Consider the following 55,551-nt stretch of genomic DNA (forward strand, 5'->3'; position numbering starts at 1 on the left):
ATCCCCATGAGGGGACTTGCTATTCAAGACGGTATCTGACCCCATTAAATAACCTGATTTACAATGGTGCGGAAGGTGAGGTTTATCCTTGGCGTTGCGATTTTTTTTGTGGGCGGCAGTCGGTGCAGCCAGTGAGTCTGGGTCTGGTCCCGCATCACCAGCAGGCTGCCGTGCGCCAGGGTTAAGGATGTGGTGTGTTTGCTTTGTTTGTGCCTGAACGCAAATTTACGCTCCGCACCGAGGCTTACCGAGGCGATCGCGCCATGTTTCCTCAGGTCGCGCTCGCCGTCGCTGTGCCAGCCCATTCCTTCGCTGCCATCGTGGTAAAGGTTCAGGAGGCAGGAATTGAACCGTTCTCCAGTGACCTCCTCAGCCAGATTTTTCAGTGTCACCAGCGTATCAGTCCAGGGTAGCGCCTGTTTGGTGACCCGGGAATAGGTGTAGTGGAAGGGTGCGTCACCATACCAGGCAACTTTGCGACGAGTGACGATATGTTTGCCGAATATTCTGGCTTCGTCGTGCTGCCAGGCAATATTGTGTAGCAGGTTCTCGAACGAGGCGTCAGCGGTATCACGCGCTATTGCTGTGTGAAAATAGTGAACGGTACCATCGAACGGCAACAGGTTATGCGGTGAGTCGTGCTCGTTGGCGAATAGATCCATAAGATTTGCGCCAGTTGCGCAGTGCCCTTCAGGGTACATCGGTGCGGGGAAGGAAGTGCAACCTATGTGACCGGAAAGGACCGGCTGAAAATGGTGGGCCCAGAAGGACTTGAACCTTCGACCTGCCGATTATGAGTCGGATGCTCTAACCAGCTGAGCTATGGGCCCTGAACGGGGGCGCCACAGGCAGCGGCGCGGTCAAATTATATAAGAAAAACCAGTGACAGGCACAGCTTTTGGTAAATTCGGCCCTGTTTTGGCCTGAATAAAGCTTCCGGATTTGGGAAGAAACCGCCGGGAATCACCCCGGCAAGCCATGTGGTGTTACTCGTCCAGAAAGCTGCGCAGGTAGTCTGAGCGGGTGGGGTGGCGGAGCTTGCGCAGGGCCTTCGCTTCAATCTGGCGAATGCGCTCGCGGGTCACATCGAACTGCTTGCCGACTTCTTCCAGGGTGTGGTCCGTATTCATGTCGATGCCGAAACGCATCCGCAGCACCTTGGCTTCGCGGGCGGTCAGGCCGGCCAGCACATCCTTGGTCGCTTCCTGCAGGCCCTGGCCGGTGGCCGCTTCAATGGGCGAGTTGATGGTGGCATCTTCAATGAAATCACCCAGGTGTGAATCTTCGTCGTCGCCGATGGGGGTTTCCATGGAAATGGGCTCTTTGGCGATCTTGAGCACCTTGCGAACCTTGTCTTCCGGCATTTCCATGCGCTCGCCGAGTTCTTCCGGCGTGGGCTCGCGACCCATTTCCTGCAGCATCTGCCGGGAAATACGATTGAGCTTGTTGATGGTCTCAATCATGTGGACGGGTATGCGGATGGTGCGCGCCTGGTCTGCGATAGAGCGGGTTATAGCCTGGCGAATCCACCAGGTGGCATAGGTTGAGAATTTGTAGCCGCGACGGTATTCAAACTTGTCGACGGCTTTCATCAGGCCGATATTGCCTTCCTGAATAAGATCCAGGAATTGCAGGCCGCGGTTGGTGTATTTCTTGGCGATGGAAATAACCAGGCGCAGGTTGGCCTCAACCATTTCCTTTTTCGCGCGGCGTGCGCGGGCCTCGCCCATGGACATGCGGCGATTGATTTCCTTGATTTCGTAAACGCTGAGCCCGGACTGCTCTTCAACCTGCACGATGCGCCGCTGCAAGCGCAGCAGGGTCTCTTTGTGCAGGCTCAGTTTGGCGGCGTAGTCCCGTTTGGTATCGATTTGACGTTCAACCCAGTGCATATCCGACTCGGCGCCCTGGAAGGTGGAGATAAACTCCTTGCGCGGCATGCCGCAGTCGCGGATCGCGATGGTCATGATCTGCCGTTCCTGCTCGCGCACGGCTGCCAGGACCTTACGTGGCTTGTCCAGCAGGGGGTCGAAGGCGCGAGGCGTGAACTTGAAGAACTTGAACAGCTCGCCCAGCTTTTCCATTTCCCGGATCGCCGCTTTGTCGCCACGACCTTTTTCGGTAATGATTTTTTCGGTTTTAGCGTATTGACGCTTCAGGGCGGTAAAGCGTTTTTTGGCCTCCACGGGGTCGGGGCCGGATTCGGTTTCCTCGTCGCTATCCTCTGCCTGCGCTTCTGCGGCCTCGGCCACTTCCGCGGCGGAGGGCACGTGATCTGCCGGGTCGAGGTAGCCGATCATCACCTCGGCGAGGCGGCGCTCCTCTTTGACGACCTGGTCGTACTCATCGAGAATGTGCTGCACGGCACCAGGATAATAGGCAAGAGCCGAGAGCAGCTCTCGTACGCCCTCTTCAATGCGCTTGGCGATAACGATTTCGCCCTCGCGGGTGAGCAGCTCAACGGTGCCCATTTCGCGCATGTACATGCGTACGGGGTCAGTAGTACGACCGGCCTCGGTTTCCACGGCGGCGAGTGCTGCGGCAGCCTCGGCGGCTGCGATATCATCGGCCGAGCCGTCACCCTCTGCCATCAATAATTCATCGGCATCCGGTGCCACTTCAAACACCTGGATGCCCATGTCATTGATCATCTGGATGATGTCTTCAACCTGATCCGGATCGGAGATATCCTCCGGCAGATGGTCATTGACTTCGGAGTAGGTCAGATAACCCTGGTCCTTGCCCCGGGCGATGAGATCCTTGAGCCTGGACTGTTGTTGGGCGACGTTTGTCATTCAGAGGATACCTTTGAATAATGCAAAAAAAAATTAGCCGGCAATTATAAGCGAAAATGCGGTAATTTTGCCATCAAAAATCCAGGCAATTTACGGCTCTCCGGCTATGGCAGATGCTCTTGGATCTGCCGCCAATGTCCTGATATGGGGGCGATGGGCGCTGCTTGCAACCCATTGGGTCAATCCGTTGTTCTCGGCCATTCATGGGAGATTGGCACTTCCGCGTTTAACTGTCAGACATTCTGCAGCTCAGGTATTGCGCTTGTTGCGCGCGGCATCAAGGCGCTGTTTTTGTTTTAGCAATTCCCTGAGTCGCTGCTTGTCCAGTTCGCTCATGTCAGCGTAGTCTGTCAGTATAAGTTTGTCGACCTGGGCATGCAAATAGGAGCGCTCCGGGAATTGTGCCAGGGTGGCAATGGTGTCAGTGAACTGTTGCTCAATACCCTCGCTGGGGATCAGTCGTTCCTGCCCTGCCAGCCTTCCCAGTAGTTCGCCGGCCGGGGTTCCGTACCAGTGTCCGAGTAACATGGCGGTGTTCGAATCGGGACGCCGTTGTAACAGGGTCAGCAGTTCCCGTAGCAGTTCAATGTCCTCACCCTCCAGTTCGGCAAGGGGCGCCGGGTCGGCGGCAGCGGCGATCTCCGGCCTGTGCAGCAGCAGTGCAATGGCGGCCTGGGCCAGGTTGGAGTAGCCCAGGCGGGCTTTGCTGGTTGCCGCACGCTGCCTGGGCGCTGCAGTTGGGGCGGGGGCCTGTTGTTGTTCTTCCCTGGGCGTGGTGACCGCGGGTGGAGGCGCCTCCAGTTGCATCAATTCGGCGACCGTGAGGCCCGTTTTATCTGCCAGGGCCCGAAACATGAGTTGCCGGAACACCCCTTCCGGCAGCTGCCTGATGTAGGGGAGGGCGAGTTTGCTGAGCCGGGCGCGACCATCCAGGGTGCTGGTATCGAGGCTGGCGGCCACCGCATCAAACAGGAAGGTTTCCAGGGGGGTCGCCGTGGTAACCAGTTCCCGGAAACGTTCGGGACCCAGTTTGCGCACCAGCGTGTCCGGGTCTTCCCCCTCTGCCAGGAACAGGAAGCGGGCCTGACGGCCATCCTCCATGCAGGGCAACGTGGCTTCGAGGGCGCGAAACGCGGCCTTGCGGCCGGCTTCATCACCATCGAAACAAAAGACGACCTCTGAAGTCAGGCGATAGAGTCGTTGCAGGTGGGTTTGGCTGGTCGCTGTACCGAGGGTGGCGGTGGCGTTGGTGATACTATGTTGGGCCAGGGCGATGACATCCATGTAGCCTTCAACGACCAGCACCCGTTCCAGCTTGCGATTGGCCTGGCGTGCCTGGTAAAGGCCGTACAGCTCCCGGCTCTTGGAGAAGATCGGGGTTTCCGGGGAATTAAGGTATTTGGGTTTGTCATCTCCCAGGACACGCCCGCCGAAGGCGACCACGCGCCCGCGCTGATCGCGGATCGGGAACACAATCCGGTCGCGGAAGCGGTCATAACTGCGGCCGGCATCGTTTTGTACCAGCATGCCGCTTTCCAGCAACAGTTTGCGCTGTTGTTCGTCGGCGCCGAGTGCCTGCAGCAGATTGTCCCATCCCGGGGGCGCAAAACCCACGTCAAAGTCCTTCGCAATATGCCCGGTGAGTCCGCGCTGCTTGAGGTAGGTGACCGCGCGCTGTGCCTGGGGGTGTTTGCGCAGTTGCTGCTGGTAATACCTCGCTGCCTGTTCGAGCAGGGCGTACAGCGGCTTGTTGCTGTCCTGCTGTGACGCCTGTGACCTGCCACCCGGGGTTTGCTCGCGGGGTACTTCCAGGCCCAGGCTGCCGGCCAGGGTTTCTACCGCCTGCGGAAAATCGACGTTTTCGTAATCCATTACGAAGCCGAGCGCATTGCCGCCGGCGCCACAGCCAAAGCAGTAAAAGAACTGTTTATCGGGATTAACGCTGAAAGAAGGGGTTTTTTCTTCGTGGAAAGGGCATCGCGCGCTGTAGTTCTTGCCGGTCTTCTTCAGCTTCACCCGGCGGTCGACAACCTCCACGATATCCGCCCGGTCGAGCAGGTCATCAATGAATTTTTGCGGTATGCGTCCGGCCATCGGGGTGTCAGTAGCGTATCGGGAAGAACCGCTTATTGAAGCACGGTCACGGAGGGAAGTCTAAATGTGCCGGCGGGCGAATCAGCCCGCGAGGCGGGTTTTAACCAGTTTGCTGACCGCGCCAATATCAGCCCGGCCCTGCAGCTTTGGTTTCAGCTGGGCCATGACGGCGCCCATTGCCTGCATACCCTCGGCGCCGGCATTGGCTATGGCCTCATCAATCATGGCGCGCAGTTCCTCTTCACCAAGCGGGGTGGGAAGAAACTCCTGGATAACCGCGATTTCCTGTTCTTCGACGGCGGCCAGCTCTTCGCGATTGGCCGCTTTGTACTGCTGCACGGAATCCCGGCGCTGCTTGACCATCTTGTCGAGCACCGCAAGAGCCCGCGCGTCATCAATCTCAATGCGTTCATCCACCTCAATTCGCTTGAACTCAGACAGGATCAGCCGGATCGCACCGAGGCGCTCTTTATCCCTGGCCTTCATGGCTGTCTTCATTTCAGCCTTGAGGGTGTCCCTGATGGAAGTGTCGCTCATGGGCGGTCCCGGTGCCTCTAGTACAGGCGGACGCGCTTGCGGTTGTCCCGGGAAATCTTTTTCAGGTGGCGCTTGACTGCTGCAGCAGCAGCACGCTTGCGCGTAGTGGTGGGTTTCTCGTAGTGTTCACGCTTGCGCACTTCAGCCAGTACACCGGCTTTTTCGCAAGAGCGCTTGAAGCGACGCAGGGCAACGTCAAAAGGCTCGTTTTCTTTAACCTTGATATTGGGCATTCAGTCTTTACCTGTTCTGTTTGAAAAACGTCGGCCAACCGCAACGGCAGCCAAGGCTGTAAAAGGTCGCGTATTCTATACTCAACGAACCGGCTTTGCAAAGCCCCCACAGGCCATCTCTTGATCGGGCGCAAGCGGTTGCTGCCGTGGTTTACCGAAACCCTAGCCGGGATGCAGCCCACCAGCGCCTACCCCCTGCATCCGTAAGCCGGTATCATGCGCGCTTTCGCTACCGTGGTGTTAATAATGCTGATTCTTGGCCTGGAAACCTCTTGCGATGAGACCGGCGTAGCGCTCTACGATACCGGGCGCGGCCTGCTGGCGCATGCCCTGTTCAGCCAGGTGGATATCCATGTGGAATACGGGGGCGTGGTGCCGGAGCTGGCATCCCGGGATCACGTGCGCAAGGCGTTGCCGCTGCTCAGGCAGGTGCTCGATGACGCCGGTTGCTCGCCACAGGACCTGGATGGCATCGCCTATACCGCTGGGCCTGGTCTGGTAGGGGCACTGATGGTGGGCGCCACGCTGGCTCAGTCGCTCGCCTGGGCCTGGGGAATCCCGGCGCTGGGCGTGCATCACATGGAGGGCCATCTGCTGGCGCCGATGCTGGAAGAGGAGCGGCCGGAATTCCCCTTTGTCGCGCTGCTGGTATCCGGCGGGCATACCCAGCTGGTGCGGGTTGACGGTATTGGTGAATACCGTTTGCTGGGCGAATCGCTGGATGACGCGGCGGGCGAGGCCTTTGACAAGGCCGCGAAAATGCTGGGCCTGCCCTATCCCGGCGGACCTCATATTGCCCGCCTCGCGGAAAGCGGCGATCCCGGCCGCTTCGATTTCCCGCGCCCTATGATCAATCGGCCGGGGCTTGATTTCAGTTTCAGTGGCCTGAAAACCTTCACCCTTAATACGGTCAATGACTGCCGCAGGGACAGCGGGCTCACCCAACAGGATAAATGCGATATCGCTCGCGCGTTCGAAGAGGCGGTGGTTGCCACACTGGTCATCAAGTGCCGCAGGGCACTGGAGCAGGAAGGCCTGCCAACGCTGGTGATAGCCGGTGGCGTCAGTGCCAACCGCAATCTCCGTGGCCGCTTACAGACGGCCCTGGCCAAAATCGGCGCACGGGTGTTTTATCCGGCTCCCGAGTTCTGTACCGATAATGGCGCCATGATCGCCTATGCCGGTGCCCAGCGTCTGCATGCGGGGCAGCAGGATACCCCGACGGCAACAGTGCGTCCGCGCTGGCCGATGGAGGAATTACCGCCACTGGCGGCTGTGCGGGAGGTCTGTTGATGGATATTGTCTTCATTCGTGAACTGCGGGCTGATGCGGTGATCGGGGTTTATGACTGGGAGCGCAGTATCCGCCAGACTCTGGTGCTGGACCTGGAGCTGGCCTGGGACAACCGCCCGGCGGCAGCGGGGGACGCAATTGAGCGGGCGCTGGATTATGCCGCGGTGTCCAGCCGGGTAATAAGCTGTATTGAGGGCAGCAGCTTCAGGTTACTGGAATCACTGGCCGAGGAAGTGGCAGAGCTGGTGCTGTCCGAGTTTGGCGTACCCTGGCTGCGGCTGCGCCTGTGCAAGCCCGGCGCTGTGCTGCAGGCTCGCGATGTGGGTGTGTTGATTGAACGCGGAAATCGACCCGAATGACAACGGTATACCTGGGACTGGGCAGTAATATCGAGCGCGAGCAGTCGATAGCAGCGGGACTCGATGCGCTGGAGGAGCTGTTTGGCGAGTTATCGCTGTCGGCAGTCTATGACAGCCCTGCGATTGGCTTTGATGGCGACGCTTTCCTCAATATGGTGGTAGGCGTGGAAACACAGTTGCCGCTGGCTGAGCTGGCATCCCGGTTGCGCGAGATCGAGACCGCCCATGGACGGCCGGTTAATGCCACCCGGTTTTCGGCGCGGCAACTGGATATCGATATTCTCACCTATGGCACTACAATTGGGGTGATTGCCGGAGTGGTGTTGCCACGAGGCGAAATTCTGGAAAACGCTTTTGTGTTGCGGCCGCTGGCGGAGCTTGCGCCCACGGCGTTGCATCCCGTGACCGGTATTTCCTATGCCAGTCTGTGGCGGGCTTTTGATCAGGCCAGCCAGCCACTTCATCGGGTGTATTTCGAGTGGCACCGTCGTTGTATTTCGCAGCCGTAAAAAAACGCGTTCCCGATCAGGTTTCTCCGCTGCTACGCAATGCGTCAAGCAAGTGTGTCTGTTCTGCGGTAATCGCCTGGCCCAGAGCTTTGCCGGAAAGGCCCTGGGCGAGAAAGGGGGTAGCAGTTACAGAGCGTGCCAGGGTCAGTGCTCTTTGCAGGTATCGGGCCTGGGGATAGCCCTGTTCTTCTTTGCCGGCCCGGCCCCGGGCATCGGCTTCGCAGGCCAGTAAAAAGGCGTGGAAGCGCTCGGGCTGGCGCAGGGCACCGGTGGCGTTCAGCAATTTGAGCAGAGTCTTGCCACGCAATTCCAGCGCCCGGTGCGCCAGCAAGTGATACTCGCAGACATGCAGGGCAAGGTCCCGGTGCTGGTTTGGTGTGCGCAAGCGCTTGCACACCTCGCGAACGAGGGGCAGGCCACGGTGTTCGTGGCCGATGTGTCGCGGCCACGCCGATTCCGGGGTCAGGCCCTTGCCCAGGTCATGCAGTAATGCGGCGAAACGGACATCCGTGGCAGGGCTAAGTCGAGCAGCCTGTTGCAACACCATGAGCGTATGCACCCCGGTATCAATCTCCGGATGATGTGTCGTAGTTTGGGGTACCCCGAACAGTGCGTCCACCTCGGGTAGCAGTACCCTCAGGGCCCCACAGTCGCGTAGTACGGTAATGAATACCTCTGGATTGCGTTCCCCGAGTGCCCGTTCGATTTCTACCCAGATCCTTTCCGCGGGCAGGTACTCCAGCTCTCCCCGGGACACTATTTCTGTCATCAGGGCGCTGGTTTCGTCGGCTACTGTAAAGCCCAGATGCGCATAGCGGGCGGCGAAGCGTGCGGTGCGCAACACCCGTAAAGGGTCTTCAACAAAGGCCTCGGAGACATGGCGCAACAGTTTGTCGGCGAGGTCCTGCCGGCCTCCGTAGGGATCAATAATGTGGTCTTCGCGGTCCTGGGCCATGGCATTGATGGTCAGATCCCGACGGCGCAGGTCCTCCTCAAGGGTTACTCCCGGGTCGCAATCCACTGCAAAGCCGCTATAGCCGTGCCCCTGCTTGCGTTCAGTCCGGGCCAGGGCATATTCGTCCTTGGTTTGCGGGTGCAGAAATACCGGGAAGTCCTTGCCGACCTGCTGAAACCCCCGGCGCAGCATCTCCTCGGGCGTTGCTCCCACCACCACCCAGTCCCGTTCATGGACGGGGTAGCCCAGCAGTGCGTCACGCACGGCACCGCCCACCAGGTAGGTCCTTAATGTTTCCGGCACTTGCCGTCCTTGCACTGGCAGCGGATCCTTTCACCGCTATCGAGATTGAAGAGAGTCATTGATCCACCCCAGACGCAGCCTGTATCCAGGCCGATCGCGTTGGGACTGTCCGTCTGGCCCTCAATAGAGGCCCAGTGGCCGAATATGATGCGGTCTCCGGCGGTTTTGCGCTCCGGGTGGCTAAACCAGGGCGATACCTTTTTGCTGTCGCCCGCCACCGTGTGGTTGGGGCTGGGGCCCTTGCTCTCCAGGTCCAGTACACCCTTGCGGGTACAAAAGCGCATCCGGGTAAGGTAATTGGTGATGACCCGAAGTCGCGCCATTCCGGTAAGGTCATCGGACCATACGGCTGGTTCGTTGCCATACATTGCCTGCAGGAAATTGACACATTCGGGGCTCTGCAGAACCTGCTCTACCTCCCGGGCATATCCAATCGCCTCTTCCACTGACCACTGTGGCGGGATACCCGCATGTACCAGGGTGAAGCCGTGTTCGTGGTGCAGTAACGGCCGGTGGGTGAGCCAGTTCAGCAGCGTATCGCGGTCCGGTGCCGCGATAATCTTGCCCAGGGTGTCGGAGCTGGAAAGCGTGCGGACACCCGCGGCAACCGCCAGTAAGTGCAAGTCATGATTACCCAGCACCATAACCAGGTTATCCCTCATGTCATACAGAAAACGCAGGGTTTTCAAACACTTGGGTCCGCGATTGACGGCGTCGCCGACAGACCACAGCTGATCCCGGTCGGGCTTGAAGGCAACCTTTTTGAGCAGGCATTTGAGCGGTTGCAGGCAACCCTGGATATCCCCAACGGCGTAAATAGTCACCCGGATTACCTTAGTTCAGTGCCGTGGGTGTATGCAGGGTAAAGGCGGCAACGGGCACCTCAAAAGCAGGCCGGGCCAATGGACCGGGCTCCCTTTTTGCCAATTCGATCATGGTAAAGCTGCCCTCCATGTAGCCGACCGGAGTCGGCAGGGTGGTACCGCTGGTATAGCGGAAAAACTTTCCCGGCTGAATGTGTGGCTGCTCTCCCACTACTCCCTCGCCCCGAACCTCCTGCACTTCGCCGTGGCCGTCAGTAATAACCCAGTGCCTTGATAATAGCTGCACCGGCACCTCCGCGTTGTTACTGATACTGATCGTATAGGCAAAGGTGTACTGCTGGCTTTCCGGACGGGAGTGACGCGGGAGGTAGGTGGTGAGAACATCCACATCCACCAGCGCCGGGTTGAATAAGGTCTCTGGTTCTTTATTCATCTAGTCGGTACCTCTGCTGAGGTGATTGGCGAGGGCAATAAAGTCCTCCAGCGACAGGGTCTCGGCCCTGGCACCGGGATCTAGGCCCAGGGACTCCAGTGCAGCATCGTCCAGTATACCTTTTAAATTGTTGCGCAGGGTTTTGCGTCGTTGGGCGAAAGCGGATTGGACTACCTGTCGAAGCGCCCGGGTATCACACGCCGGCCAGGGCGAGCCCGCATGTGGCGTAAGCCGTACAATAGCTGATTGCACCCTGGGGGGTGGGAAAAACGCCTCCGGTGGCACATCGAACAGGTGCTCCACCTCACAGTGGTACTGGGCCATGATGCCTAGCCGGCCCCAGTGTTTGGTGCCGGGTTGCGCCGCCAGCCGGTTGACGACTTCACGTTGCAGCATGAAATGCATGTCCTGGATATGGGGCGCAAACTCCAGCAGTCGAAAAATCAACGGCGTGGAGATGTTGTAGGGCAAGTTACCCACAACACGCAGTGGTACGCCGTCTGCCGCCAGGGCGGCGAAATCAAAATCCAGTGCATCTGCGCTGTGTAGCTTGAAGTGCGGAAAGATGCTGAAGGCCGCCAGCAGGCCACTGACCAGATCCCGGTCGAGTTCAATGACGTCAAGGCGCAGGTCTGGACTTATCAGGGCTTTGGTCAGCGCTCCCTGGCCGGGACCGATTTCCACCAGGTGCTCGCCAGGGAGTGGATGAACGGCATCTGCTATGCGTGCGATGACGCCATCATCCTGGAGAAAGTTCTGGCCAAAACGCTTACGGGGAGTATGGCTGGTTTTCGGTTTTTTGCTCATGGCGCAGAGTTTACTGTGCCGGGCGCTTATGCGCAGCCTTTATGGATCAAATTCGCCGGCACTGGTAGACTCGCCGACTCACTATTCGAGACCCGGTGGCCGCATAGTCCCATGACCTTTCCCCAGTTTTTCTCCCTGGTTGACACCATGGCGCGGATGTCGCTGAAAGCGGACGCGGCACGCTACCTGTTCGGCTATATCTGGTGGGTTCTGGAGCCACTGCTGTACGTGCTGGTATTTTATGTGGTGTTCGAGCTGATCCTGCAAAACAGGCAGGAAAATTTCCTGGTTTTCCTGATGTGCGGCAAGTTGACCTTTATCTGGTTTTCCAAATCCGTGAACCAGGCGGCGCGCAGTATCGTTGGCGGTGTTGGCCTGATTGGGAAGGTCGATGTGCCGAAAAGCGTTTTCCCCATGGCGGTTATCCAGGAGGGCCTGTACAAGCAGGCAGCGGTATTCGCTCTGCTGTTTACCGTACTCTTGTTCAGTGGATACCCGATAACCTGGACGTGGGTCTGGCTGGCCCCGTTGATAGTGGTAAATTATGTGATGATTGTTGCCTGCAGCTTGCTGTGCGCTTACCTCGTCTGCCTGGCCTTCGATTTTGTCGTGCTGGTGAGTCTGGGTACTATTTTCCTGTTGTTCATATCCGGCGTTTTCTGGGATCCGCGGGCACTACCGGACCCGGCGATGACAGACCTTATCCTGACGGTAAACCCGCTGGCCTTTATTCTGGACGCCTATCGACAGATATTGATGGCAGGTGTCGCGCCCGATGGGCTGCATCTGGCGGCCATCGGCGCCGGCTTCGGTTTGCTGGCGGTCTTGTTGCTGTTGCTGATCCGCCGGACCGGGCAGTTTCTGGCACTGAAAGTGATTACATCATGACGCAGACGGAGCGGCAGCGGGACATCATGCTGGAACTGGTCGATGTCAGCCACAGTTTTCATGCCCGGAAATCGAGTTTCGACCACGGTATTCACACTGTGCTCGACAGGGTCTCGCTTACGCTTTTTAAAGGCGAGACCCTGGGCGTTATCGGTCGTAACGGTGCCGGTAAAACCACGATGCTTCGGTTGATGGCGGGCATTTTCGCACCTCGTTCAGGTGCCGTTTTGCGCCGTCCGGGCACTACCTGCGCCCTGCTGAGCCTGGGCCTGGGGTTTCAGCCGCAATTATCCGGTAGCGATAATGCCTTGCTGTCGGCGATGTTACAGGGGCTGTCCCGGCGTGCCGCCAGGGCCTGTCTCGAAGAGATTCGGGAATTTTCGGAACTCGGCCAGTCTTTTGATGAGCCCGTTAAGACCTACTCCGCAGGCATGCGGGCGCGCTTGGGCTTTACCACAGCGTTAATGACCCACGTTGATATTCTGCTGATAGACGAAGTATTGAGCGTTGGCGATAAAGCCTTTCGACGCAAGGCGGAAACCGCGATGAAAGGCCGTATTACCGGAGAGCAGACCGTTGTTTTCGTGTCGCATGCCGAGGGCCAGGTGCGTGCACTCTGCGACAGGGCAATCTGGATTGAGGACGGTCGTGTGCGGGCGCAAGGCGATACTGGCGAGGTGCTGGATCAATACCGGGAACCACAGGAGAAGTGATCCTTGAAAACGATAAGGGTATCACTTGCCGGAGTGCTCCGCCTGCCTTGAGGCCAGCGTGACAGCCATTGCCAGTGCCGCCCGCAAGCTACCATCCCCGGCCATTCCGGTTCCGGCCAGGTCCAGTGCAGTACCATGATCCACTGAAGTGCGGATAATCGGCAGCCCCAGCGTGATATTCACGGCGTTGCCAAACCCCGCGTATTTCAATACCGGCAGCCCCTGGTCATGGTACATGGCCAGATAGGCATCCGTCCGGGCCAGGGTATCGGCATTAAAGGCCGTGTCCGCCGGCAGCGGGCCGAGCAGGTCCATGCCCTGTGCGCGCAGGTTTTCCAGGGCGGGGATAATGATGTCGAGTTCTTCCCGCCCCAGATGCCCACCCTCGCCCGCATGCGGATTGAGTCCCAGTACCGCGATACAGGGCGCGCCGATGCCAAATTTTTGCATCAGGTCACGGTGCAGGATACTAATGCTGGTAGTGATTGAGGTCGCGGTAATTGCCTCCGGCACTTGTGCGAGGGGGAGGTGGGTCGTCGCCAGCGCCACCCGCAATTCGCCGGCGGCCAGCAGCATGACCACCTGTGCGGTAGCGGTTCTGGCGGCCAGGAATTCGGTATGACCGCTGAAAGGGATTCCGGCGTCATTGATGACCGATTTCTGCACCGGTGCCGTCACCATGGCGTCGAATCTGCCCGCCACGCAGCCGTCTACGGCTTGTTGCAACGTGTCCAGTACCCAGTGGGCATTACCGACATCCAGTTTCCCCGCGATCACCGGCACTGCGGTCGGCACGGCCTGAACGTGTATCGTGCCCGCCTGTTGCGGACGGGCCGGCGCGTCGAAATCCACTGTCTGTAGTGTCAGGGGCAAGCCTAGCTTGCGAGCGCGTGCCATCAGCAGTTCAGGGTCTGTGATGGCTACCAGTTCCGCCGGCCAGTCCTGTTGGGCGATCATGGCAACAATATCCGCACCGATTCCCGCCGGTTCCCCGAGGGTAATGGCGATTCTCGGTACGGTCATGATGCTCTGTGCCTACTTTATGTCAACGAACGCTTCGTCGCGGATTTTACGCAGCCATACGTCCAGCTCTTCATCGTACTTGCGCTGACGCAGCGCATCCGTTGCCTGTGCCCGAATGGCGTCCTGGGTCATATCCTGCTCGCGCCGATCCAGAATCTCCAGGATATGCCAGCCAAATTGTGTTCTCACCGGATCTGAAATCTCGCCGGTTTCGGTATTGGCAATCGCTTGATCAAATTCCGGCACCATCTGCCCGGTCATGGTCCAGCCGAGGTCCCCGCCCTCTGCCGCAGAGCCGATGTCTTCCGAATGTTCTCTGGCAAGCTCGCCGAAGTCTTCACCGTCTTCGGCCCGCTCCCTGAGCGCCATGATTTTGGCTTCAGCCTGTTCCGAAGTCATGATCTCTGAAGGCCGCAGCAGGATATGGCGCACTTTTGTCTGGTTTACGATCTGCGTGCCACCCTTCATTTCGGCGACGTGCACCAGATGGAGTCCGGAGGGGCTACGCACCGGGTCAGAGGTTGTCCCCACCGCCAGTGAAGGCACGATGTCGCTGAAAAGCGTCGGCAGATCTTCCAGCTTGCGCCAGCCGAGATCACCGCCCGAGAAGGTATAAGGACCACTATTGCCGGAAATCACCTGGTCAAAGGATTCGCCACCACGGATGCGCTGCAGCAGCTGTTGCAGATAAGCGCGTGCTTCAGTGATTTCCTTTTCGGGGGCATCGGCAGATATAGGCAACAGGGCATGCAAAACCCGGTATTCCGGCTGGCTCAGCTTTTTTCCCTCCGGGGAGGTGAGGAAGTTATCCACCTCTTCCTCGGATATCTGGATACGCTGATTGACGTTACCCGACTGCACACGCTGGATGATCATTTCGCGACGGATCTGTTCGCGCATTTCGGCGTAGGACTGGCCTTCCTGTTCCAATGCTACCCGGAACTGCTCCGGGGACATCTGGTTCTGCGCTGCGATACGCTCCATTGCGGCATTCAGCTGGGCATCGGAGATTCGCGCACCCACACGGTTACCGATTTGCAGCTGAATACTCTCGATAATCAGCCGGTCCAGGGTTTCCCGAATCAGCACATCTTCCGGCGGTACTTCGACCCCCCGCGAGCGCAGGGTTTGCGTAATGCCTTGCACCCGCTCCCGCAGTTCACTCGCCATGACGACATCGTCGTCGACGATGGCGACCACCTGGTCAAGCATTTGAGTCTGGGCGTGGCCCGATCCCGCGGCCAGCAGTAAAGCCGCCATGCCGAAGGCCAATAGTACAGATTTAATAGTCACGATCTTGGAAACCTCGAATCATATCTTCCAGCAGGTCGGAAACCCTGTTACCAAAGCCGCCCATACCCTTGAGGACAACTTGGACCTGTGTGGAGCGCTTCCGTTCCAGATCCGGGTCGCTGAAATCGGTATTCTGGCCGGGAGCATTGTCAAAATAGCGCAGATGCAGCAGGCGTACCCGCCAACAGCAGGTATCGTATTCTATTCCGACGACATCTTCCACGCTGGTGGCATCCTCAATACTGTAGTTCACGGCCGCGAACAGTTTCCAGCGGTTGTTCAAGGGGTAATGAGCAGAGGCGTGAGCCTGTTCAGTGACCCCTTCCGGGTTGACCTGGGTTAGCGGGCGCCGGTAGGAGTAGCCGAGATTGAATACGGCGTTATCATCACGCCGGTAACTGGCTTGCAGGCTGCCGGCATTCATGTTGCCGCTGTCCGGATCCCATACCAGGCTGTTGCGCAGGCTTAGACGTTTGTTGGGATAGAAGTTGAGCTCTGCCGCCATCTCCGAGCTCGACTGGTCAAGGGCCGGATCCTGGGGGTTCAGGCGTACACGTCTGTCATCAAAGTAGAAGATCTGGCCGAGGCTGGCGTTGAGGTATTCGCGACCGTCTTCATCACTGATGTAGCGGGTGGTCAGGCCCAGGGACAGCTGGTTGGAATCGTCCAGGCGATCACGACCCGAGAATCGTGTTTCCCGAAACAACTGGTTGTAGCTGAAGGTAAGTTCAGCGCTATCGAAGTCAGGCTGGTCAGACTGATCTTCGTATTCGCTACGCAGGTAGTAGAAGCGAGGTTCCAGTGTCTGCAGCAGGCCGCGTCCCGCCAGCCCGGTGCGCCGCTCAAACACGAGTCCGCCATCAATGCTGGCCAGCGCCGAGCCAGTTGAAGGACTGTTTCCCGCCACCAGGCCCTGTTCATTCAGTTCATACTCAAGATAGCGGTATTTAACCGTAGGCCTGAGAAAACCGTATTGCCATAGCATGGGAGCGGTGGCCCCACCCTCAAGATAAACCCGTTGGCCGGTGACGCGATCATCATCGGTATCGAAGTAAGAGTACTGGCCTAAAAAAATCGGGTTGATTTCAAAAGGCGTGTTGGCCGTGCGATAGCTGGCGGTAATCTGGGGAAGCTTCTTGTAGTCATTGCTGATGTCGTCCGCGAGAGACTGAAACTGCTGGAACTCCGCCCCGATCAGCCACTCCTCGCCCAGATAATCCATTGATGCCAGCTGGAGCAGATTGGTGCGGCGCCTCATATCCAGGTTGGAGGTGTCCAGGTCCTTGAGATAGTCGACATCGCTGGCCCTGGAATAGTCCACGCGGGAGCGCCAGCGCTGATCGAACAGCCCATTTTGCTTGATTACACCAAGCCAGCGCTTCTGGTCCTCCTGTTGGGGGCGATCGCGCAGGAACTGATCGTCCTGGGCCATATAGGCGCCGCCGACTGTCCATGATCCTGTCTTTTGATCCAGGTAACGGGCCTCCAGCTCGTGATTTGTACCGCGTTCCTGAATGTAGCGAGGGGTGTAAAGAAGGTCGTAATTGGGAGCCAGATTAAAGTAGATCGGAACGGCTACATCCAGGCCGCCACTGCTGTCGGAGCCGAGATCCGGCCACAGCAGCCCCGTACGCCGGCGGTCATCCAGGGGGAATCGCAGCCACGGCAGGTACAGCACGGGCACGCCCCCAAGGTCCAGTTTGGCGCCGCGGGCTGTGCCGACGCCTTCGTCCACATCCAGCTTGATACTGTCGGCGCGAATAGCCCATTCATCGCTACCCGGCGCACAATAGGACATGCTACCGTCGGTGATGAACAGCAGGCCTTCAGCGTTGCGCCGTAACTGTCCGGCACTGCCGTGCAGGTGTTGCTCGTGGAGGACAAATTCGCTCTGCTCGATACTGGCTTCGCCGGTTTCGGTGGAATATCGTGCCTCCTCCCCCCGCAATAGCAGACCGGGTTCACGCAGGGTGATGCCGCCGGTGAGCCTGCCTTCGCCTTCGTCGCGGTTGAAGTAGGCATCGCCGCCGCGCAGCTGCCGGTAGCCCTGTTCAACGGTAACACCGCCACGCAGATAGATGTCGTCACCCTGCAGCTCCGACTGGGTGGCCCGGGCACGTATGTCGGCACTTTCGGGGCTGCCCGAGACATCCGACCCCGCGAGGGGATCAATGTAGCGTCCGCCACAACTGCGACAGAGCGGGTCACGCAGTTCCTCGGGTACCTCTGCAACAGGTACCCAATCGAGCGCGGCGACATCATTTGCTGTAGCATTCTGGGCCGCGATTAACGGCATCAGTAAACCCATGGCGAGCGCAAGCGGACGCAATAATGGCCTTGGGATGGGCTGTGGACTGCGGAAGCGATACGGAATCATTAAGGCTGGATGCATTTTTTGGTATAAACGCGGATGATAAAGCATCACCCCGGCCTTGTCCGGGACTTTTTAATACAGGAGGTGCTCTTGCAACCCCGCCAGCCATCCCCGCAACTTCTGCCCTGGGCTCTTGCCGCCCTGGGGCTGTCGGCCACAACAAACGCGACCCTGGTGCCGGTAGCGGGAGATGCCAGTAACCGCCGTTATTTTCGCCTGCAGGGTCCCGCATCTGTGGTAATTGTAGTTGAGGCGCCACCGACTACGGAAAAAAATCACGAATTCCTGAAGGTGAGGGAGTTGTTGGCCGGTGCCAGGGTGCGGGTTCCAGCATTGCTGGCGGCAGACCTCGACCGGGGTTATATGCTCCTGGAAGATCTGGGAGACTCGCTGCTGCTGCCTTTACTGACGCCGGCATTGGCAGATGATTACTATGGACAAGCCCTGGCTGTGCTGCGTCAATTGGCACTGGTTGATATCACCCATACGAACCTGCCGGTCTATGACAATGCTCTCCTGGCGGAAGAGTTCAGCCGTTTCCCGGAGTGGTTTCTGGAGCGCCTGCTGGGGCTTGTAATCAGTAACGAAGAACGCAAGCTGCTGGATGAAGTGGCCGGCCTGTTGATTGGCAGTGCGCTGGCGCAGCCACAGGTACTGGTGCACCGGGATTTCCATAGTCGCAATCTGATGTGCGTTGATGAGCAGACGCTGGCGGTTATCGACTTTCAGGACGCCGTGCTTGGTCCCGTGACCTACGATGCCGTATCACTGTTACGTGACTGTTATATTGGCTGGCCCCGCGCGCGCGTTGAAGCGTGGGCGCTGGCCCACCGGGACGCACTGCAGGTGAGCGGTGTGATACCTGCGGTAGATGATGTTACCTTCCTGTGCTGGTTTGACCTGATGGGGCTGCAACGGCACCTGAAGGTACTGGGCACCTTTGCCCGTCTGTACCTGCGTGATGGCAAGGCCGGCTATCTCGCGGACCTCCCCCTGACAATAAGCCATATCACTGGGGTGTTGGAGGCTCGTGCGCAGGATGGCGTGGCGCTGGACGGGTTTCGTCGCTGGTTCGACCGGCGCGTGCTGCCTGTTGTGGCACAACAGGCCTGGAGTAAAGCGCCATGAAGGTGATGATTCTTGCAGCAGGCCGCGGTGAACGAATGCAGCCGCTCACCGGGCATACCCCGAAACCGCTGCTCCAGGCTGGCGGGCGCCCCCTGATTGAATACCACATTCTCGCGTTGGCGGCCCTTGGCCTGCGAGACCTGGTGGTGAATGTGTCCCATCTTGCCGAGCAGCTGATGACATGGTGCGGCGATGGCAGTCGGTGGGGAGTCCGGATCAGCTATTCGCACGAGCCGGAGCCACTGGAAACCGCCGGTGGTATCCAGCGTGCACTGCCCTTGCTGGGTAATTCACCTTTTCTGGTGATCAATGGCGATATCTGGCTGGATTACGCCTCGTCGGTGCATCCGCTGGCGGGGCTGATGTCACAGCGCCTGTTGACAGCGGGCAGGGCGCATCTGTTGCTGGTAGATAACCCGCCGCAGCACGCCCTGGGGGATTTTTGCCTGACTGGCGGGGGCGCAGTTGCGGCGCGCTCGGTCGAGGCTCACGGTCTTACCTATGCCGGCGCGGGGGTTTACACGCCGCAGTTCTTCGCCACTATGGCGCCCGGTAAGCTGCCCCTGCGGCCCCTGCTGGATGCCGCCATCGTCGAGGGGCGGCTCAGCGGTGAATATTTCAATGGCAATTGGATGGATATAGGCACCCCCGAGCGTCTGCGCGAGCTCGATGCCCGCCTGCGCGCCACTTCCGCGGCAAAGGACACTATCTGACTGGAAGCGTGAACCGTGGGCAGTTAACCGCTAGAATGAACGCATACTCTATCAGCGGAGCGACTTCCTCATGCGTGACTACCTCATTGCACCCTCTATTCTTTCCGCCGACTTCGCGCGCCTCGGCGAGGAAGTGGATGCCGTACTGGCGGCCGGCGCAGACATCGTGCACTTCGATGTCATGGACAATCATTATGTGCCCAACCTCACAATGGGTCCGATGATCTGCAAGGCCCTGCGCAAATATGGGGTCACGGCGCCGATTGATGTTCACCTGATGATAACCCCGGTAGACCGGATGATCGGGGATTTTGCCGAAGCCGGCGCCAGCTATATTACCTTTCACCCGGACGCCTCTACCCACGTCGACCGCTCCCTGCAGATGATTCGCGACGCCGGCTGCAAGAGTGGCCTGGTGTTCAATCCGCACACGGGACTTGAGGCCCTGAGATATGTGCTTGATAAAGTTGACATGATATTGCTTATGTCGGTGAACCCGGGCTTTGGTGGCCAGTCCTTTATTCCCGCCACGCTCGACAAGGTGCGCGAGGCCCGTGCCCTCATTGATGACTCGGGCTACGATATCCGCCTGGAAGTTGACGGTGGCGTCGGCACCGATAATATTGCGGAAATCGCCGCCGCAGGGGCTGATACCTTTGTCGCCGGGTCAGCGATTTTCAATGCTCCGGATTATGGTGAGGTTATCAGCGCCATGCGCGACGCGATTTCGGGAGTAAATGCGAACTCATGACCCCGCACGATTTTGCGAACCTGGCAGCACAGGGCTATAACCGTATTCCGATCAGTGCCGAGGTGCTGGCCGACCTGGAAACCCCGGTCAGCACCTACCGCAAGCTCGCGGAAGGCCCATACTCCTATTTTTTCGAATCGGTTCAGGGCGGTGAAAAGTGGGGCCGTTACTCCATCATCGGCCTGCCCTGCCGCACCCTGCTGAAGGTGTTCGGCTATCGCGTTGAAATCTGGGAGGATGGTGTCCTGCTGGAAACCGAGACGGTGGCTGACCCACTGGCTTTCGTGGAATCCTTCCAGCAACGTTACCAGACTGCCCCCGTACCGGGCCTGCCTGTATTTCATGGTGGCCTGGTCGGCTATTTCGGCTACGACACCGTGCGCTATGTCGAGCCACGCCTGCGTGACAGCATGCCACCGGATGAACTGGGTACGCCGGACATCCTGTTAATGCTGTCAGAGGAAGTACTGGTTTTTGATAACCTGTCGGGCACCATTCGCCTGGTAGTGAATATTGACCCGGCCGCAGATGATGCCCTGGCGCGGGCGCAGCAGCGCCTGCAATCCCTGATGCAGAGCCTGCCCGAACCGATGCCGCCACTGCCTGATGTGGTGCTGCGGGCGGCCGACAGCGCCGTGCTCGAGGACTCGGCTCGCTCTCACTTCACCCAGCCCGACTATGAACAGGCGGTAAACCGGGTGAAGGAGTATGTGCTGGCGGGAGACGTGATGCAGGTAGTGCCCTCCCAGCGGATGGAGGTTCCCTTTACGGCGCCGCCCCTGAACCTTTACCGCGCCTTGCGTAACCTGAATCCATCACCCTACATGTTTTACCTGGATCTCGGTGATTTTCACATTGTCGGTTCTTCGCCGGAGATTCTGGCCCGCCTGCAGGCGGGTGAGGTCACGGTTCGACCCATCGCCGGAACGCGCCGCCGCGGCCACACGCCGGAGGAGGACGAGGCGATGGAGGCCGACTTGCTGGCGGACCCCAAGGAACTTGCCGAGCACCTGATGCTGATTGACCTGGGGCGGAATGACGTGGGGCGTATCGCGACAATCGGCAGCGTCAACCTGACGGACAAAATGGTCGTGGAGCGCTACTCCCACGTGATGCATATTGTCTCCAATGTCACCGGCCAGCTGTTGCCGAACAAGAGCGCCATTGATGTGCTGCGGGCTACACTGCCGGCGGGTACTGTGAGTGGGGCGCCCAAGATTCGTGCCATGGAAATCATCGACGAGCTGGAGCCCGTCAAACGCGGTGTCTATGGTGGTGCCGTGGGCTACCTCTCCTGGGGGGGTGACATGGATACCGCGATAGCGATTCGCACCGCGGTAATCAAGAACGGCACACTCTATACCCAGGCGGGCGGTGGCGTGGTGGCCGATTCAGTGCCCCGGCTCGAATGGAAGGAAACCCACAACAAGGCGCGTGCCCTGTTTCGCGCTGCCTCCATGGTGCTGGCAGGGCTCAAAGAGTCCTGAGGCTCTTTTCGTAACCAGCCACGTTCCGGCAATCGCAATACACCAGTGACTCATTGCAGATACTGGTTAAACCAGTCCGCTGCCAGTTGCTCGACCTGCTCCAGGGTGCCCGGTTCCTCGAACAGGTGGGTGGCACCTTTGACGATGCCAATGCGATGGTAACAAGTGAGCCTCTCAGCGGCCTCGCGGTTCATCTCGATCACCTGGGTGTCCCTGCCGCCGACGATCAGCAGCGTGGGAGCTTTTACCTTCCCCAGGCTGTCACCGGCCAGATCCGGGCGCCCGCCCCGGGACACTACCGCAGCGACGCGCTCGGGATTAGCCGCGGCCGCGATCAACGCCGCTGCGGCCCCGGTACTGGATCCAAACAGGCCCACGCTGAGCTGCCGGGTATCCTCGCGTTCTTCCAGCCATTGCACGGCCCCACCCAGGCGGCGGCTGAGCAGGGGAATATCGAAGCGTAGCTCCCGGGTCTGCTGGTCAACCTGGTGTTCGTCAGCGGTGAGCAGGTCGAATAGCAGTGTGCCCAGGCCTGACTCGTTGAGATATTCTGCTACCGCCCGGTTGCGGGAACTGAAGCGACTGCTGCCGCTGCCATGGGCAAATACCACAATGCCGGTGGCCTCCGCGGGAAGGGCCAGAAATCCCTCCAGTGTCGCGTCGGGAAGCGTCAGCGTTACTTCAGTCGTACTGGTCTCTGCAGATGCCATAAAAGTCTCTCCGGGCATTTCATGCCGGTTTGAGTTTTTCGCACCTTCCTGTCGGCGGTCTCCCCTGTATTGATCCACCATCAGTTGAATAGGTGATGGCTCTTGAAGCAGGTGTTAAAGACAGGGCAGGGTGCAACCTAATCTGCAGTTTAGACAAAGAGCGGGAGATTGCGACTGCCGGCAAAGGCAGTTCGCCGGCCGGTTAATTTGTCTATGCTGTAATGATGTGGGCATGCGGTCGCCGCCGGGCCTGACAGGCCTGTCATTGCAGTAAAAACAGAGGGAGGTTTTATGCAACAGGAAAACGCCGAAGAAGCACTCGAAAGGGGGTCGGCCCCGGTGATCAATTCACTGTTGGTTCTCAACGGGCTTGCGTTTCTCTTCATGCTGGCGGCTCCCCAGCCGGTCCTGCAGCATTTCGCGCTATGGCCGATGGTGCAGGATTTCGCCGGTCAACTGCCCCAGGGATTTCCCGCGGGCGAGTTCCGTCCGTGGCAGCTGGTGACGTATGCATTCTTGCACGGCGGCCTGTTCCACCTGTTTGTAAACATGTTTGTGTTATGGATGTTCGGCGGCGCGATCGAGCGTACCTGGGGCTCTTCGCGGTTTATTGCATTTTACCTGTTTTGCGTGATCGGGGCCGGGGTGGTCCAGGTATTATTGTCATCCAGTGGATTTGAGGATCCCAGGCCGTCGTTGGGTGCGTCCGGTGGCGTCTTCGCGATCCTGTTGGCGTTTGGGATGAAATTCCCCAACCAGATTGTCGTGTTGCTATTCCCCCCGATCCCGATGAAGGCAAAGTATTTCGTGATCTTTTTGGGTATTCTGGAGCTGCTGGCCGGTGTGTTTGGTACCCAGGCAGGCGTTGCCAACTTTGCCCATCTTGCCGGCATTGTTTTCGGGCTGTTATTTATCCTGTTATTTGACCGCGGGGAGAGACCGCGGGCCGGGCCCTAGCAGCCCGGGCGCTTACCATTCAAGGGAGCCAGTGCCACGGTTGTCGCGCCGGCACTCGGTTGGCTCGGCGGGCTCAGAAGCCGAGGTTGTTCGCGCCAAACAGTCCGATCAAGCCAAAAACGATCAGGTAGCCGGCCACAATATAGTTAAGCAGTTTGGGTGCCACCAGAATCAAAACGCCGGCAATAAGGGCTATTAGTGGTGCAAGGCTGAGGGTAATGTCCATATTAATTCCTGGTTGTTGTTCCTGAATCATAGGGGGCGCCGGCAGTCGGCACAAGCTGGATGGTCGGCTTGGTCTGCAAGTGGTTATGCTTCCACGCCCTTGTGGTTTCCCGACATTATAGTATGTCATTCCCTAAAGCCATCCCTGCCTGACAATAGATTGAGTGGATGGGGTAGAAAGGGGATGGCCCCCATGGCTTGCGGGTTATCCGCCCGGGATGCAGGGACTGTCAGCTGTCGAGATTTTTAAGCCGATGCTTCCAGCGCAGCTTGGCATGCCTGCGCATGCTTGGAATGTCATCGGTTTCATCCATGATGGCTTTACCAATAATCGTTTCAATAACATCTTCCATGGTAACTACGCCCTGCCAGGTTCCGTATTCGTCATAGACGAGAAACATGTGTTGTCTCTCTTTCATCAGCTGGCTCATCACAGCTTCCACATTGATCTTGTCCGGGACGACGGTGACAGGTTTCATTATGGAAGATACGGGTTGATCCGGGTCTGCATTGATCAGGTCGTAGCGAAAAAGAATGCCGAGCGGTGCCTCGCTGGAGTCGATCACGGGATAGCGCGAAAACTGGCTTTTATTAACTTGCTCGGTAAACTCGGAAATCGTGGTTTCCGGGTGGACAAATCCACAGACAATCCTGGGCGTCATGATGTCGCGAACGGGAATCTCGTGAAGGTCCAGAATGTTCGCAATGACCCGCTGTTCATCTTCATCGAGGCTGTCGATTTCACGACCGAGAATTGAGAGTGCCTTTATTTCCTGCCTGATATCATGTGCCGGCGGTTGTCCGCCAAAAAGCTTCATGATCTGGTCGGACATCCATATGAACGGTTTCAATACTATGATCATTGTCCCAAGGCATGCGGGCAGGATTGGCGCCAGGCCATGCCAGTACCTTGCGCCGATTGTCTTGGGTATGATTTCCGAGAAAACCAATATCAGGATCGTCATAATCGCAGAAGTAATTCCCAGGTAACCGTCGCCGAAGACGAGGGTTACCTGCGCCCCGACACCGGTTGCGCCCACAGTATGAGCTACCGTGTTGAGGGTGAGGATTGCAGCCAGTGGTTGGTCAATCTTGTTTTTCAGGGCCGCGAGCCGATCATGCAGCTTGAGGTTGGATAGCTTCAGCTGCGCAATATAACTCGGGGTTAATGACAGCAGCGCGGCCTCCAGGATAGAGCAAACGAAAGATACGGCAATAGCGAGTACCGCGAAAAAGATCAGTAAAGTCATTGAGTCGAGATTGCCTGCTCGTCGGGGAGTGCCCTATCATAATGAAAGCCCGGGTATTCATCCACAGGTTAAACGGATGGCGAGTGTTTGCGCGGGCCGATGCCGGGACTTTCTGCAGAACATGACTTCACCAGGTATGTTAAAGTACGGGGTTTTGCGGGCGTCCAGCAGCCCGTCACAGGCTCCCGAAGTTGATAATGGGGATGCGCTGGTTTTTTCAATCCTTTGAAAGAAAAGAGAGTTTTGTGTCCAAAATTCTGATGATCGACAATTACGATTCCTTCACCTACAACATCGTGCAATACCTTGGCGAGTTGGGTGCCGACGTGCAGGTGGTGCGTAATGATGAAATCGAGGCCGCTGAGGTAGCCACACTGGCACCCGAGCGCATTGTGATCTCCCCCGGTCCCTGTACGCCGAATGAGGCCGGTATCTCCATGGCGGTGATCGCTGACTACGCAGGTAAAGTACCCATTCTCGGTATCTGTCTGGGTCACCAGAGTATCGGCCAGGTGTATGGTGGCACGGTTGTCCGGGCACGCCAGGTGATGCATGGCAAGACCTCCTTGATTCACCATCGCGGTGAAGGCGTATTTCGCGGGCTCAGCCAACCTTTTGAGGCAACCCGTTATCACAGCCTGGTAGTTGAGCGGGAAAGCCTGCCTCAGTGCCTGGAAATAACCGCCTGGACTGAAACTGAAAGCGGCGACATGGATGAAATCATGGGGCTGCGTCATCGTGAACTGATGGTGGAGGGTGTGCAATTTCATCCGGAATCCATTCTCACCGCCCACGGTCATGATTTGCTGCGCAACTTTCTTGAGCAGCGGGCACGGAGTTTATGAAAATGCAGGAAGCGCTGGCGCGATTGGTGACACAACAGGACCTGAGCCGGGAAGAAATGATCGGGGTAATGCGCACCGTCATGTCCGGTGGTGCCACCGATGCCCAGATTGGAGCCCTGCTGATGGCCCTGCGCGTCAAGGGCGAAACCATAGACGAAATTGCCGGTGCGGCGCAGGTTATGCGCGAGCTCGTGATCCCGGTACAGGTAACCGGCGATCACCTGGTTGACCTTGTGGGTACCGGCGGTGATGGCGCCAACCTGTTCAATGTGTCGACCGCAGCCACATTCGTAGTGGCGGCGGCGGGCGCCCGGGTGGCCAAACATGGCAATCGCTCGGTTTCCAGTACCTCGGGTAGCTCGGATGTTCTCGAGGAGCTCGGCGTACCGCTGGACCTGAGCCCGGAGCAGGTGGCGAGGGTTATTGAAAATGTCGGCATGGGCTTCATGTTTGCGCCGGCACACCACTCTGCGATGCGGCATTCGGTTGGCCCACGGCGTGAGCTGGGCATGCGCACCCTGTTCAATGTGCTGGGCCCGTTGACTAATCCCGCGGGCGTCAAGCGGCAGGTGATCGGGGTTTTTGATCCGGCATTATGCCGGCCATTGGCAGAGGTGCTGCAGTTGTTGGGTAGCGAGCATGTATTGGTGGTACACGGCGAGGGCGGTCTTGACGAGATTACCATCAGCGGCAGCACAGCGGTGGCGGAACTGCATCGGGGCACAATTTCCACCTATACCATCGCCCCGGAAGACTTCGGTCTGGAGCGGCAGAGCCTGGAGGGCCTGGCTGTGACCAGCGCGGAGGAATCGGCGGGCTTGATCCGCCGGGCCCTCGGCCGCAATGCCGATAGCGTGGCCCGCAAAGCGGCCAACCTTATTGCCCTGAACGCCGGCGCCACCATTTATGTGAGTGGCCTGGCGGCTACGATCGCCGACGGCGTGGCGTTGGCGGACGACCTTATCGCCTCCGGCCAGGCTCTGGAAAAGCTGAAAGAATTTGTTAACTTTACCCAACTGATGCGCACCGGGAGCTACACCTGATGGCCAGCAATGCACCGACTATCCTGCGCCGTATCCTGGCGCGCAAGCTGGAGGAAGTCACTGCGGGTAAAGCGCAGCAGTCACTGGCTGACCTGGAATCCCGGATCAGTGAACAGAGTGCGCCCCGTGGCTTTGGCGCCGCGATGCAAGCCACTGTGGCGGCAAGGCAGCCAGCAGTTATTGCCGAGGTGAAGCGCGCCTCCCCCAGCCAGGGCGTTATCCGCGAAAATTTCGAGCCGGCCCAGATAGCGCAGAGCTATCAACGCGGCGGTGCCAGCTGTCTGTCAGTATTGACCGATGTAGACTTTTTCCAGGGTGCGGATGCATTTCTGCAACAGGCCCGTGGCGCCTGCACACTGCCTGTGCTGCGCAAGGATTTCACCATCGATGCCTGGCAGGTAGTGGAGGCGCGCGCGATCGGTGCAGATGCCGTGTTGTTGATTGTCGCGGCGCTTGAGTCCTCACAATTACAGGAGTTGGCGCATACCGCCGCTGAATACGGTCTGGATGTGCTGGTTGAAGTGCACGACCGCGCCGAGCTTGATCGTGCACTGGAGCTTGAGACTCCGCTTATTGGCGTTAACAATCGCGATCTACACTCTTTCGAGACGTCCCTCCAAACCACCCTGGGATTATTGCCCTACATGCCGGCAGACCGGTTGGTGATTACCGAAAGCGGAATCCATATTCCGGCCGATGTGGCGATGATGCGCGATGCCGGTGTCCATAGCTTCCTGGTGGGCGAGACCTTCATGCGCGCACCCGAACCTGGCGACCGCTTGCGGGAACTGTTTTTCTGATGAGGGAGCCGGGGCGGGCGATTCGTTCAACGCGTTCCGAAGATCACCATCGTTTTGCCCGCGACGGCTATCAAGCCGTCCTCCTCCAGGTTTTTTAATACCCGCCCGGCCATTTCCCGTGAGCAGCCGACGATTTTACCCAGTTCCTGACGAGTAATTTTTATCTGCATGCCGTCCGGGTGGGTCATTGCATCGGGCTGTTTGCACAGGTCAATCAACGTATGTGCAATGCGGCCTGAAACGTCGACGAATGCCAGGTCCTTCAGCTTGCTCGTGGTTTTGCGCAGCCGAACACCCATTTGCCTGGAAATGGCAAACAGAATGTCCGGAAACTGGCTCCTGATCTGATGGAAACGGGCGTAGGAAATCTCTGCAACCTGGCACGGTTCGCGAGCGATGACCATGGCGCTACGCACTTCGTCAGCAGCACCGAACAGGCCCATTTCCCCGAAGAAATCGCCGGGGTTCAGGTAGCTGACGACCAGCATGTGATCGGCGTCACTTTCGTCCTGCACCATGACCGATACCGAGCCTTCGAGGATCAGGTGCAGAGAGTCGCTGTCGGCGCCCTCCTGCAGAATGGTTTGTTTGGAGCCGTAACTGCGGCGGGTGCAGTGGCGTAAAAAGCTTTCCACGGTAGGTATGGTATTGGTGATATGGGGCTTAAGCACTCAGTGGTCTCCCTTGTGCCCACGGGCATTATTGTTGGCCCATATTACTCCACGGGCAGCATAAGTAAAACGTCCTGTGTTGTGCTAAGCTCCCGGCCTTTTGTGGTCGCGGGTACAAGGCTATGCAGGCAACGGTAAAGTGGGTTGATGGCGTCATGTTTCTGGGTGAATCCGGTAGTGGCCATAGTGTGGTGATGGACGGGCCGCCCGAGCAGGGTGGGCGCAATATTGGCCCGAGGCCGATGGAAATGTTGTTGTTGGGCGTTGGCGGTTGTTCCTCTTTCGATGTCATGGGTATGCTGCAGAAATCCCGTCAACAGGTAGTGGATTGTCGCGTCGAGCTCACAGCCGAGCGTGCCGAGGCAGTGCCTGCGGTGTTTGCCGCCATACACATGCATTTTGTGGTGACCGGTGTTGAGCTGAAGGAAAAACAGGTGGCGCGTGCTGTGGAGTTATCCGCAGAGAAATACTGTTCGGCTTCAATCATGCTGGATGCCGCGGGCGTCGCCATGAGCCACAGCTTCGAACTGGTCGAATTTAACCCCTGAGTATGGGCTAACCGCTTGCCCCGGGCCGGCACTCCAGGCTTTGGCCGCGGGCACGGGAGTCGGTTTCAAATATAGTAGCTGCTGCGGGTCATCAGTTGTGACAGCAGGCTCATGGCCTCTTTTACGGGTGCCGGAAAATCGGCGCCGCCCGCTGCCAGGGCGTTTTCGCCATGGCGCTCTTCGTCTTCCAGCATTTGCTGCAGGATAAGCTGTGATTTGCGATCATCAAGGGGCAGGTCACGCAGGTGTTCGCGCAAATGTCGGCACACTCTTTCTTCCGTCGCGGCGACGAAGCCAAGGCTCCATTTGTCGCCAATCGCGCCTGCGGTGGCACCGAGTAGAAACGAGATGCCATACCAGGCAGGGTTAAGATGGCTGGGCCTGCTGTTCAGCTCCCGCAGTCGTTCCGCACACCAGGCGAGGTGATCTTCCTCTTCCCTCGCTGCTTCGCGCATCTCCTCCCGGACCTGTGGCAACTTCGCGGTAAGCGCCTGGCCCTGGTAAAGGGCCTGGGCGCAGACTTCCCCGGTATGGTTCACCCGCATCAGCCCGGCCACATGATCGCGCTGGGCCGTGTCCAGATTGCCTTCGCGATGGCCGTTGGCCGGTGACTTTCGGGTAGAGGGCTGGCGGTTATTGCCGAGGGTGCGCAGTACGGTATCCGCCTCGCCAAGCAGGCGGTCGAACAGGGTAAGCTGTCTGTTGCTCATGGCAGTAGTGCTCACGGGAAGTGTAGGCTTAACTATAGCGCGCCATGGCTCGCCAACCAATGTCCCGACGTAAAGTCATGCCTTCCCAGCTGATCAGTTCTGTGGCGCGGTAGCACGTGTCCCGGGCGCTGGTGATATCGTCACCAAGGGCGGTAACGCACAGGACCCGGCCACCGTTGGTCACGATGTCATCTCCGGCCACCGCGGTGCCCCCGTGAAATACCTTGACGTTATCAGGCTGTGGCGAGGCGAGGCCCCGAATGGGTGTGCCCCTGGCGAAGTCGCCGGGATAGCCCCCCGCGGCCAATACAACGCCGATTGCGCAGCGGGAATCCCACTCGGCACTGACAGTATTGAGGGTGCCATCGAGTGCGTGACTGCACAGTGTCACCAGATCGGACCGCAGGCGCATCAGTACGGGCTGGGTTTCGGGATCGCCAAAGCGGCAATTGTATTCGATGACTTTGGCTTCACCGCTGGCGTTGATCATCAACCCGGCATAGAGAAAGCCGGTATAGGGGTTGCCCTCGGCAGCCATGCCGCGCACCGTGGGCAGGATGACCTCATCCATCACCCGCTGGTAGACCGTTTCGGTTACCACTGGCGCCGGGGAATAGGCGCCCATGCCGCCGGTATTGGGCCCGGTGTCACCTTCTCCGATACGCTTGTGGTCCTGGCTGGTGGCCATGGGCAGTACATGTTCACCGTCAACCATGACGATAAAGCTGGCCTCTTCACCTTCCAGAAACTCTTCGATCACCACCCGGCAACCGGCCTCACCGAAGGCGTTGCCCGAGAGCATATCGACAATCGCGGCCTCGGCCTCTGCCAGGGTCTCCGCCACGATCACGCCTTTGCCCGCGGCCAGGCCATCGGCCTTGATCACGATCGGCGCCCCCTGTGCGCGCACGTAGGCCAGTGCCGGTTCGAGGTCGGTAAAGTTGGCGTAGGCGGCGGTCGGTATGTGGTGCCGTGCAAGGAAGTCCTTGGTGAAGGCTTTGGAGCCCTCCAGTTGAGCTGCGCCCTTGCCCGGGCCAAAGCAACGCAATCCGCGCGCGCTGAAGTAGTCGACAATACCGTTTACCAATGGCGCCTCCGGGCCGACAATCGTCAATGCCACACTCTCCCGTTCGGCGAAATCCGCCAGACCGGCAAAATCCATAATGTCGAGAGCCAGGTTTTGAACCCCCGGCTCGGTGGCCGTACCGGCATTGCCCGGCGCCACGTAAACCTGCTCAACGGTGTTTTCGCCGGCTGCTTTCCACGCCAGGGCATGCTCGCGCCCACCGCTGCCGATAATCAGAACTTTCATCGCTTTCAATGCCCTTGGGGAAGTAATCAGTGACGGAAGTGGCGCATGCCGGTAAAGACCATCGCCATACCGTGTTCGTCGGCGGCGGCAATAACCTCTTCATCACGGATGGAGCCGCCCGGCTGGATGACCGCAGCAATGCCGGCGGCCCCGGCGCTGTCGATACCGTCCCGGAACGGGAAGAATGCATCTGACGCCATCACCGAGCCGCGAACGGCCAGACCCGCATGTTCGGCCTTGATGGCGGCAATACGGGCGGAATTGATACGGCTCATCTGGCCGGCGCCCACCCCGACTGTCTGGCCGTTGGCGGCGTAGACAATGGCATTGGATTTAACGAACTTGGCCACCTTCCAGGCAAACATCAGGTCATGCATCTGCTGTTCACTCGGCGGGATTTTACTGACAATCCTGAGGTCATCGCGATTGATCATGCCCAGATCCCGGTCCTGTACCAGCAAGCCGCCGTTGACGCGCTTGTAGTCCAGCGCCGGGATACTCTGCGCCCACTGGCCACAGGTGAGCAGGCGTACGTTCTTCTTCCCTGCCACCGCCGCCTGGGCCTCCGCACTCACAGCGGGGGCAATAATGACTTCAACAAACTGCTGCTCGACGATCGCCCGCGCGGTAGCGGCATCCAGCTCCCGGTTAAAGGCGATAATGCCACCGAAGGCAGATTCACTATCGGTGGCAAACGCTAGCTGGTAGGCCTCGAGCAGGGTGCCGGCCACCGCCACCCCGCAGGGATTGGCGTGCTTGACGATCACGCACGCAGGCTCGGCAAAGCTTTTCACGCATTCCAGTGCCGCATCGGTATCGGCGACATTATTGTAGGAGAGTTCCTTCCCCTGCAGCTGTTGCGCCGTGGCGATCCCTCTTTCGGCGGGCGCCGCTTCCCTGTAAAAGGCGGCCTGCTGGTGGGGGTTTTCACCGTAGCGCATGTCCTGGACCTTGTGGAACTGGGTATTGAAAGTGCGTGGAAAAGCCTCTGATCCGCCCCCTACCAGCTTGCCGAAGTGATTGGCGATAGCGCCATCATACGCGGCGGTGTGCTCGTAGGCCCTGATGGCGAGATCAAAGCGGGTGGCCAGGCTGGTGGCGCCATCATTGGCCTGCATTTCCCTGATAACGGCCTCATAGTCACCGCTGTTGACCACGATGTTGACGAAACGGTGATTCTTTGCCGCAGCGCGCACCATGGTTGGTCCGCCGATATCAATGTTTTCCACTGCGTCCTCAAGGCTGCAGCCCGGCTGGGCTACAGTGGCCTCGAAAGGGTAGAGATTGACTACGACCATGTCGATGGGATCGATTCCGTGCTCTGCCATGACGGCGTCGTCCTGTCCGCGACGGGCGAGAATGCCGCCGTGCACTTTAGGATGCAGGGTCTTTACCCGGCCATCCATCATCTCCGGGAAGCCGGTGTAGTCGGCCACCTCGGTGACTTCCAGGCCCTGCTCCTGCAGCAGGCGATAGGTGCCACCTGTTGAGAGCAGCGCCACACCAAGTGCGCGCAAGGCGGTGGCAAATTCCACGATGCCGGTTTTATCGGACACGCTGATCAATGCGCGTTTAACGGGGATGAACTGGGAATTGCTCATGGTATGGGGGTTGCCTGTCAGCTTTTGTCGGAGAGTAAGTTGTACTGCTTGAGCTTTTTGCGCAGGGTGCCGCGGTTGAGGCCCAGCATATGCGAGGCCCGGGTTTGGTTGTTGCGAGTGTAGGCCATCACCTCACGCATCAACGGCGCCTCGATTTCAGTCAGCACCAGTTGATAAAAGTCGGTGGTCAATTGGCCGTCGAGCTCCGTCAGATAGGTGCGAACCGCTCGGGTCACCGCGTCGTGCAGGTGACTACCTTCAGCGGGGACCGTGTTGGTAATCGTATCAAGGGCGCCAGCCATTGCCTCGGCGGCCGTCTCTTTCGCCTGGGTCATGCTGCTAATTCCTCTGCGCCATAGCGCCCGAAAAGTTGCTCTATCATTCTCAATTGTGAGGCACTGCAGTCAAGTTTGTTGAAGGCCGAACGGCAGTCTGAAAGTGACGGATGATATTGCAGGTACCAGCCGACATGCTTGCGTGCAATGCGCAGTCCGATAAAGTCCCCGTAGAAGTCGTGCAGCGCGGCAACATGCCTGCTTAACAGTGCCAGTTGGTTCTCTATGGTGGGAGGCAGTGGGGTGACGCCCGTGGCCAGGCGGGCTGCGATCTGCCCGCACAACCAGGGCCTTCCCTGTGCTGCACGCCCCACCATGATGCCGGCGGCGCCTGTGTAAGCGAGTACCGACTGGGCTTTTTCTGCGCTGTCGATATCACCATTGGCGAACACGGGGAAATCGGTGGCGTTAACGATTGCGGCAATGGTGTCGTATTCCACCTCGCCCCGGAAGGCGCAGGCGCGGGTACGGCCGTGTACGGCAAGAGCGGCGATACCGGCGTCCTCTGCAATGCGTGCGATTGTGACGCCGTTGCGTGCGCCCGGCGTGGAGCCGGTTCGGATCTTCAGGGTAACCGGCACTGACACGGCGTCAACAACGGCTTCGAGGATCGCGCGAACCAGTGGTTCATCTGCCAGCAACGCCGACCCGGCCGCCTTGCGGCACACTTTTTTGGCAGGACAGCCCATATTGATATCGATAATCTGTGCACCCATGGCGACATTGTAGCGGGCCGCGGCGGCCATCTGTGCGGGATCGTTACCTGCGATCTGCACCGACCGGGGACGGGTTTCTTCATCATGGCGTATGCGCAGTCGGGTTTTTTCGGTGTCCCGGAGACTGGGGTTGCTGTTGACCATTTCCGATACCGCGATTCCGGCACCCAGTTGCGCGCAAAGCCTGCGAAACGGCAAGTCGGTGACACCCGCCATGGGCGCGAGTGCCACGGGGTTGGAGAGTGTGTAGGGTCCTATTTGCAGCATCAAGAGCTCCGGGCGCCCGCTCAAAAAGGTTGGCCATGATACTCGACCCGCAGGGCTGGTTAAAGCGGCCCTGGCTAAAAAATCACCACAATCGAAGCGATTAAGCTTCCGGCAGGCGACCCCGGAGACAGACCCAGCCCTCGCGCTCACCGGCCACGGTCAGCACAATTCGGCTGCTGTAGTGTTTGCACAACGCCGCCGCCTGCGTGTTCAACAGACCGGACAACAACAGAGTGCCGCCGGGCCGGAGCAGGCCAAGCAGGGTGGGGGAAAGGTCCAGCAGGGGGCCGGCCAGGATGTTGGCTACCACTACGTCAGCCTGCCCTCGCCAGGTCTCTATCAGCTCTTCGTTGGGGGCCGCAATGGCCAGTGCATCTTCGGGAATGTGGTTGCGCGTGCAGTTTTCCCGGCTCGCTGCCAGTGCCTGGGGATCGTTATCCACGCCCAGGGCTACGGTGGCGCCGAGCTTGAGGGCGGCAGCGGCGAGAATGCCCGAACCGCAACCATAATCGACTACTTTGCAGCCGCTAAGCTCAAGGCTGTCCAGCTCGGTCAGGCACAGTGCTGTAGTCGGGTGGGTACCGGTGCCGAATGCCAGGCCCGGGTCCAGGAGCAGGTTGGTCGCGCCGGGATCGGGCGGCTCCAGCCAGCTTGGGCATACCCACAGGCGGCGGCCAAAGCGCATGGGCTGATAGTGTTTGATCCACTCTCGCTCCCAGTCCTTGTCCTCGAGTATCTCGATACGCTGGTTACAGTCTTCTCGCAGGGTCTCGGGAAAATGGCCCAGAACCGCCTGCATATCGGTATCCGCGGGATACAGTCCGGTAAGCCGGGTCTGGCGCCATAACGGTGTTTCACCCACGCCGGGTTCAAGCACGGGCTGGTCGGCGTTGTCCTCCATTGTCACTGCTACGGCGCCGGCCTCAAGCATGTGCTGTTCCAGCATGGCGGCCTGTTCCGGATCAGTATCCAGGCGTAACTGGAGCCAGCTCATCGGCTCATCTGGCTCCAGTCTTCCAGTTTACTTTCAAGGTAGTGAATACTTACACCGCCGGCCTGGAATGAGCCGTCCCGCACCAGGTCCCGGTGCAGGGCCGTATTGGTGCGTATGCCTTCGATCACCAGTTCATCGAGGGCCTGGCGCATCCTGGCCAGGGCGCCCTCCCGGGTTTCACCGTAGCTGATGATTTTGGCGACCAGGGAATCGTAAAATGGCGGCACGGTATAGCCGTCATACAGGTGTGAGTCCACTCGTATACCGGGGCCACCGGGGGCATGGAATGTTGTGACCTTGCCTGGTGAAGGCATGAAAGTCTGGTGATCCTCTGCGTTGATGCGGCACTCAAAGGCATGACCGCGGAACTTTACCTGTTCCTGGGTAAAGGACAGCGGCAGGCCACTGGCGATGCGTAGTTGCTCGCGAACAATATCGATGCCGGTGATCATTTCAGTCACCGGGTGTTCCACCTGTACCCGCGTATTCATTTCGATAAAGTAAAAACCACCGTCTTCGTACAGAAATTCAAAGGTGCCGGCACCGCGGTAGCCGATGTCGATACAGGCATTAACGCATGCCTCCGCCACCTGTGCCCTGAGATGCTCGTCGACACCCGGCGCCGGAGCCTCTTCCAGTACTTTCTGATGTCTGCGCTGCAAAGAGCAGTCGCGGTCGCCGAGGTGAATCGCATTGCCCTGGCCATCGGCAATTATCTGTACTTCGACATGGCGGGGTTTCTGCAGGAATTTCTCCAGATACACCACGCCTGAACCGAACGCTGCGGCCGCTTCCGTTTGGGTAAGTTGTACTGAGTTCAGCAATGCGGCCTCATTGTGAACAACCCGCATGCCGCGACCGCCACCACCTGCCGCGGCCTTGACGATAACCGGGTAGCCAATGCGCCGTGCCACGGCAAGTGTCAGCTCATCATTGTCGGTCAGTGGACCGTCAGAGCCCGGCACTGTGGGGACTCCGGCTTTTTTCATGGCGTCGATGGCGGATACTTTGTCGCCCATCAGCCGTATCGTATCCGCTTTGGGGCCGATAAAAATAAAGCCGCTTTTTTCAACCTGCTCGGCGAAATCGGCGTTTTCTGCCAAAAACCCATAACCGGGATGGATGGCTGTGGCATTGGTAACCTCGGCGGCACTGATAATGGCGGGGACGTTGAGATAGCTTGCGGTGGAGGAGGCGGGGCCGATGCACACCGCCTCGTCCGCCAGGCGTACGTGCATCAATTCGCGATCAGCCATGGAGTGGACCGCTACGGTACTGATATCCATTTCCTTGCAGGCCCGCAGTATGCGCAGGGCGATCTCACCGCGGTTGGCGATGAGTACCTTTTCCAGCTTGGCCATGTTGTATTCCTCTGCTTGCGACGCTGGGCGCCAGGGGGCTTTCAGACGATTGAGAAGAGAGGCTGGTCAAATTCTACCGGCTCACCGTTTTCGACCAGGATGGCCTCTATGGTGCCGGCCTTATCGGCCTCGATCTGGTTCATCATCTTCATGGCTTCAATAATGCAGAGAACATCTCCAACTTTTACCGACTGGCCCACTTCTACGAAATGGCTGGAGGTTGGCGAGGGCGATCGGTAAAAGGTACCGACCATCGGCGAGGTGATCACCTTGCCGGGATCTGTGGGGACCGGCGCTGCCGGCTCTGCGACGGGCGCGGCCGGCACTGGCGCCGGGGCAGCAGCTGCGGCCGGCGGGTGTGCATAGGCGGCCATGATCGGCTGCGCGCTGTTACGACTGATGCGCACCGACTCCTCGCCCTCTTTTATTTCTATCTCATCGATATTGGACTCTTCCAGTAATTCGATCAGCTTTTTGACTTTGCGAATGTCCATAACGGGTTCTCTCAGGGTTGCAATTATGACTGTTCAAGATTGTGCAGGGCTGCCTGCAGGCCCAGCTCATAGCCGTGGGCTCCGAGGCCGCAGATAACACCGCGTGCCAGGTCGGAAAACCAGGACTTTTGCCGGAAGGGTTCACGGGCATGAATATTGGACAGGTGGATTTCAATGAAAGGAATAGCCACCGCTGCCAGGGCATCTCGTAACGCGATACTGGTGTGGGTAAATCCGGCAGGATTGATCAGGATAAAGTTGACTCCCTCAAGACGGGCATCGTGGACCCGATCAATCAGCTCATACTCGGCATTGCTCTGCATGGTCAGCAGGTGGTGGCCGCGCCCGGTGGCGATAGCGGTCAAGTTGCTGTTGATATCTGCCAGAGTCGTATTGCCATAAACCGCGGGCTCGCGCTCCCCGAGTAAATTGAGATTGGGGCCGTGCAAAACCAGAATGGTAGCCATATTCCCCCCGGAGGCCGTGGTCAGAAACTAGTGTCGTGGATTCTCGCGTAAAAGCGAGATTGTGTCCATTATTATCATTATTGTCGGGAAATAGCGGCAGTTACCCGCTTTTTACCCGAATTTATTCATTTTCAGGATAATGTCGCCATCTGCAGGCATTTCGCAGCCCGATTTTTTTATAATGGCGAACTTATAGACTAACGTCTGCGAAATTTCATTGTCTGCTGGCAATGACATCAGTTTTTGGTGCGGTGGCCCGTAAGGCTTCAAGCACAATCTTTCGCGTTAATAATTGCGGCAGGATAACGGGTTGGGCCGAGGCTTCCGCCGGATAGAGTACGTAGAGTGGAATGCCGGTACGGCCGTGTTCGCGCAAGAAATCGGCGATAGCGGCATCGTAGTTGGTCCAGTCGGCGATCATGTAAGTGACCTGGTGCTCGGCAAAAGCGGTGCTGATTTCATCGGTATGCAGCACGGCACGTTCGTTGGCAATGCAGGTGATACACCAATCTGCGGTAACATCCACAAACACCGGACGACCGCTCGCGCGCAAGGTATCAATGGCCTCCATTGACCAGGGCACCTGGCCTTGTGCCAGCATGCGGTTGCCACCGTCATCAACCGGTGCCCGCCATAGTCCCAGCGTAACCGCCAGTGCCAGGCAGCCCAGCGCCAGAGCGCGGCGCCAGAGAGAGGCGTTCCATAACCACAGGCCCAGCGCCAGCAACAAACCACCGGCCAGTGCCGCGGCCATGGTATCTACCCCAGTCTGGCGCCCGGCCACCCAGAACAGCCAGAGAGCACTGCCATAGAGCGGAAACGCCAGCAGCTGCTTCATGGTTTCCATCCAGGGTCCTGGTCGCGGCATCCAGTTGCGTGCCTGGGTGCTGTAACTCAGGAGCACCAGCGGTGCGGCCATGCCCGCGCCGAGGGCAAAGAATACCGCCAGGGCGATAGCCGGCGGCTGGGTTATTGCAAAACCCAGCGCGGTGCCCATCAGAGGGGCAGTGCAGGGACTGGCGACTACAACCGCGAGTACGCCGGTGAAGAAGCTGCCAGTGCCACCCTGGCGAGCAGCCAGGCCACTGCCAATATCCGTAATGCCGCTGCCCAGTTGCAGCATGCCGGAGAGCGAAAGCCCCATTACCAGGAACAGATAGGCCAGGGCGATCACAAAACCCGGGGACTGGAGCTGGAAGCCCCAGCCAATCGCCTGCCCAGCCTGTTGCAACATAATCAGCGCCGTTGCAACGACCAGGAAACTGGTGACCACACCGGCAGCATAGAGCCAGCCGTGGCGCAGACGTTCACTATTGTTGCTGCGGGCGAAGCCCAGTACCTTGAGGGACAAAATGGGAAAGACGCAGGGCATCAGGTTCAGAATACTTCCGCCCAGAAAGGCCAGCAGCATCATGTAGGGGAGACTGCCAAGATCCAGTGGGGGAGTGATGCGGCTAGTGACTGTGGTTTCGCTACCCGGTCCAGCTACAGGGGTCACGCTGCCGCTGGCAAAATCAATGTCAAAGTATTCGGTCTGCGGCGGGTAACAGAGGCCCGCATCGGCGCAACCTTGTGATTTTACGGCGAGTCTTGCGGACTCGGCGGACGCTTCCGGTTGCAGGCGAACATCAGCCTCCTGATAGTAGACCCGCACCTCGCCAAAAAACTCATCAGTACGCTCCAGCGCTGTGGGCAATTGCGTTGTCAGCGGGATGGCGGCGCCTTCACTGTGCAACTGGAAATCGAAGCTGTGCTGGTAAAGGTAATAGCCGTCGGCGATGCGCCAGTAAACGCGAACATCTCCATTCTGCTGGGGCTCGATTTCGATGCGGTAGGCTTCTTCGACCGGCAGAAAGGCCGGTGCGCCGAATTCGGCTGCGGCACTGCCGTTGATGGGCAGTTGGGCCAGGCTGAGGCTACTGATGAGCCAAAGCAGGCTGGCGAGCAAAAAGCGCATGGACTTTTCCTATTCAATGGCGGTCTTATGGTTAAGCCGGACCGTTCTGGTGTGGCTGCAATTGTAGCAGCGCCGGCGCTCTATCCCAATGAGGACGAGTGACAGTGGCATAGCTGATGCTATGATGGTCAGACGCCTGGCGGGATCGATAGGTTCCTGCCACCAGAAACAAAAAAGTGAGGAGAGAACGTGAAACCTGTGCTTCATCTCGTATGTTGTGTCATTGGCCTGCTCCTGGCGACCACAGTACACGCGTCTGGAGAGACGACCGTGGAGTTGGAAAACGCCTGGGTGCGGATCCTGCCCCCTACCCAGAAAAATACGGCAGCCTACCTTACGGTACGCAATACCGGCGAGACAGCCGTGCGCATGACGGGCGCCAGTGCAGACCTTGCGGAGCGTGTGGAATTGCATGACAGTGTTCAGGTGGAAGGCATGCAAAGGATGCAGCAACAGGCCTTTGTCGATGTGCCGGCAGGCGGGCAGGTACAATTTGCTCCCGGCGGCCTGCACCTGATGTTGCTGGGGCTTGCGCGGATGCCGGCTGCCGGTGAGACAATACAGCTGTGCCTGCAGTTGGAATCACAAACGCTCTGTACTGAAGCGGAGGCTCGCAAGTCCGCGGGCCAGGCGACCCATCACCATCATTAAGCCTGTTATCCACGAACGGCACAGGCAGCTATTGGGAGTGAAACAATGACCGGACTCAAAGCCCGGCTGGTCCAGTGGGGAGATAAGTACCTTCCCGGACAGGGCAAGCTGAAAATTCTCGCGGCCTTACTTGGCGTCTACCTGGTTGTTATTCTGGTGTTGGCATTTTACTGGAGCCGGACGCCTGCCGTTTTTGACGTCACCGAGCGAGCGTCGGCGTACGCCACTGTCGATAGCGACCAGTTGCCGGTGGGTGTGACTACTACCGGAGCTTTGATCGGCGTTGTCGAAACCCTGCTGGAAAAGCCGGGAGGATTTCTTTACAACGACCTATTGCCACCGGGCGTCTGGCTCGACAACGTGCCCAGCTGGGAATACGGTGTGCTGATCCAGTCCCGGGACCTTGCCCGGGGGTTACGGGAGGTGCTCAGTCGGTCCCAGTCCCAGTCCACGGAAGATCCCGACCTGTCGATGGCCGAGCCGCGGTTGAACTTTGATGCCGACAGCTGGGTCCTGCCAGCGTCAGAGAGCCAGTATCGCGAAGCGCTCGACTACCTGCATAGTTACCTGCGCCGGCTTGAAGACACTGATGACAGCGACGCCCAGTTCTATGCCCGGGCGGACAACCTGCGGTACTGGCTGGATACCGTCGATTCCCGTCTCGGCAGCTTGTCCCAACGGCTCAGTGCCAGCGTTGGCCAGCGTCGCTTGAATACCGACCTTGCCGGTGATGCAAGTGCTCGCCAGTCCACGATTGCGCCGAGGGAAGTGGAAGTTCGCACCCCCTGGACACAAATAGATAATGTATTTTTCGAAGCCAGGGGCACGGCCTGGGCCCTGATTCATTTCCTCAGGGCAGCAGAGGTCGATTTTGCCGATGTGCTGGAGAAGAAAAACGCCCAGGTCAGTTTGCAGCAGATTATCCGTGAACTGGAGGGGACCCAGCAGACGATTTGGAGTCCGATGATCCTCAACGGCAGCGGTATGGGTCTGCTGGCGAATCACTCGTTGGTAATGGCTTCTTATATCAGTCGCGCCAACGCCGCGATTATCGACCTGCGCGAGTTACTGTCCCGGGGTTGAGAACGTTTATTTCCGGTCGTAGCGCAGCCGTGTGCCGGTATTCAGCGAGAGGCGGATTTCCGTGGCGCTGATTGACTCCGGGAAATAGGTGCCGGACAGCTTGGCGTCAAGCAGGCTGGCACCTTCAAGATTGGTTTCCCGGAAATCGATGCCACTGAGGTCGGTGTTGCGAAAGTAGGAATTGCTGAAGTCCAGCCCCCTGGCATTCATGTTGCGCAGGTCTCGCCCCCGATAATCACCACTCTTCAGTTCGCTGGTATCCAGGATATCCCGCTGCTCGTTAAAGCCCTTGATATCCTCATTGCGCAGCAGTTGATAGAGGGGGTCTTGTTTGATGACAGGCTTGCTCATGATGACCTTCCAGACAATATTCGACAGATTAGAGGGCTGATTCAGTGATCCATAGCTTAAGCCACCCGGCGACCGATGCCTAGCATGAAACCGTCCCTGAACCCCGGGTCTGCGTACCGCGAGGGCTTTTTGCTGAGCCGCAGCTGGCGCGATGACAGTGCGGGTATTGTGCTGGAATTCTGGTTTGCCACTGCCCAGGGGCCTGTGCAGGTGGTTATTTATGGCGAGCGCAGTGTATTTTTCCTGGCAGAGAGTGATGCTTCGCGATACCAGTCAGTACTGGCGTTACAGCATGGCATAAGCTGCAAACCGCTGACTCTGCGGGATTTCTCCATGTCACCTGTCACTGCAATCTACAGCCAGGGTTACCAGCAGGCGCGACAACTGGCGGATGGTTTGCGCCAGCGTGGGGCCGAGCCATTGGAGGCGGATATCAATCCCGCTGATCGCTATCTGATGGAGCGCTTTATCGCCGGCGGTGCCAGCCTCTGCGGACCGATCACGGACTGCGGCGCTTACCAGCGGATGGTGAACCCGGCACTGCGTTCTGCCGCTTTTCGCCCCGCCCTGAAAGTGGTGTCATTTGATATTGAAACGGCCATGGCGGGCCTGCAGCTTTACTCCATCGCAGTCCATGCCACCGGGGACGACGGCGAGCATCGGCGCGTATTCATCGTCGGCGAGGGCGTCTTCGGGGACCATGTGCAGGGGCTTCCCTCCCAGCAAGAGGTGTTGCAGGCTTTCCTGGCCTTCATAGCCGATTATGACCCGGATGTCCTGATCGGCTGGAATGTGGTCAATTTCGACACCTGGTACCTGCAACGGCTTGCGGATCAGCTGGGGGTGCCCTTGAACCTCGGTCGCGCCGGGTCAGTAGTGCACTGGCGCGAACTTGACGAGGATGGGCAGCGACGCGCAGCCAGGATCCCCGGTCGGGTATTGCTGGATGGCATTGAGTTGCTGCGCGCTGCCTTTTACCGGTTTGACAGCTTCTCGCTGGAGGCGGTAGCCAGGTCACTGCTGGACGAAGGCAAACTGTTGCATGGCAGCGACCGGGGCGAGGAAATCGGCCGCCTGTTCCGGGAGGACAAGGCTCGGCTGGCCGCCTATAACCTGCGCGATTGCGAGCTGGTATCGGCCATCTTCGCCAAAACCCGGCTGCTGGACTTTGCCCTCGCCCGCAGTGCCATGACCGGCCTCAACCTGGACCGGCTTGGTGGCTCGGTAGCATCATTCGACAACCTGTACCTGCCGCGCCTGCACCGCAAGGGTTTCGTCGCGCCCAACGCCCGTGAATCCGGCGTTGCCAGTCCCGGCGGCTTTGTGCTCGATTCCCGGCCCGGTATTTATGATCACGTGCTGGTACTGGATTTCAAAAGTCTGTATCCCAGTATCATTCGTACGTTTGCCATCGATCCATTGGGGCTGGCGCTGGGTATGACAGGTGAGCTTGAGGAGTCAGCCACGGTACCGGGATTCCTGGGTGCGCACTTTGCCCGCGAGGGTCATATTCTGCCGGCCTTGATTTCTCAACTCTGGCAGCAGCGGGACGCAGCGCGCGAGGCTGATGACTCGCCCCTGTCCCAGGCCATCAAGATCATCATGAACTCTTTTTACGGCGTGCTTGGCAGCCCCGGCTGTCGTTTTTTCGATTCACGGCTGGCTACCGCCATTACCCGCCGTGGCCACGAGATTCTGTTGCGTACCCGGGAGCGTATCGAAAGCCGTGGTCACCAGGTTATCTATGGCGATACCGACTCTGTATTTGTGTGGATCGAAAATGCCGTTTGCGATGCTGACGCCGAGCGCGCCGGGCTTGCTTTGCAGGCCGACCTGAACACCTGGTGGCAGCACCAGCTGCAGGAGGCGTTCGGGCTTGAAAGCCTGCTGGAACTGCAGTTTGAGACCCATTACCGGCGCTTCCTGATGCCCACCGTGCGCGGCTCTGACAAGGGTAGCAAGAAACGTTATGCCGGACTGGTAGGCACTGGCGCCGCAGAGCGACTGGTGTTCAAGGGTCTGGAGAGTGTGCGCACAGACTGGACTCGCCTGGCGCGGGAATTCCAGGAGACACTGTACCGGCGGGTTTTTCTGGCAGAACCCTATGAAGATTACCTCTGCCAGGTGATGGGCGCGGTACTGGCTGGAGAGCGGGATGCGGACCTGGTCTATCGCAAACGCCTGCGGCGTCGCCTGGACGACTACCAACGCAATGTGCCACCCCACGTCCAGGCGGCGCGCCTGTATGCAGAGCGAGGGCTGCCGCTACCGGCACGAGGTGACTGGATAGAGTACGTGGTTACCGTCGCCGGGGCCGAACCCGCCGCTGCCGCGCACGCGCCACTGGATTATCCGCATTACGTGGAGCGCCAGGTGCAGCCGGTGGCGGATGGCATCCTGGGTTTGCTCGGGACGTCTTTCAGTGCCATTACCGGCCGGCAGATTGACCTGTTTTGAGTGGCGCTGTAACAGCCGCTAACGTGCTCCGGTCAGTCGCCGAAAAATTCCCGACGCAGGGCCGGATAGTCCGCTGCGGGTAACCTGGGTCCGAAATTGGCGACCACTTTTCCGGCCGCCAGGCTGGCAAAGCGGCCCGCCGTGGCGAAATCTTCCCCGCGGCCAATAGCATAGAGGAAGGCACCGGCAAACATGTCTCCGGCGCCATTACTGTCCACGGCGTGCACCCGGTGTGGCGGGATCTCTTCCAGACGTTCGCCATCCCAGGTCAGTGCGCCTTTCGCGCCCAGGGTAATAACGAACTGGCGAGCGACCTGTTTCAGGTGCTCAATGGCAATACCAAGTTTGTCGGTGCGGCCCCAGCCCAGGGCTTCATCTGCGTTACAGAACACGAGGTCAAGCTGGTCGCCGATGATCGCCTGCATACCCTCGCGAAAGAACTCCACCATACCCGGGTCGGAAAAACTGAGTACGGTTTTAACGCCGGCGGCCTCGGCCATTTCACGGGCGCGAATGGCCGCAGCGCGGCCGCTATCGGACGTTACCAGGTAACCCTCGATATAAAGGAAACTGGAATCGGCCAGGGCGACCGGGTCGAGTTGTTCTACCGACAGGGTCTCGCTGATGCCCAGATAGGTGTTCATGCTGCGTTCGGCGTCGGGGGAAATCAATACCAGGCACTTGCCGGTGATACCCGTCGGCCGCCCGTTCGCCATGGAGTGGTCCACCCCTGCGGCTTCCAGATCGCGTACATAGATGGTCCCGTCCTCGTCGTCGGCCACTTTGCAGGACATGAAGGTGGGTAGCCCGAACTGGGCGGCGGCGATAATGGAGTTGCCGGCACTGCCGCCGCTGGCGTGATTGGCCTTGACCAGGTGGCCCTGCAAATCCTGCAGCAGGGCCGCCTGGCGTGGCTGATCCACGAGGGTCATCAACCCTTTTTCCACTCCCAGCTGTTCAAGCTCCAGATCCTGCACCTGGATTTCGGTGTCCACCAGTGCCGCGCCGATTCCGTAAATGGTATATTTCTTCATGGTTACTGTGGTCCCCTCGTTGCCAGCCAGCTATTATCCCCATCCTCCACTCAAATGAAAGCGCGCTCGCACACACTGCCCCCCTTATGGCCAAAACCCGTCGTCCCGTTCTTAAACTGTTGCTTGCCACGATCGTCGCAGGAATATTGTTCCTGGTATATCTGGACATGCGAATTACGTCCACCTTTACCGACAAAATGTGGGAGTTGCCGGCGAAAGTCTATGCACGGCCACTGGAGCTCTTTGTGGGTGCCTCCCTGTCAGCGGAAGACCTGGCCTGGGAACTGGAAATCCTGGGCTACCGCAAGGTAACTGCTCCGGACAATCCCGGCGAAGTGGCCCGCGCCGGCAACCGCTTTGAAGTGCATACCCGGGGCTTCGATTTCCCGGGCGAGCGCGAGAGCCCGCGCCGGGTATGGCTGGAAGTACAGGGGCAGCGCCTGCAGGTGTTGCGAAGCGGGGGCCGGGATATTGACCTGATGCGGCTGGATCCGGTGCAGATTGGCGGTATATATCCTCATCACGGCGAGGACCGGGTTCTGGTGCGGCTGGATGATGTGCCGGCCACTCTGCCCGCTGCCCTGCTGGCGGTGGAGGACCAGCGTTTTTACCATCACTGGGGCTTCTCCATTACCGGCATAGTGCGGGCAGCATTCAGTAACCTGCGCTCGGGGCAGATAGTCGCCGGGGGCAGTACCCTTACCCAGCAGCTGGTCAAGAATTACTACCTGACGCCGGAACGCACCATCGTGCGCAAAATCACTGAAGTGCTGATGGCGATATTGCTGGAAGTTCACTATAGCAAGGAGCAGATTCTCGAGAGCTACCTGAACGAGGTATACCTCGGCCAGGAGGGGCCGCGTGGCATACACGGGTTCGCGCTTGCGTCCCTCCATTATTTCGACCGGCCATTGCAACAACTGGGCCTGCACCAGCAGGCATTGCTGGTAGGTATGGTCAAGGGGCCGTCTTTGTACAATCCGCTGCGCAGCCCGGAGCGTGCCCTCGAGCGGCGCAACCTGGTGCTGGACCTGATGGCGGCCCAGAAGCTGATTCCGGTGGCCGAGGCCCAAGCTGCCAAGGCCAGGCCGTTGGGCCTGAATCATCGGGAGGGTATTCGGGACAGTTTCCCTGCTTATCTTGACCTCGTCAGGCGCCAGTTGCGGCTGGAGTACCGGGACGAGGACCTGGCGACCCTGGGTCTGAGCATCTTTACCAGCTTTGACCCGTTACTGCAGCGGCAAATGGAGCGCAGCAGTACCACCATTCTGCAGCAGCTGGATCCCTCCGGGGAACTGCAGACCGCTTCGATAGTAACCCGCTCCGGTAGCGGTGAAGTTGCCGCCCTGGTCGGTGGGCGCAAGGTGCGCTATGCCGGTTTCAATCGGGCCCTGGATGCGCAACGTCCCGCCGGTTCGCTGCTCAAGCCCGCGGTATACCTTGCGGCCCTGGAGCAGCCGCAGCGCTATACCCTGGCGACAGTCCTGGCGGACACCCCGTTGCAGGTAGCCGGCCCCGGAGAGCAGATCTGGGAGCCGCGGAATTTCGACCGCCAGACTCACGGTGACGTGTTGCTGCTGCAGGCACTGGCGAATTCCTACAATGTGGCCTCTGCGCGGCTGGGCATGGAACTGGGCCTGGATGCGGTAGTGGACATGCTGCGCCGGCTGGGTATTGAAGGGCCCATCCCGGAAGTGCCGGCACTGACCCTTGGGGCGGGTGCCTATTCGCCCATGGATATGGCGGCAATGTATCAGGGCATCGCCTCGGGTGGCTTCCGCATGCCCCTGCGCAGTATTCGCGATATTGTCGATGGCCGTGGCGAGCCGTTGCGCCGTTATCCGCTGGAATACGACCGTACTGTGAGCCTGCAGGCTGTGCACCTGGTGCATTATGGCCTGCGTGAAGTGGTACGCGAGGGCACGGGGCGCGGGGTATACAACTATATTGACAGCGGCTTTGACGTCGCCGGGAAAACGGGAACCACCAATGATGGCCGGGATTCCTGGTTCGCCGGGTTTTCGGGTGATTTGTTGACGGTCACCTGGATCGGCCGGGATGATAACGGCCCCACCGGCCTTACTGGCAGTACCGGTGCGCTGAAGGTGTGGGGCCATTTCATGGCGCGCGCCAGCCGTCGCCCGCTGGATTATCGCATGCCCGAGGATATGCAGCCCTTCTGGATTGAGGCTACAACCGGCAGGCTGACTGGTGAGGGTTGCCCTGATGCACGGTTAATACCGTTTGTGACAGGATCTGAACCCGGGCAGCACAGTGGTTGCAAGGGTGGGCAATCAAAGGTCAGGGACTGGTTCGAGTCCCTGTTTGGTGGTAAGAAGTGAAGACAATGACTCTGATTCTGCAACGAAGTCTGCTGCTGGCCCTGGCGGCGGCGCTGGTGGGCTGTTCTATATACAGCGTTCCACAGAGCGGCCGCGCGCCGGTGGAGACGCGGCCCGATCCCACGGTGGTGACACCGGGTAGCCCTGCACCCGGAGGGTCCGCTCTCCCGGAAGCGGAACCTAATGTTGTGCGTGCCTATAGTGCGTTGGTTGCACAGGCGGAAGGGGCTACGGCGCGGGGAGATTACGATCAGGCGCTGGCGTTGCTGGAGCGTGCCCAGCGCATTGATCCCGAGAGTGCGGAAATCTACCTGCACCTGGCCCGCACCTATGCCAGCCAGGGGCAGATGGCGCAGTCGCGAGCCACGGCATCACGGGGAACGCTGTACTGCCGCAATGAGTCAGAATGCGATGCCCTGCACGCCCTGGCGCGCTAGCCCGGATTCTCGCAGCGTACCTCAAATCCTTCCGCGGTGGCTTCGAAGCGTAGCTGCTGGTTGATGCACTCCGGCGTATCGCCGGCAGAATGGCTGACAAAGATCATTTGCGTGTCGCTGTATCGTGCGATGTGATCAATGGCCCGCAGGAGTAGTTTGCGGTGAGTGCCATCCAGGCCCAGCGTAGGCTCGTCCAATAGCAGAATTGCTGGCGATTTGACCATTGCCCTGGCCAGCAACACCATCCGTTGCAGGCCGAACGACAGGGTATCGAAACCGGTGCGGGCATAATCTGCCAACCCCAGTGCTGCCAGCCACTGTTCGGCCGTGCGTCGCTGTACATCGCCGCAATGATCAAACAGGCCCACGCTATCAAAAAAGCCGGATACCACCACTTCCAGTGGTGTCATATTGCGGGCGAAGTTGAGCTGCAGCTGGGTATCGAGCTGCCCGTATTTCTGTTTGATATCCCAGATGCTCTCACCGCTGCCCCGCTTGCGACCGAACAGGGTGATATCCTGGCCATAGGCTTTGTGGTTGTCGCCGGTGATCAGGCTCAATAGCGTGGTCTTGCCGCAGCCGTTGGGGCCAGAGACACAGCTGTGTTGGCCACGCTCGAATATCCAGTTCACATTGCGCAGCACCTGCACCTCGCCATAGCGCACGTCAACCTGGCGCAGTGCCAGCAGCGGCCCGTCCGGCAGGCTATAGGGACGGGTAGCGGGTGGGGGCAGTGTGCCCAGTGGTGGTTGCGGCGGATTCATCAACGCGGCTACATCAGCCCGCGCCATCACTGTCGCGCGCTCATCCGCACACAGTACCCGGCCGGCATCGAGCACCAGCACATGGCCCACGCCCTCGGGCACGTCCTCCAGTTGCCGGCATAACAGCAGGACATTGCCGGAGCTTGCCAACAGCTCATCAATCGCACGCTGCATGGCTTCCTGGCTGGCCCGGTCAAGACCGTCCAGCGGGCTGTCCAGTATCAGTAGTGCGGGATCACTCAGCAGGGCGCGCACCAGCAGGGTTTTGCGCATTTCTCCGGTAGAAATGAAACGCAGCCCGCGCTTGAGGGTATGGCCGATGTGCAACCGCTCTACCCAGTCGTAAAAACGTGCATCAGGAGAGCGACCCCCAAGAATGGCGTCCTCTACCCGGGTGCCGGGATCCGAGGCATCGGCGCGGAATTCTCCATCATCCAGTTTTCGGTCACGGGCACACAGGGCCTGGGCCTGCTCAAAGCAAACATAGGCAATTCCGTGTGTATCCAGGCCGGGCGAGCGCTCATAGTCGCCGGAGTAATGCTTTTCCTCGCCACTCAAAATGCGGGCTACACTGGTTTTCCCGGCGCCATTGGGGCCGACGAGAGCCCACTGCTGTCCCGCTTTGACCGTCCAGTTGAGCTGCCTGAGAGCTGGTTTTGCCCGATATACCAGATGGATATCCTGCAGGTCGAAGAGGGTGTTTGTTGCCATAATTGCCTGTGTCCTTGATTCATGTGACTTGTCAGCGTGGTCCGGGGCTGGCTTAATCCGGTGCCGGCTAACAGGAATGTCATCGTTGTCTATCGCGTTATTACAAATGATCGAGACGGAGCTGTCGTCTCACCGTCCTTCCCGCCCCTGGCTGCGGCGGTTAATGCAACGCTCCGCAGTGGCCATTATCCTGCAAGTGCAGGATGGTGAACTGCACATTCTAATGATCAAACGGGCAGAAAGGGAGGGTGATCCCTGGTCGGGACACATGGCATTCCCGGGTGGTCGCATGGACCCGGGTGATGCCCATGGTTACGCGGTTGCCCTGCGGGAAACCCGCGAGGAGATAGGTCTGGATCTGGAGCGGCAGGCCCACTGTATCGGCAGACTCTCGGATATCAATGCCCGGCCGCGCGTGCGCAGTCTGGGAATGGCCGTGAGCCCCTTTGTTTTTCGTATGGACCGACCTGCACACTGCACTATCAACCACGAGGTGGCGGAAGTCGTTTGGGTGCCGCTGGAGTTCCTGTTGAATAATGCAAACCGCAAGACCATGAGCTGGCAGCGCAAGCGCCTAAAACTGAAAATGCCCTGTTATTTCTATGGTGAACGCCGGATCTGGGGATTGTCTCTGGCCATGCTGGACGAATTGATGGACTTGATCGAGGGCAGCAGCAGCCGACGAAAATCGTGGAATCGCCGCTGATATCGGTGCCGGGGTCAGCGTTCGTCGCGCAGGAACTCCCGGGTATCGAGCATCAGCTCGCGCAGGGCAGGGTCTTCGCGACTGGCTTTTACCAGAGCCTGGCGGTCGACCTCACCGCGCACGTATGCGGCCAGGAGGTCCAGGAGCACGGGTGTCATTTTGGGTGTGCGTTCCCAGCGTGGGGCGTTGACCAGGTTGCCGGTAACCCAGCCATCCTGTAATTCCAGCCAGTAGCCACCACAACTCGACAGCCGGTAATCTCCGATACGGCCGTAGCTGATATTGGGGGTGCCGGGGTCAAAGCCTCCCGGTACTTCCTCATTGATCCGGTACAGCGCCATAACCCACCGGCTACCGGGGGGGAAATTTTCTGCAGGTGGACGACAGTAGTCGCGTGCCTGCAGCCAGATGCGCACAGTCTCCTGTACCTCGCGCCCGCGCAGGATTCGCTCCAGCGCCAGGTCTACGGAATTGCCCTTGCGACTGATAATGGTTCCGGTCACGACCAGATCCGCCTCTGCCTGCACCTCACTGAAATCGCCCTGCCACAAGCAGGCGCACTCGTCGGCAGGTTGCGCTGAGGTCATCGGCGCCATTACCGCCAGTACCGCAAGCCAAACCAGTGTACGCACTCTTCTCATGGCGCCGGTTTACTGTAGTGCCCGTGCAGCCTGCAGGGCGAAATAGGTGAGGATGCCGTCACAACCGGCACGTTTGAAAGCCAGCAGGGACTCGAGCATAACCGGATCCTGCTGCAGCCAGCCCCGTTCGAAGGCCGCCATGTGCATGGCGTATTCACCACTGACCTGGTAGGCAAAGGTAGGTACCCTGAGCTCGTCCTTGACCCGGCGGGCGATGTCCAGATAAGGCATGCCGGGTTTGACCATTATCATGTCGGCCCCCTCCGCCAGGTCCAGTGCGCACTCGTGCAGTGCCTCGTCGCTGTTGGCCGGATCCATCTGGTAGCTGTACTTGTTGCCGCCACCAATATTGCCTGCTGATCCCACCGCATCCCGGAATGGGCCGTAGTAGGCGGAGGCATATTTTGCCGCGTAGGCCATGATCATGGTGTTGTGATGGCTGTGCTGTTCCAGGCTGGTGCGGATAGCGCCGATGCGGCCGTCCATCATGTCCGAGGGCGCAACTACGTCGGCGCCGGCATCGGCATGGGAGAGGGCCTGGCGGACCAGTGCGGCGCTGGTGACATCGTTCATGACATAGCCGCTATCACTGATAATACCGTCCTGGCCATGGGTGGTGTAAGGATCCAGCGCCACATCGGTGATCACCCCCAGCGCAGGCAGCGCCTCTTTCAGGCCTTTCACGGCGCGCTGCACCAGCCCTTCAGGGTTCCAGGCCTCTTCGGCGGTGAGGCTCTTGCAGTCCGCCGGCACGACAGGGAATAGTGCCAGCGCGGGAATGCCCAGTGCGACTGCTTCCCGCGCCTGCTCTATCAACAGGTCAATACTGAGTCGCTCGATACCCGGCATGGAAGCAACAGCTTCGCGTTGGCCACTGCCTTCGAGGACAAATACCGGATAGATAAGGTCTGCGGGGGTAAGCAAGTGCTCCCTTACCAGGCGCCGGGAAAAATCATGGGCCCGCAACCGCCGCAGGCGAGTATGCGGAAAGGGGCCGCGCTGGGTCTGGAACATGATGGCAATCTCCTGTTAGCGCTGGGTAAAGGCGTGGGCAGCGGCCGCTATTGTGGCTTCAATGTCGGCATCGGTGTGGGCGGAAGACATGAAACCTGCCTCATAGGAGGCCGGAGCCAGGTAGACGCCCTGAGCCAGCATATGATGAAAAAAGCGGTTGAAAGCGGCCGTATCACAGGCCATGACCTGGCTGTAGTTGGTCACGCTGGGCGCATCGGTAAAAAATCCGCCAAACATGGTGCCGCTGTGATTAGTGGTGAAGGGGACGCCAGCGGCGGCCGCGGCTTTTTCCAGGCCGGTACAGAGCGCGGTCGTGCGCGCAAACACCGGCTCGTAAAAACCGGGTGCTGAAATTACTTCAAGGGTGGCAAGCCCTGCAGCCATGGCAATCGGGTTACCCGACAGGGTGCCTGCCTGGTATACCGGCCCGAGCGGTGCGATTTGTTCCATGATTTCGCGTTTGCCACCGAAAGCGCCCACTGGCATGCCGCCACCGATAACCTTACCGAGACAGGTAAGATCCGCTTCTATGCCATAGTGCCCCTGGGCGCCGTGCAGGCCAAAGCGGAAGCCCGTCATCACCTCGTCCATGATCAGCACGGCACCATGGGCACTGCACATCTCCCGCATGGTTTCGAGAAAGCCCGGTTGTGGCGGGATGCAGTTCATGTTGCCCACCACCGGCTCGACGATCACGCAGGCAATTTTGTCGCCGTGCTCGGCGAAGGCCCGGCGCAGCTCGTCACTGTCGTTGTAGGTCAGGGTCATGGTGTAGTCAGCCAGCGCCGCCGGCACACCCGGGGAACTGGGTACGCCCATGGTCAATGCCCCGGACCCTGCCTTGACCAGCAACGAGTCTGAATGCCCGTGGTAACAGCCTTCGAATTTTATAATGGTGTCACGGCCCGTATAGCCCCGAGCCAGGCGAATCGCGCTCATGGTGGCTTCGGTCCCGGAGTTCACCATGCGAACCATGTCCATGCCCGGCATCACTTCGCAGATGCGGTCCGCAAGCTGGATCTCAAGCTCTGTCGGGGCGCCAAAACTCAGGCCCTTTTCACTTTGCCTGATGACTGCCTCGCGCACGTGGGGATGGTTGTGCCCCATCAGCATGGGACCCCAGGACAGCACATAATCAATGTAACGCTTGCCCTCACAGTCATAAAACCAGGCACCTTCGCTGCGCTCGACGAATACGGGGCTGCCGCCTACAGCCTTGAACGCCCGCACCGGTGAGTTGACACCACCGGGAATGTGTCGTTGTGCGCGTTCAAATAATTGCTCGGATGTACTCATTAAATGGCTTCCTGAAGGTGGATGGCGCTAGTGCTGCGAAGAGCCTGATTGACGGGATGAATTATCGGCCCCGGGCCACAGAATTTCCAGTATTGACCCGTTTGCGTCAAACAGGTTTCACTACGGCCAGAATGATCATTGCGAACAGGAACAATACCGGTATTTCATTAAAAAAGCGGTAAAAGACATGGCCGTGATTGTCCGTGTCCGCATTCACTGCGCGAACGTAGCGGCCGCATTGCAGATGATAGCCCACCAGGAATACGGCGCCCGCGAGTTTCAGCCACAACCACAGTGCGGTGAAATAATAGCCGGGATTACTGCCAAGCAAGGCAATACCAAAGCCGATAGTCAGTAGCATGAATGGCGTCACAAAGCGGTAGAGCTTGCGCGCCATAATCGCCAGCTGGGCGCGGATGGCAGGGTTTTCACTGGCTGCGAAATTGACCAGAATGCGCGGCAGGTAAAACAGCCCGGCAAACCAGCACACCATGAAAATGAGATGAAAGGACTTGAGCCACAACATGGGGGTCGCCTTGGTCTCGAGTATATGGATTGGGAAAAACTGCATATTAACAGTTATCAAGGCAGAGTTTACTTTTATACTGGTATCCGCAACAGGCCTCGGCGCACGTCCAGCGGTAAAGCCAGGCAGCAAAAGCGTCGCAACAACGGCAGGGAGAAGAGATGATCAGGGCAGGTATTGTAGGTGGGACCGGGTATACCGGAGTGGAATTGCTGCGCTTGCTGGCGCTGCACGGCGGCGTCGAGGTGGTGGCCATCACTTCCCGTGCTGAAGCCGGACGTCGCGTGGATGACCTGTTCCCCAATTTGCGTGGCTACTATGAACTTGTTTTTGCCGAGCCCGAGGTGAGCCTGCTGGCGAATTGCGATGTAGTATTTTTTGCTACCCCTCATAATGTCGCCATGCAGCTGGTACCGGAGTTGCTGGCTGCCGGTACGCGGGTGGTGGATCTGTCCGCTGACTACCGTATCCGCGATGCCAGCGTATGGTCACAATGGTATGGCGAACCCCATAGCAGCCCGCAGCTTCTGGAACAGGCGGTTTACGGCCTGCCGGAAGTGAATCGCGACAGTATTCGCGAGGCGCAACTGGTGGCGTGCCCGGGTTGCTACCCAACGGCGATCCAGCTGGGCTGGATACCGCTGTTGGCCAGGGGCCTGGTAGCTCCCGCAGAGCTGATTGCCAGCGCGGCATCGGGTGCCAGCGGCGCCGGCCGCCAGGCCAAGATTGACAATCTCCTGAGCGAAGTGGGTGGCAGTTTCAAAGCCTACGGTGTTTCCGGGCATCGCCATTTGCCGGAGATAGAGCAGGGACTGCAGGATGTTGCAGGTGGCCCGGTAGCGGTGACCTTCGTGCCGCACCTGTTGCCCATTGTTCGCGGTATTCACGCAACGCTCTTTGGTCGCTTACTGGAAGATGACACCGATCTGCAGGCGCTGTTTGAAGACTATTACCGAGACGAGCCGTTTGTCGAGGTACTGCCGCCCGGCATGTTTCCCCAGACCCGTACGGTCAAAGGTGCAAACCGTTGCCAGCTCTCAGTGATGGTGCCACAGCAGCGGGACACCGTTGTGGTGATGTCGGTGATAGATAACCTGGTGAAGGGCGCTTCGGGGCAGGCGGTACAAAACATGAACATCATGTTCGGCTTACCTGAAACCCAGGGCCTTGAGCTGATTGGCCTGTTGCCGTGAGGTGGCTGTGAGCACCGACCGCTATCGGACTGTTATCCGGCGCTATCATGTTCGCCACCGCGAAATACTGGTGCTGGCACTGTCACTGGTAGCGGCTCTGGTACTGGCAGCGGGATTCATGCTGGGACGTGAAGCGGCCTTTAGCGGTGTCGGAGTTGACCCGCAGCGGTACCGGGAGCAGGGTGCAGAGCTGAAGCGCGCTCGTCAGCAAATTATCGAACTCGAGCGCGAGTTGGGTGTCTACGAGGCTCGCCACGAGGTCGATCGCGCTGCCCTGGAATTGGTGCGCCGTGAGTTGGCGGTGCAGAAGGACCACGCTGCGGGCCTTGAGGAAGGCATTCGTTTCTATCGTGGATTGATGGCGCCGGGAGAAATCGCTCAGGGTCTGAGTCTGCGTCCAATTGAACTGGTTGGCCTGGAAGAGCCAAACCGCTTCGGTTTCCGCATTGTGGCCCAACAGGAAGCGCGCAAGCATCGACCGGTACAAGGCGAACTCTATGCCGAAATACAGGGTGAGTTGAATGGCGAGCGCCGAAGTTTCCCACTGGGCGATTTGAGCAATGATCTCGAGGGCACTATTCTCCCTCTACGGTTTCGCTATTTTCAGTCAATTGAAGGCCAGTTGACCTTGCCTGAGGGTTTTGAACCCCAGTGGGTGAGCGTGGTGGCGTCCATGTCCTCGCCTCGCAAGGCCGAGGCAAAAGAGCAGTATCCATGGATTTTGCAGGAGAAGTTCACGCATGTTGGGAAGTAAGCGTAATGGTACGACGGCGACCGGGGGCACGACCCTCATATCGAAGGACACCATCGTCAATGGAGATATCAGTTTCAGTGGTAACCTTGAAGTCGAGGGTGAGGTCAAAGGTAATATACTTTCTGAGCAGGATCAGGAGGCGATGGTGAGGGTTGTCGAGAGCGGGCGGGTTGAAGGCGAAATACGGGCTCCAAGGGTGACGATCAACGGTACGGTGGAAGGCAGTATTCACGCTTCACAGCACCTGGAGCTTGCGCCCCATGCGCGTGTAATGGGTGATATTCATTACAATCTGGTTGAGATGTCAGCGGGTGCCGAGGTTAACGGTCGTCTGCTGCATACCGGTGAAGCCGTAGCCGGTGAGTCCGGTAACCACTCCGGGGGCTCTGTCGATACCATTCCCGAGCCGGAAATTGCCAGTATTGCCCTAAGTGGCACTAAAGTTGACTAGTTTACTCGGGTTTTACATAATACAGCCCGTTCACGTAATGCAGGGGCCCACGTGACCCCGAGAGAGCAGGTATGTCAGTAGCTGAATCATTCAACCCGGGCGGCATTAATCTGTCCGCACGCGCGGTCGAAAAAGTGCGCGATCTGGTCGCGGAAGAGGAAACGCCAGCACTGAAACTGCGGGTTTACATTACTGGCGGTGGGTGCTCCGGGTTCCAGTATGGTTTTTCGTTCGAAGAGACCGCTGCCGAAGATGACACTGTCATCGAGCGCGATGGGGTTGCTGTCCTGGTGGATCCGATGAGTTTCCAGTATCTCGTGGGTTCCGAAGTTGATTACACCGAGGGCCTGGAAGGCTCCCGGTTT

Annotated in this window: 57 protein-coding genes and 1 tRNA gene (1 of these 58 only partly in view); 24 read left to right on the forward strand and 34 right to left on the reverse strand. The window is 59.0% G+C overall.

Annotation, left to right across the window (positions count from 1 at the left end):
* Positions 1-44: 44 nt before the first annotated feature.
* The 6 genes from CWI75_RS17310 to rpsU form a co-directional block, all read right to left on the reverse strand.
* The gene (locus tag CWI75_RS17310; RefSeq protein ID WP_101522791.1) at positions 45-662 is read right to left on the reverse strand and encodes an alpha-ketoglutarate-dependent dioxygenase AlkB family protein; all 618 of its coding nucleotides are present in this window, start codon (positions 660-662) and stop codon (positions 45-47) included.
* Between the two features lie 91 nt (positions 663-753).
* Positions 754-830: transfer RNA gene (locus CWI75_RS17315), tRNA-Ile, on the reverse strand.
* Between the two features lie 156 nt (positions 831-986).
* On the reverse strand, positions 987-2,795 hold the full coding sequence (gene rpoD, locus CWI75_RS17320) for an RNA polymerase sigma factor RpoD (protein WP_101522792.1): 1,809 nt from the start codon (positions 2,793-2,795) through the stop codon (positions 987-989).
* Between the two features lie 249 nt (positions 2,796-3,044).
* On the reverse strand, positions 3,045-4,889 hold the full coding sequence (gene dnaG / locus CWI75_RS17325; protein ID WP_101522793.1) for a DNA primase: 1,845 nt from the start codon (positions 4,887-4,889) through the stop codon (positions 3,045-3,047).
* Between the two features lie 81 nt (positions 4,890-4,970).
* Positions 4,971-5,426, reverse strand: coding sequence for a GatB/YqeY domain-containing protein (locus CWI75_RS17330; RefSeq protein WP_101522794.1), 456 nt, complete (start codon positions 5,424-5,426; stop codon positions 4,971-4,973).
* 17 nt (positions 5,427-5,443) lie between these two features.
* On the reverse strand, positions 5,444-5,659 hold the full coding sequence (rpsU, locus tag CWI75_RS17335) for a 30S ribosomal protein S21 (RefSeq protein ID WP_101522795.1): 216 nt from the start codon (positions 5,657-5,659) through the stop codon (positions 5,444-5,446).
* 246 nt (positions 5,660-5,905) lie between these two features.
* Between rpsU and tsaD the strand changes: the two genes are divergently transcribed.
* From tsaD to folK, 3 genes are read left to right on the forward strand one after another with little or no spacing between them, the layout of a single operon-like run.
* Positions 5,906-6,952 (forward strand): tRNA (adenosine(37)-N6)-threonylcarbamoyltransferase complex transferase subunit TsaD, encoded by a 1,047-nt coding sequence (tsaD, locus tag CWI75_RS17340; protein WP_101522796.1) that lies wholly within the window; start codon positions 5,906-5,908, stop codon positions 6,950-6,952.
* Positions 6,952-7,311 carry a dihydroneopterin aldolase gene (gene folB, locus CWI75_RS17345; protein ID WP_101522797.1) on the forward strand — a complete coding sequence of 120 codons (360 nt, stop codon included), beginning with the start codon at positions 6,952-6,954 and terminating at the stop codon, positions 7,309-7,311. The genes tsaD and folB overlap by 1 nt, the downstream gene beginning before the upstream one ends.
* Positions 7,308-7,820 carry a 2-amino-4-hydroxy-6-hydroxymethyldihydropteridine diphosphokinase gene (gene folK / locus CWI75_RS17350; protein WP_101522798.1) on the forward strand — a complete coding sequence of 171 codons (513 nt, stop codon included), beginning with the start codon at positions 7,308-7,310 and terminating at the stop codon, positions 7,818-7,820. The genes folB and folK overlap by 4 nt, the downstream gene beginning before the upstream one ends.
* Before the next feature lie 16 nt (positions 7,821-7,836).
* Here folK and CWI75_RS17355 read toward each other — a convergent pair whose 3' ends face one another.
* The 4 genes from CWI75_RS17355 to rsmA are packed head-to-tail and all read right to left on the reverse strand — an operon-like array spanning position 7,837 to position 11,142.
* A complete protein-coding gene (locus tag CWI75_RS17355; protein WP_101522799.1) occupies positions 7,837-9,078 on the reverse strand; it encodes a multifunctional CCA addition/repair protein in 1,242 nt (413 codons plus the stop codon).
* Positions 9,063-9,902 (reverse strand): symmetrical bis(5'-nucleosyl)-tetraphosphatase, encoded by an 840-nt coding sequence (locus CWI75_RS17360; RefSeq protein ID WP_101522800.1) that lies wholly within the window; start codon positions 9,900-9,902, stop codon positions 9,063-9,065. Before CWI75_RS17360 ends, CWI75_RS17355 begins: the two co-directional genes overlap by 16 nt.
* 10 nt (positions 9,903-9,912) lie before the next feature.
* Entirely contained in the window at positions 9,913-10,335 is a 423-nt protein-coding gene (gene apaG, locus CWI75_RS17365) for a Co2+/Mg2+ efflux protein ApaG (RefSeq protein WP_101522801.1), read from the reverse strand.
* Positions 10,336-11,142: a 16S rRNA (adenine(1518)-N(6)/adenine(1519)-N(6))-dimethyltransferase RsmA gene (gene rsmA, locus CWI75_RS17370; protein WP_101522802.1), complete on the reverse strand. Its 807-nt coding sequence runs from the start codon at positions 11,140-11,142 to the stop codon at positions 10,336-10,338.
* 111 nt (positions 11,143-11,253) lie between these two features.
* Here rsmA and CWI75_RS17375 point away from each other — a divergent pair, with 111 nt between their 5' ends.
* Both CWI75_RS17375 and CWI75_RS17380 read left to right on the forward strand, forming a co-directional pair.
* Positions 11,254-12,030, forward strand: a complete 777-nt coding sequence (locus CWI75_RS17375) for an ABC transporter permease (RefSeq protein ID WP_101522845.1) — start codon at positions 11,254-11,256, stop codon at positions 12,028-12,030.
* Positions 12,027-12,743, forward strand: coding sequence for an ABC transporter ATP-binding protein (locus tag CWI75_RS17380; protein ID WP_241521284.1), 717 nt, complete (start codon positions 12,027-12,029; stop codon positions 12,741-12,743). Before CWI75_RS17375 ends, CWI75_RS17380 begins: the two co-directional genes overlap by 4 nt.
* Positions 12,744-12,764: 21 nt before the next feature.
* On the opposite strand, the gene pdxA is transcribed toward CWI75_RS17380, so the two are convergent.
* Genes pdxA through CWI75_RS17395 form a run of 3 tightly spaced genes read right to left on the reverse strand, consistent with a single transcriptional unit; the run spans position 12,765 to position 17,355 of the window.
* The gene (gene pdxA / locus CWI75_RS17385; RefSeq protein ID WP_101522803.1) at positions 12,765-13,766 is read right to left on the reverse strand and encodes a 4-hydroxythreonine-4-phosphate dehydrogenase PdxA; all 1,002 of its coding nucleotides are present in this window, start codon (positions 13,764-13,766) and stop codon (positions 12,765-12,767) included.
* Between the two features lie 12 nt (positions 13,767-13,778).
* The gene (locus CWI75_RS17390) at positions 13,779-15,059 is read right to left on the reverse strand and encodes a peptidylprolyl isomerase (protein WP_101522804.1); all 1,281 of its coding nucleotides are present in this window, start codon (positions 15,057-15,059) and stop codon (positions 13,779-13,781) included.
* Positions 15,049-17,355: an LPS-assembly protein LptD gene (locus CWI75_RS17395; protein ID WP_241521285.1), complete on the reverse strand. Its 2,307-nt coding sequence runs from the start codon at positions 17,353-17,355 to the stop codon at positions 15,049-15,051. The genes CWI75_RS17390 and CWI75_RS17395 overlap by 11 nt, the downstream gene beginning before the upstream one ends.
* A gap of 168 nt (positions 17,356-17,523) precedes the next feature.
* Here CWI75_RS17395 and CWI75_RS17400 point away from each other — a divergent pair, with 168 nt between their 5' ends.
* The 4 genes from CWI75_RS17400 to trpE all read left to right on the forward strand — a co-directional run bounded on the left by CWI75_RS17400 (position 17,524) and on the right by trpE (position 21,512).
* The gene (locus CWI75_RS17400) at positions 17,524-18,561 is read left to right on the forward strand and encodes an aminoglycoside phosphotransferase family protein (protein WP_162300124.1); all 1,038 of its coding nucleotides are present in this window, start codon (positions 17,524-17,526) and stop codon (positions 18,559-18,561) included.
* Positions 18,558-19,274 carry an N-acetylmuramate alpha-1-phosphate uridylyltransferase MurU gene (gene murU / locus CWI75_RS17405; RefSeq protein ID WP_101522807.1) on the forward strand — a complete coding sequence of 239 codons (717 nt, stop codon included), beginning with the start codon at positions 18,558-18,560 and terminating at the stop codon, positions 19,272-19,274. Before CWI75_RS17400 ends, murU begins: the two co-directional genes overlap by 4 nt.
* 70 nt (positions 19,275-19,344) lie before the next feature.
* Positions 19,345-20,025, forward strand: a complete 681-nt coding sequence (gene rpe, locus CWI75_RS17410) for a ribulose-phosphate 3-epimerase (RefSeq protein ID WP_101522808.1) — start codon at positions 19,345-19,347, stop codon at positions 20,023-20,025.
* Positions 20,022-21,512, forward strand: coding sequence for an anthranilate synthase component I (gene trpE, locus CWI75_RS17415; protein ID WP_101522809.1), 1,491 nt, complete (start codon positions 20,022-20,024; stop codon positions 21,510-21,512). Before rpe ends, trpE begins: the two co-directional genes overlap by 4 nt.
* 50 nt (positions 21,513-21,562) lie before the next feature.
* Here trpE and CWI75_RS17420 read toward each other — a convergent pair whose 3' ends face one another.
* Positions 21,563-22,222: a dienelactone hydrolase family protein gene (locus CWI75_RS17420; protein ID WP_101522810.1), complete on the reverse strand. Its 660-nt coding sequence runs from the start codon at positions 22,220-22,222 to the stop codon at positions 21,563-21,565.
* A 291-nt stretch (positions 22,223-22,513) separates the two neighbouring features.
* Here CWI75_RS17420 and CWI75_RS17425 point away from each other — a divergent pair, with 291 nt between their 5' ends.
* Positions 22,514-23,179, forward strand: a complete 666-nt coding sequence (locus CWI75_RS17425; protein WP_101522811.1) for a rhomboid family intramembrane serine protease — start codon at positions 22,514-22,516, stop codon at positions 23,177-23,179.
* A gap of 73 nt (positions 23,180-23,252) precedes the next feature.
* Here the strand turns inward: CWI75_RS17425 and CWI75_RS17430 are convergent, their stop codons facing one another.
* Positions 23,253-23,435 (reverse strand): DUF3096 domain-containing protein, encoded by a 183-nt coding sequence (locus CWI75_RS17430; protein WP_241521286.1) that lies wholly within the window; start codon positions 23,433-23,435, stop codon positions 23,253-23,255.
* 199 nt (positions 23,436-23,634) lie between these two features.
* The gene (locus CWI75_RS17435; protein WP_101522813.1) at positions 23,635-24,654 is read right to left on the reverse strand and encodes a CNNM domain-containing protein; all 1,020 of its coding nucleotides are present in this window, start codon (positions 24,652-24,654) and stop codon (positions 23,635-23,637) included.
* A gap of 260 nt (positions 24,655-24,914) precedes the next feature.
* On the opposite strand from CWI75_RS17435, the gene CWI75_RS17440 reads away from it, so the two are divergent.
* The 3 genes from CWI75_RS17440 to trpC are packed head-to-tail and all read left to right on the forward strand — an operon-like array spanning position 24,915 to position 27,342.
* On the forward strand, positions 24,915-25,499 hold the full coding sequence (locus CWI75_RS17440) for an anthranilate synthase component II (protein ID WP_101522847.1): 585 nt from the start codon (positions 24,915-24,917) through the stop codon (positions 25,497-25,499).
* Positions 25,496-26,542 (forward strand): anthranilate phosphoribosyltransferase, encoded by a 1,047-nt coding sequence (gene trpD / locus CWI75_RS17445; protein WP_101522814.1) that lies wholly within the window; start codon positions 25,496-25,498, stop codon positions 26,540-26,542. The genes CWI75_RS17440 and trpD overlap by 4 nt, the downstream gene beginning before the upstream one ends.
* Entirely contained in the window at positions 26,542-27,342 is an 801-nt protein-coding gene (gene trpC, locus CWI75_RS17450) for an indole-3-glycerol phosphate synthase TrpC (protein WP_101522815.1), read from the forward strand. The genes trpD and trpC overlap by 1 nt, the downstream gene beginning before the upstream one ends.
* Positions 27,343-27,368: 26 nt before the next feature.
* Here the strand turns inward: trpC and crp are convergent, their stop codons facing one another.
* Positions 27,369-28,013 carry a cAMP-activated global transcriptional regulator CRP gene (gene crp / locus CWI75_RS17455; protein WP_101522816.1) on the reverse strand — a complete coding sequence of 215 codons (645 nt, stop codon included), beginning with the start codon at positions 28,011-28,013 and terminating at the stop codon, positions 27,369-27,371.
* A 122-nt stretch (positions 28,014-28,135) separates the two neighbouring features.
* On the opposite strand from crp, the gene CWI75_RS17460 reads away from it, so the two are divergent.
* Positions 28,136-28,561 (forward strand): OsmC family protein, encoded by a 426-nt coding sequence (locus CWI75_RS17460; protein WP_101522817.1) that lies wholly within the window; start codon positions 28,136-28,138, stop codon positions 28,559-28,561.
* A gap of 65 nt (positions 28,562-28,626) precedes the next feature.
* Here the strand turns inward: CWI75_RS17460 and coq7 are convergent, their stop codons facing one another.
* From coq7 to CWI75_RS17510, 10 genes are all read right to left on the reverse strand, one after another.
* A complete protein-coding gene (coq7, locus tag CWI75_RS17465) occupies positions 28,627-29,271 on the reverse strand; it encodes a 2-polyprenyl-3-methyl-6-methoxy-1,4-benzoquinone monooxygenase (protein ID WP_101522818.1) in 645 nt (214 codons plus the stop codon).
* 28 nt (positions 29,272-29,299) lie between these two features.
* Positions 29,300-30,583 (reverse strand): phosphoribosylamine--glycine ligase, encoded by a 1,284-nt coding sequence (gene purD / locus CWI75_RS17470; RefSeq protein ID WP_101522819.1) that lies wholly within the window; start codon positions 30,581-30,583, stop codon positions 29,300-29,302.
* 26 nt (positions 30,584-30,609) lie between these two features.
* On the reverse strand, positions 30,610-32,184 hold the full coding sequence (gene purH, locus CWI75_RS17475; RefSeq protein ID WP_101522820.1) for a bifunctional phosphoribosylaminoimidazolecarboxamide formyltransferase/IMP cyclohydrolase: 1,575 nt from the start codon (positions 32,182-32,184) through the stop codon (positions 30,610-30,612).
* A 17-nt stretch (positions 32,185-32,201) separates the two neighbouring features.
* Positions 32,202-32,486 carry a DNA-binding transcriptional regulator Fis gene (gene fis, locus CWI75_RS17480; protein WP_241521291.1) on the reverse strand — a complete coding sequence of 95 codons (285 nt, stop codon included), beginning with the start codon at positions 32,484-32,486 and terminating at the stop codon, positions 32,202-32,204.
* Between the two features lie 29 nt (positions 32,487-32,515).
* On the reverse strand, positions 32,516-33,502 hold the full coding sequence (gene dusB, locus CWI75_RS17485) for a tRNA dihydrouridine synthase DusB (protein WP_206604784.1): 987 nt from the start codon (positions 33,500-33,502) through the stop codon (positions 32,516-32,518).
* 100 nt (positions 33,503-33,602) lie between these two features.
* A complete protein-coding gene (gene prmA / locus CWI75_RS17490) occupies positions 33,603-34,496 on the reverse strand; it encodes a 50S ribosomal protein L11 methyltransferase (RefSeq protein ID WP_101522822.1) in 894 nt (297 codons plus the stop codon).
* A complete protein-coding gene (gene accC / locus CWI75_RS17495) occupies positions 34,493-35,857 on the reverse strand; it encodes an acetyl-CoA carboxylase biotin carboxylase subunit (RefSeq protein ID WP_101522823.1) in 1,365 nt (454 codons plus the stop codon). The genes prmA and accC overlap by 4 nt, the downstream gene beginning before the upstream one ends.
* A 41-nt stretch (positions 35,858-35,898) precedes the next feature.
* On the reverse strand, positions 35,899-36,351 hold the full coding sequence (gene accB / locus CWI75_RS17500; RefSeq protein WP_101522824.1) for an acetyl-CoA carboxylase biotin carboxyl carrier protein: 453 nt from the start codon (positions 36,349-36,351) through the stop codon (positions 35,899-35,901).
* A 23-nt stretch (positions 36,352-36,374) separates the two neighbouring features.
* Positions 36,375-36,818 carry a type II 3-dehydroquinate dehydratase gene (gene aroQ / locus CWI75_RS17505; RefSeq protein ID WP_101522825.1) on the reverse strand — a complete coding sequence of 148 codons (444 nt, stop codon included), beginning with the start codon at positions 36,816-36,818 and terminating at the stop codon, positions 36,375-36,377.
* A gap of 214 nt (positions 36,819-37,032) precedes the next feature.
* A complete protein-coding gene (locus tag CWI75_RS17510) occupies positions 37,033-38,775 on the reverse strand; it encodes a protein-disulfide reductase DsbD family protein (RefSeq protein WP_101522826.1) in 1,743 nt (580 codons plus the stop codon).
* 189 nt (positions 38,776-38,964) lie between these two features.
* Between CWI75_RS17510 and CWI75_RS17515 the strand changes: the two genes are divergently transcribed.
* On the forward strand, positions 38,965-39,426 hold the full coding sequence (locus CWI75_RS17515) for a copper chaperone PCu(A)C (protein WP_101522827.1): 462 nt from the start codon (positions 38,965-38,967) through the stop codon (positions 39,424-39,426).
* Between the two features lie 45 nt (positions 39,427-39,471).
* Positions 39,472-40,509, forward strand: coding sequence for a DUF2333 family protein (locus tag CWI75_RS17520; RefSeq protein ID WP_101522828.1), 1,038 nt, complete (start codon positions 39,472-39,474; stop codon positions 40,507-40,509).
* Between the two features lie 6 nt (positions 40,510-40,515).
* Here the strand turns inward: CWI75_RS17520 and CWI75_RS17525 are convergent, their stop codons facing one another.
* Positions 40,516-40,860 (reverse strand): pentapeptide repeat-containing protein, encoded by a 345-nt coding sequence (locus CWI75_RS17525; RefSeq protein ID WP_101522829.1) that lies wholly within the window; start codon positions 40,858-40,860, stop codon positions 40,516-40,518.
* Between the two features lie 84 nt (positions 40,861-40,944).
* Here CWI75_RS17525 and CWI75_RS17530 point away from each other — a divergent pair, with 84 nt between their 5' ends.
* Positions 40,945-43,317: a DNA polymerase II gene (locus tag CWI75_RS17530; protein WP_101522830.1), complete on the forward strand. Its 2,373-nt coding sequence runs from the start codon at positions 40,945-40,947 to the stop codon at positions 43,315-43,317.
* Positions 43,318-43,349: 32 nt separating this feature from the next.
* Here CWI75_RS17530 and CWI75_RS17535 read toward each other — a convergent pair whose 3' ends face one another.
* Entirely contained in the window at positions 43,350-44,351 is a 1,002-nt protein-coding gene (locus tag CWI75_RS17535; RefSeq protein WP_101522831.1) for an adenosine kinase, read from the reverse strand.
* A gap of 86 nt (positions 44,352-44,437) precedes the next feature.
* Between CWI75_RS17535 and mrcB the strand changes: the two genes are divergently transcribed.
* Positions 44,438-46,693: a penicillin-binding protein 1B gene (gene mrcB / locus CWI75_RS17540; protein ID WP_101522832.1), complete on the forward strand. Its 2,256-nt coding sequence runs from the start codon at positions 44,438-44,440 to the stop codon at positions 46,691-46,693.
* Between the two features lie 5 nt (positions 46,694-46,698).
* Positions 46,699-47,130, forward strand: a complete 432-nt coding sequence (locus CWI75_RS17545) for a tetratricopeptide repeat protein (protein ID WP_162300125.1) — start codon at positions 46,699-46,701, stop codon at positions 47,128-47,130.
* Here the strand turns inward: CWI75_RS17545 and CWI75_RS17550 are convergent.
* Positions 47,127-48,605, reverse strand: a complete 1,479-nt coding sequence (locus CWI75_RS17550) for an ATP-binding cassette domain-containing protein (RefSeq protein WP_101522834.1) — start codon at positions 48,603-48,605, stop codon at positions 47,127-47,129. The genes CWI75_RS17545 and CWI75_RS17550 overlap by 4 nt on opposite strands.
* Positions 48,606-48,681: 76 nt before the next feature.
* Between CWI75_RS17550 and CWI75_RS17555 the strand changes: the two genes are divergently transcribed.
* Positions 48,682-49,311 (forward strand): NUDIX hydrolase, encoded by a 630-nt coding sequence (locus CWI75_RS17555; RefSeq protein ID WP_420913264.1) that lies wholly within the window; start codon positions 48,682-48,684, stop codon positions 49,309-49,311.
* A 14-nt stretch (positions 49,312-49,325) separates the two neighbouring features.
* On the opposite strand, the gene CWI75_RS17560 is transcribed toward CWI75_RS17555, so the two are convergent.
* From CWI75_RS17560 to CWI75_RS17575, 4 genes are all read right to left on the reverse strand, one after another.
* Positions 49,326-49,943, reverse strand: a complete 618-nt coding sequence (locus CWI75_RS17560; protein ID WP_241521289.1) for a delta-aminolevulinic acid dehydratase — start codon at positions 49,941-49,943, stop codon at positions 49,326-49,328.
* An 18-nt stretch (positions 49,944-49,961) separates the two neighbouring features.
* The gene (gene hemB / locus CWI75_RS17565) at positions 49,962-50,966 is read right to left on the reverse strand and encodes a porphobilinogen synthase (protein ID WP_175580236.1); all 1,005 of its coding nucleotides are present in this window, start codon (positions 50,964-50,966) and stop codon (positions 49,962-49,964) included.
* A gap of 15 nt (positions 50,967-50,981) precedes the next feature.
* Positions 50,982-52,262 carry a glutamate-1-semialdehyde 2,1-aminomutase gene (hemL, locus tag CWI75_RS17570; RefSeq protein WP_101522837.1) on the reverse strand — a complete coding sequence of 427 codons (1,281 nt, stop codon included), beginning with the start codon at positions 52,260-52,262 and terminating at the stop codon, positions 50,982-50,984.
* Between the two features lie 106 nt (positions 52,263-52,368).
* Entirely contained in the window at positions 52,369-52,788 is a 420-nt protein-coding gene (locus CWI75_RS17575; protein ID WP_101522850.1) for a CopD family protein, read from the reverse strand.
* A 161-nt stretch (positions 52,789-52,949) separates the two neighbouring features.
* Between CWI75_RS17575 and argC the strand changes: the two genes are divergently transcribed.
* The 4 genes from argC to erpA form a co-directional block, all read left to right on the forward strand.
* The gene (gene argC, locus CWI75_RS17580; RefSeq protein ID WP_101522838.1) at positions 52,950-53,981 is read left to right on the forward strand and encodes an N-acetyl-gamma-glutamyl-phosphate reductase; all 1,032 of its coding nucleotides are present in this window, start codon (positions 52,950-52,952) and stop codon (positions 53,979-53,981) included.
* A gap of 7 nt (positions 53,982-53,988) precedes the next feature.
* Positions 53,989-54,735 (forward strand): DUF6776 family protein, encoded by a 747-nt coding sequence (locus tag CWI75_RS17585; RefSeq protein WP_146003627.1) that lies wholly within the window; start codon positions 53,989-53,991, stop codon positions 54,733-54,735.
* Positions 54,722-55,186 carry a bactofilin family protein gene (locus CWI75_RS17590; protein ID WP_101522840.1) on the forward strand — a complete coding sequence of 155 codons (465 nt, stop codon included), beginning with the start codon at positions 54,722-54,724 and terminating at the stop codon, positions 55,184-55,186. The genes CWI75_RS17585 and CWI75_RS17590 overlap by 14 nt, the downstream gene beginning before the upstream one ends.
* A 71-nt stretch (positions 55,187-55,257) precedes the next feature.
* Positions 55,258-55,551: the 5' portion of an iron-sulfur cluster insertion protein ErpA gene (gene erpA / locus CWI75_RS17595; protein ID WP_101522841.1), read on the forward strand. The gene runs 60 nt beyond the window's last position; the window shows 294 of its 354 coding nt (coding positions 1-294); the start codon lies at positions 55,258-55,260; its stop codon lies off the right edge, out of view.

Origin of the sequence: Kineobactrum sediminis (genome assembly GCF_002868715.1) — a bacterium.
GTDB classification, from domain to species: Bacteria; Pseudomonadota; Gammaproteobacteria; order Pseudomonadales; family Halieaceae; genus Kineobactrum; species Kineobactrum sediminis.

Bases quoted from the DNA above. Each gene is read 5' to 3' on its own strand.
- CWI75_RS17310 (WP_101522791.1), bottom strand. From the start codon at position 662: ATGGATCTATTCGCCAACGAGCACGACTCACCGCATAACCTGTTGCCG.
- rpoD (WP_101522792.1), bottom strand. From the start codon at position 2,795: ATGACAAACGTCGCCCAACAACAGTCCAGGCTCAAGGATCTCATCGCC.
- dnaG (WP_101522793.1), bottom strand. From the start codon at position 4,889: ATGGCCGGACGCATACCGCAAAAATTCATTGATGACCTGCTCGACCGG.
- CWI75_RS17330 (WP_101522794.1), bottom strand. From the start codon at position 5,426: ATGAGCGACACTTCCATCAGGGACACCCTCAAGGCTGAAATGAAGACA.
- rpsU (WP_101522795.1), bottom strand. From the start codon at position 5,659: ATGCCCAATATCAAGGTTAAAGAAAACGAGCCTTTTGACGTTGCCCTG.
- tsaD (WP_101522796.1), top strand. From the start codon at position 5,906: ATGCTGATTCTTGGCCTGGAAACCTCTTGCGATGAGACCGGCGTAGCG.
- folB (WP_101522797.1), top strand. From the start codon at position 6,952: ATGGATATTGTCTTCATTCGTGAACTGCGGGCTGATGCGGTGATCGGG.
- folK (WP_101522798.1), top strand. From the start codon at position 7,308: ATGACAACGGTATACCTGGGACTGGGCAGTAATATCGAGCGCGAGCAG.
- apaG (WP_101522801.1), bottom strand. From the start codon at position 10,335: ATGAATAAAGAACCAGAGACCTTATTCAACCCGGCGCTGGTGGATGTG.
- rsmA (WP_101522802.1), bottom strand. From the start codon at position 11,142: ATGAGCAAAAAACCGAAAACCAGCCATACTCCCCGTAAGCGTTTTGGC.
- CWI75_RS17375 (WP_101522845.1), top strand. From the start codon at position 11,254: ATGACCTTTCCCCAGTTTTTCTCCCTGGTTGACACCATGGCGCGGATG.
- CWI75_RS17380 (WP_241521284.1), top strand. From the start codon at position 12,027: ATGACGCAGACGGAGCGGCAGCGGGACATCATGCTGGAACTGGTCGAT.
- pdxA (WP_101522803.1), bottom strand. From the start codon at position 13,766: ATGACCGTACCGAGAATCGCCATTACCCTCGGGGAACCGGCGGGAATC.
- CWI75_RS17395 (WP_241521285.1), bottom strand. From the start codon at position 17,355: ATGCCGTTAATCGCGGCCCAGAATGCTACAGCAAATGATGTCGCCGCG.
- murU (WP_101522807.1), top strand. From the start codon at position 18,558: ATGAAGGTGATGATTCTTGCAGCAGGCCGCGGTGAACGAATGCAGCCG.
- rpe (WP_101522808.1), top strand. From the start codon at position 19,345: ATGCGTGACTACCTCATTGCACCCTCTATTCTTTCCGCCGACTTCGCG.
- trpE (WP_101522809.1), top strand. From the start codon at position 20,022: ATGACCCCGCACGATTTTGCGAACCTGGCAGCACAGGGCTATAACCGT.
- CWI75_RS17420 (WP_101522810.1), bottom strand. From the start codon at position 22,222: ATGGCATCTGCAGAGACCAGTACGACTGAAGTAACGCTGACGCTTCCC.
- CWI75_RS17425 (WP_101522811.1), top strand. From the start codon at position 22,514: ATGCAACAGGAAAACGCCGAAGAAGCACTCGAAAGGGGGTCGGCCCCG.
- CWI75_RS17430 (WP_241521286.1), bottom strand. From the start codon at position 23,435: ATGATTCAGGAACAACAACCAGGAATTAATATGGACATTACCCTCAGC.
- CWI75_RS17435 (WP_101522813.1), bottom strand. From the start codon at position 24,654: ATGACTTTACTGATCTTTTTCGCGGTACTCGCTATTGCCGTATCTTTC.
- CWI75_RS17440 (WP_101522847.1), top strand. From the start codon at position 24,915: ATGATCGACAATTACGATTCCTTCACCTACAACATCGTGCAATACCTT.
- trpD (WP_101522814.1), top strand. From the start codon at position 25,496: ATGAAAATGCAGGAAGCGCTGGCGCGATTGGTGACACAACAGGACCTG.
- trpC (WP_101522815.1), top strand. From the start codon at position 26,542: ATGGCCAGCAATGCACCGACTATCCTGCGCCGTATCCTGGCGCGCAAG.
- CWI75_RS17460 (WP_101522817.1), top strand. From the start codon at position 28,136: ATGCAGGCAACGGTAAAGTGGGTTGATGGCGTCATGTTTCTGGGTGAA.
- coq7 (WP_101522818.1), bottom strand. From the start codon at position 29,271: ATGAGCAACAGACAGCTTACCCTGTTCGACCGCCTGCTTGGCGAGGCG.
- purD (WP_101522819.1), bottom strand. From the start codon at position 30,583: ATGAAAGTTCTGATTATCGGCAGCGGTGGGCGCGAGCATGCCCTGGCG.
- purH (WP_101522820.1), bottom strand. From the start codon at position 32,184: ATGAGCAATTCCCAGTTCATCCCCGTTAAACGCGCATTGATCAGCGTG.
- fis (WP_241521291.1), bottom strand. From the start codon at position 32,486: ATGGCTGGCGCCCTTGATACGATTACCAACACGGTCCCCGCTGAAGGT.
- dusB (WP_206604784.1), bottom strand. From the start codon at position 33,502: ATGCTGCAAATAGGACCCTACACACTCTCCAACCCCGTGGCACTCGCG.
- prmA (WP_101522822.1), bottom strand. From the start codon at position 34,496: ATGAGCTGGCTCCAGTTACGCCTGGATACTGATCCGGAACAGGCCGCC.
- accC (WP_101522823.1), bottom strand. From the start codon at position 35,857: ATGGCCAAGCTGGAAAAGGTACTCATCGCCAACCGCGGTGAGATCGCC.
- accB (WP_101522824.1), bottom strand. From the start codon at position 36,351: ATGGACATTCGCAAAGTCAAAAAGCTGATCGAATTACTGGAAGAGTCC.
- aroQ (WP_101522825.1), bottom strand. From the start codon at position 36,818: ATGGCTACCATTCTGGTTTTGCACGGCCCCAATCTCAATTTACTCGGG.
- CWI75_RS17510 (WP_101522826.1), bottom strand. From the start codon at position 38,775: ATGCGCTTTTTGCTCGCCAGCCTGCTTTGGCTCATCAGTAGCCTCAGC.
- CWI75_RS17520 (WP_101522828.1), top strand. From the start codon at position 39,472: ATGACCGGACTCAAAGCCCGGCTGGTCCAGTGGGGAGATAAGTACCTT.
- CWI75_RS17525 (WP_101522829.1), bottom strand. From the start codon at position 40,860: ATGAGCAAGCCTGTCATCAAACAAGACCCCCTCTATCAACTGCTGCGC.
- CWI75_RS17530 (WP_101522830.1), top strand. From the start codon at position 40,945: ATGAAACCGTCCCTGAACCCCGGGTCTGCGTACCGCGAGGGCTTTTTG.
- CWI75_RS17535 (WP_101522831.1), bottom strand. From the start codon at position 44,351: ATGAAGAAATATACCATTTACGGAATCGGCGCGGCACTGGTGGACACC.
- mrcB (WP_101522832.1), top strand. From the start codon at position 44,438: ATGGCCAAAACCCGTCGTCCCGTTCTTAAACTGTTGCTTGCCACGATC.
- CWI75_RS17545 (WP_162300125.1), top strand. From the start codon at position 46,699: ATGACTCTGATTCTGCAACGAAGTCTGCTGCTGGCCCTGGCGGCGGCG.
- CWI75_RS17550 (WP_101522834.1), bottom strand. From the start codon at position 48,605: ATGGCAACAAACACCCTCTTCGACCTGCAGGATATCCATCTGGTATAT.
- CWI75_RS17555 (WP_420913264.1), top strand. From the start codon at position 48,682: ATGTCATCGTTGTCTATCGCGTTATTACAAATGATCGAGACGGAGCTG.
- hemB (WP_175580236.1), bottom strand. From the start codon at position 50,966: ATGTTCCAGACCCAGCGCGGCCCCTTTCCGCATACTCGCCTGCGGCGG.
- hemL (WP_101522837.1), bottom strand. From the start codon at position 52,262: ATGAGTACATCCGAGCAATTATTTGAACGCGCACAACGACACATTCCC.
- CWI75_RS17575 (WP_101522850.1), bottom strand. From the start codon at position 52,788: ATGTTGTGGCTCAAGTCCTTTCATCTCATTTTCATGGTGTGCTGGTTT.
- argC (WP_101522838.1), top strand. From the start codon at position 52,950: ATGATCAGGGCAGGTATTGTAGGTGGGACCGGGTATACCGGAGTGGAA.
- CWI75_RS17590 (WP_101522840.1), top strand. From the start codon at position 54,722: ATGTTGGGAAGTAAGCGTAATGGTACGACGGCGACCGGGGGCACGACC.